This is a genomic window from Pseudoduganella buxea (genome assembly GCF_009720835.1).
Taxonomy (GTDB): domain Bacteria; phylum Pseudomonadota; class Gammaproteobacteria; order Burkholderiales; family Burkholderiaceae_D; genus Rugamonas; species Rugamonas buxea.
Genome location: NZ_WNKZ01000055.1, coordinates 1 through 41,284 on the forward strand (window position 1 = coordinate 1; position 41,284 = coordinate 41,284).

The window sequence follows — 41,284 nt, forward strand, 5'->3', positions numbered from 1 at the left end:
GCACCCCACCAGGCCGGCCGGGGCGGCGGCGTGGCGGCAGCCAGCGGCGCGCCGCAGTCAGGACAGAACGCAAAGCCTTCGGGATAAATGGCGGCGTGCGCGCAGGAGGCCGGCAGCGCCGCGCCCAGCAGTTGCGCCACATCCGGCAGGCGGCCACGGGCGCGCTGCCAGTCGATGCGGGCCAGGTCCCTGCCCGCTTCCAGCTCGAAGCGGTTGTGCTCCTCTTCCAGCCAGACGCTGTTCGCCGTCACCCACCTGTATGCCATATTCCTCCGCCGTCGCTTCAAGGTCCGCGCGCGTGCGCGCAGTTGTGTCAATCATAACGCATCGGGTCGGGTATCCGGAGCGCGGCGCAGGGGAATCGCCCTCTCGCGGCTGCCCAGCCTGACACTGTCGGGAAATTCCGGGACAGTCCCCGAATTTTCCGGGACTGTCCCGGAATTTCCCGAGGCCGGTGGCGCTATAGTCCGTCCAGGTAGCCACCGTTGCGCAGCAGGTCGACCAGGCCGATGTCCTCGATCGCGTAGACGCCGCGCGAAGCCTTCCACACCAGGCTCTTCTCCTGCAGGGCCACCAGGGCCCCCTGCACGGCGGGGAATTCGATGGCCGTCTCGGCGCCGCTGACGCGGTTGGCGGCAATGCGGTATTTCTCCAGGGTGGCGGCCTCGAACGGCGCGTAGCGCTCGCCCGCCGCCGCCAGCACGCACAGCACGGCGAACTGGATCGGCGTGAGGGAATGGACGACGCGCATGGTGTCGTCGTTCGCAGCCGCGATCTGCGACTCGACAGCGGCCAGGAAGCGCTCGTTGACGCCATCGTCTTCCAGCGCGAAATCGAAGCGCAGCTCGTCGGCGGCCGCGCCCAGGATTTCCGGGCGGTGGCCGGAGCGTTCGAACAGGGGCAGCACCATATCCGGGTCGAGCCGGGCCGGCAGGTCGTCCGTGTGGTCGCAGAACCATTTCACGTAGGCCGCGCCCAGTGGCGGGAAATTGATCAGCGGCGCGCCGAAGAAGGCCTGGTCCTTGCTGTTCTTCAGCATGGCCAGCTTGTCCCGGTTCGAGCCCGTGCAGACGACGCGCAGGCCGTGCTGGTTGCTGTTGAGTTCATCGCGGGCCGATTTGAGCGCGAACATCGCGTCGTTGCCGGCCGACGTCGTGATGGCATGCTGGGCTTCGTCGATGATCAGGACGATGATGGTCTTGCTTGTTTCCGACAGGGCCGACAGGGCCTGGACCAGCGACACGTCCTTGCCCAGGCCGACCCGGTCCAGCGAAAACTCGACGCCGCCCACCTTGGCCCCGCCCAGGCCCCAGCCCTTGGCCAGACGCACCAGGGCCGGCTCGTTCTGGGCCAGCGCGGCGCGGATCGACGTGACGATGACGTCGCTGGGGTCGGCTTTCGGGTCTTCCCACAAATCGACGTAGATCACCAGTGCGCCGGAGGCCACCAATGCCGGCGTCAGGTCCTGGCGCATGAAGGTGGTCTTGCCGGTGCGGCGGGGCGCGGCCAGGAACACGCCGGATGACGACGCGGACGTGGGCGACACGTGCAGGATCTGCTGGGCCAGCTTACGGGCCAGCTCGGGACGGTGGAATATTTTTGATGAATTCGCTTGGGTGGCCATGGTGCAATTCCTCAAAACGGCGGGCATGCTGGCGTAATTATAGTTCTTTATGGAGTTTTATAAGCGATTATGGCCGGGCGCCACGGCTGGGACGGCTCCATGGCAAGGCCGGGGCGGCGGGAAACACCAGCGTGCCGAAACGCCACTGGTGAACGCACGGGCCTGACGCCGGCGCAGACTAAGGGCGCTGTGCCCCGGTCGCAAGGAACTTGTTGGCTAGGCCATTGTCATACCGTAAGTTGGCATCAGCCAAGACGGAGGCGAGCATGGAAGTGGACGAGTACGCGGCGGTGCGGACGCAATGCCTGGCCTGGCTCACGAGGCTCACCGGCGAGCAAGGCGACGGCTTGCGCCGTCTGTTCGAACGTTGTGCCTCGCTGGCCGATTGCCTGGCCATCATCGAGGAACGGGGTGCGCGCCTGCGCCGATGCCCGCACTGCGCAGGCGACAAGCTGTACCGTCACGGCATCCTGCGCGGCCTGCAGCGCTACCGCTGCCGCCAGTGCCACAGGTCCTTCAATGCACTGACCGATACGCCGCTGGCTTTCATCCGGCTGCGCGAAAAATGGCTACCGTTTCTGCAGTGCATGGTGGGTTCGATGACGGTACGCGCCGCAGCGGAGACGACCGGCATCCACCGCAACACGAGCTTCCGCTGGCGTCACCGTTTTCTTGCCATGGCAAAGGACGACCGGCCCCGCCCCTTGAGCGGCATCGTCGAGGCGGACGAAACGTATTTACTGGAATCGCAGAAGGGCTCGCGTCACCTGACGCGCCCGGCGCGTCGGCGCGGCGGCCATGCGAAAAAACGGCGCATCGGCGGCGAACTGGACTGCATCCTGGTGGCGCGCGACCGGCAAGGCCGCACCTGCGATTTCGTGCCGGGGCGGGGGCCCGTCACGGTGGCGCAGTTGCAGCAGCATTTGTTACCCGTGCTTGACAAGGCCGTCCTGCTGGCGACCGATGCAGCTGAAGCCTATGCGAAGTTTGCAGAGGACAATGGCATCGCGCACCGGGGCGTCAACCTGCGCCAGGGCGAGCGGGTGTTGGGGGAAATTCATGTCCAGAACGTGAACCGCTACCACGCCGCGTTCAAGAACTGGCTGATCCGGTTCCATGGCGTGGCGAGCCGCTACCTGCCCCACTACCTGGGCTGGATTCACGGGCTCGACTGTCGACATTTGTACACGCCAAAGCAATTTTTACGGGCTGCATTGTTCCCGGCAGGAAGTTGAATGCTGGGTGGACAGTTCACTGCGACCGGGTGACAGCGCCAAAAAAAAGCCCCGCGACATGGCGGGGCTCCTTTCCTGCGGGGCGGACGGTACTCAGTCGCCACCCAGGTTGATCTTCTTCGGCGGCGCCGGCGGCGTCCAGGGCACGGACTCGCTTTCCGGCGCCGTATCCAGCGCGTCGGAGTATTCCAGCCAGCGCTTCAGGCTGTCCATGCGGCGAATCGTGATGCCCTTGCCGTTGATGTAGCCGACCTGCTCGAAATAATCCAGCCGCGTCGTCATCTTCGACGTCGTCGGCAGGTTCTCCACCAGGCGTTCATAGGCCTTGCGCGCCTTGATTTCCCACTTCGCCAGATGCGGCTCGTTGAAGCGGTTGCTTTCGTAATAGATCGTCACGGTGCGGTCATGGTTGCCGAAGCCGACCACGGCTGCGCCCTTGCGCAGGGTCTGGAGTATTTCGTCCTTGATATTGGCGGTGGGCACGAACAACGCGGCGCGCTCATCACCATCGGGCCGCTCCTGCGGCAAGTCCTGGCCAAACGTAACTGTCATCTTTTTCCCACTGGTCGTTGCGCCGGACCTCAATGTTGCCGCACGGCTATATATGAAAGGGATTCTAACCCGCGCCCCCAGCCGCCACAAGGCGCGACACGGATATCGGCCGAACCGGGCCGTATAATGCTCACGGCCGCAACACTTTCCTGCCGAATCCCCTGTAATTCATTGTTTTCAAATCAAATATGACGTCTTTTCCACCCGCCGTGCAGGACCGGGCAGCCGCCAATGTGGCCGATCTGCTGACGTTTGCCATCGAATACACACCGGCCCAGCAGGCGCTGGTCGTGTTCGACCGCCGCAGCGAGCTCAATGAAGTGCTGACGGGGGCTTACCGGCGCGCGCTGCCACAGGCCCGCTTCATCGACTTCGACACTACCGGCGCGGCCGACGTGCTGGCCGCCTTCGAGGAACTGGGCGCGGGCGACCTGGTGGTGTTGATCCAGACGACCAGCTTCCGCCTGAACGACTACCGCATCCGCATGGAGCTGTTCAAGCGGGGGCTGAAGGTGATCGAGCATATGCACCTGTCGCGCATGCCGGGCGAGCAGGGCCTGCACTATGTCGAAGCGCTGGCCTACGACCCGGCCTACTTCCGCGGCGTGGGCCATGCGCTGAAACGCCGCATCGACGCGGCGGCAAGCGCCATGGTCGACAGCGGCGGCGCCCAGCTGACGTTCGCCTCGCCCTTCGAGGACGCCAAGCTCAATATCGGCGACTACGGCGCGATGAAGAACGTCGGCGGGCTGTTCCCCATCGGCGAAGTGTTTACGGAAGCGCGCGACCTGGAAGCGGTGAACGGCAGCGTGCGCGTGTTCGTGTTCGGCGACACCTCCTTCCACGTCAACCGCCCCGCCACGCCGATCACGATGATCGTCGAACGGGGCCGCGTGGTGGGCGCGGAAAACAGCACGCCCGAATTCGACGCAATGCTGGAAATTATCCGCGCCCACGAAGGCGAAGTGTGGGTGCGCGAGCTGGGCTTCGGCATGAACCGCGCCTTTTCGTTCGAGCGCACGGTGGACGATATCGGCACCTATGAACGCATGTGCGGCATCCACCTGTCGCTGGGCGCCAAGCACGGGCAGTACCAGAAGCCCCAATTCAAGCGCAAGGACGCGCGCTACCACGTCGACGTGTTCGCCGTGACGGAAGGCGTGTACCTGGACGGCGAGCGGATCTACGCCGACGGCGCCTGGACCGTGGCCGCCGACTGAGCCAGCGCCGCATCCCACGGCGGCACCGGCTGGTATTCGGCCACGAGGAAATCGATCAGCCGGCGCACTTTCGGCGACGGCTGGCGGCTGGCCGGATACAGCGCCGACAGGTAATTGAGCGGCAGCTGCCACTGCGGCAGCACCTGCACCAGCGAACCGTCGAGCAGCGCGCGCCAGGCGAGGAACGTGGTGCTGTAGACGATTCCCATGCCCTGCAGCGCCGCCCCATGCAGCACCATCCCGTTGTTCGACGTGAAGCCGGCGTTGACCCGCACCCTGCGCATGTCTCCATCAGCCACGCCATCGCCATCGCGCGCGAAGTGCCACGCCGTGCCGTCCGTCAGGTGCGAGAAATGCAGGCAGCGGTGATCCTGCAGCTCTTCCGGCGTGGCCGGCATGCCGTGTCGTCCCAGGTAGTCCGGCGACGCGCACAGCACGGCGCGGCAGGGCGCGAGCGGCCGGATCGCCAGCGCGCGGCTGTCCGGGATGCCGCCCACGCGGATGGTCAGGTCGAAGCCGTGTTCGATGGGGTCGAGCAGCGCGTCGTCCACGTGCAGCAGCGGCTGCAGCTGCGGGTGCGGCAGGCTGAATCGGGCCAGTGCATCGGCCAGCCATGCGCTGCCGAAACTGGACGGGGCCTGGATGCGCAAGGGGCCTGCCAGCTCCGCGCCCTGCTGCGTAACGATGCGCGCCGCTTCCTGCGCCTGCGCCACGGCCGCGCTGCATGGTTCCAGGTAGGCCTGGCCCGCATCCGTCAGGCTCACTTCGCGCGTCGAGCGGTGCAGCAGGCGCACGCCCAGCTTCTCTTCCAGCTGCAGGATATGCTTGCTCACCAGCGCGCGCGACAGGCCAAGTCGGCGCCCCGCGGCGCTGAAGCTGCGCTGGCGTGCCACTTCGACGAAGATTTCCATTGCCCGTAATTGGTCCATGCAACCATTGTCAACAAATGGGCGACAATGTGTCAACCATTACGCTGCTTTCCCAGCACAGTAGCCGCCCGTACAATGCCTCCATCCCATTAAGGAGTGCACCATGCTGAGCGCCGCCCAGAAAGAACAGTACCAACGCGACGGTTTCATCGTCATCCCCGGCTTCAAGTCGCCCCAGGAAATCGCCGCGCTGCGCGCGCGGGCCGCGCAGATCGTCGACGAGTTCGACCCCGCCGTCGCCCAAGGCATCTTCACGACGAAGGATCAGGAGAAGAAAGCGGACGAATACTTCCTCCGCTCGGACAACACGATCCGCTGCTTCTTCGAGGAAGAAGCCTTCGGCCCGGACGGCCAGCTGAAACAGGACAAGTCGCTGTCGATCAACAAGATCGGCCACGCGATGCACGACCTCGATCCGGTGTTCCGCGCCTTCTCCGCCGACCCGCGCCTGGCCGACGTGGCGCGCGACCTGGGCCTGGCGCACGCCCAGGTATGGCAGTCCATGTATATCTTCAAGCAGCCCGGCATCGGCGGCGAGGTGCGCTGGCACCAGGACGCGACGTACTTCGACACGGACCCGATCAGCGTGACGACCTTCTGGTTCGCGCTGGAAGACGCCACCCTGGACAACGGCTGCCTGTGGGCCGAACCGGGTGGCCACCGCACGCCGCTGCGCGAGCGCTTCGTTCGCAACGGCGACGACATCAAGGTGGAAAAACTGGACGCGACGCCATGGCCTGACGACAGCACGGCCGTGCCGCTGGAATGCCAGGCCGGCGCGCTGGTCTGCTTCCACGGCCTGCTGCCCCACTACAGCGCGCCGAACCGCTCGCCCGTGTCGCGCCACGCCTACACCTTGCACGCCACGGACGCGGGCACCGTCTACTCGCCGCGCAACTGGATCCAGCGCGACGCCTCCTTCCCCGTGCGGGGCTTCCTGTGATGCAGGTGAAGATTTTCGCGCCCCACTGGGGCAGCAACGAGCTGGCGCCGCAGGCCTTTATCGACAAGGTGCTGGCGGCCGGCTTCGACGGCATCGAGATGTCGCTGCCGGCGGACAGCGCACAGCGCGACGACTGGCTGCGCCGCATCGCCGGCGCGAAGCTGGATTTGATCGTGGCGCAATGGGAGACAGTGTTCCATCCCCAGTTCGACGCGCACCGCGCCGCGCTGGCGACCCTGCTGGAAAACGCCTGCGCCGCCCGTCCCCTGCTGGTGAATTCGCACACGGGCAAGGACTACTACAGCCGCGCGCAGAACGAGGAACTGCTGGCGCTGGCGGACCGTATCGCCCGCAAGCACGGTGTGCCGATCGTCCATGAAATCCACCGCAGCCGCTTCTCCGGCCACCCGATGCTGCTGCTGCCCTACCTGGACGCGCTGCCCGATCTGATGCTGACGGCCGATCTGTCGCACTGGTGCGTCGCCTGCGAATCGCTGCTGGAAGACCAGCCCGAAACGCTGGAGGCGACCCTGCCGCGAGTACGCCATATCCACGCCCGCGTCGGCCACGCCCAGGGCCCGCAGGCGATCGACTTCCGCGCACCCGAATACGCCGCCGAACTGGCCGCCCACCTGGGCTGGTGGGACCGCATTCATGCCCTGCGCCGCGCTGCCGGTGCCGACGTCATGACGATCACCCCCGAATTCGGCCCCGCCCCGTACACCGTCAACCTGCCCTACACCCGCCAGCCCATCACCGACGCGTGGGAACAGAACGTCGCCATGCTGCAACTGCTGCGCGAGCGCTACTAAAAAGGGGACAGACCCCATTTTTCAAGAAACATTGCCCTAAGAATGGGGTCTGTCCCCATTTTTAGGGCAACTTTGCCGCTCAGGCGGCGGCGGCCTGGGGCACCTGCCGGGGCAATGTGATGATGACCGTGGTGCCCTGCGCGGGGGTGGATTCGATGCGGATCGTGCCTTTCAGCACGCCGGTGACGATGTTGTAGACGATGTTCATGCCCAGGCCCGAACCGCCCTGGCCCATCTTGGTGGTGAAGAAGGGGTCGTAGACCTGGTTCAGGGTGCGGCTGTTCATGCCGACGCCATTGTCGGCGAAGCGCAGTTCGGCGCTGCCCGATGCCGGCGGGTCGTCGTCCAGCGCCCTGGCCGTGATGGTGATGATGCCGTGGTCGCGGCCTTCGAAGGCGTGCAGCATGGCGTTGTTGATCAGGTTGCTGATGACCTGGCTGACGCTGCCCGGGTAGGAATCGAACTCCAGCGATGCCGGCACGTCCACCCGCACTTCACAGTTGGCGCGGCGCAGCTGGGCCGCGTAGGTGGCCAGGGTGTCGCGCAGCACGCCGTCCAGCGCGAAGCGGCGGCGCTGGTCGGACGTCTGGTCCACCGCTACCTGCTTGAACGACGTGATCAGGTCGGCCGCCTTGCCCAGCGAGACGGCGATGATATTGCAGGCCGTCTTGGCGTCGTGCAGGTGCGCGTCCAGTACGGAACGGCGCACGCCGCCGTCGGCCAGCTGGCGTTCGAACACCGTCACCATGTCGGCCAGGGCAGTTGCCGTCAGCAGGCTGTTGCCGATGGGTGTGTTCAGCTCGTGCGCGATGCCGGCCACGAGGGCGCCCAGGGCCGCCATCTTTTCCGACGTGATCAGGCTGGCCTGGGCCTGCTGCAAGGTTTGCACCATGCCCGACATTTCCCGGTGCGCCTGCTCGGCGTGGGCCTTCTGCTGCGCCAGTTCGCGCAGGCTGCGTTCCAGCCCGGAACGGCTTTCCACCAGGGCCGCCTCCGTCTTGCGCCGGTCGCTGATATCGGCCAGCACCCACACGCTGCCTTTGTCCGGCTCCTGCGGGTCGAGCATGCGCCCGTTGACCATGCACCACAGGCTGGCACCATCGCGTCGCACCAGCTCCAGCTCCGCATACGCACGCTGGCCGCCGGCGGCGCACTGGAACGGGTCGTCGCCCCGCGCCGGCACCAGGCCGGCCACGGCGCTGCCGGCCAGCACACCGTGCGGGTAGCCAAGCATTTCCTCCAGCCCGCGGTTGCAGCGCACGATGTGACCGTGCGAGAACAGGCCGATGCCGACCACGGCGCTGTCCTGCAGCGCGCGCAGCTCTTCCAGCGTGGCGCGCAGCCGCACGGCCATTTCGCGCCGGCGCTGCAAGGTCACGACCAGGGCCGCGATCAGGGTGCTGATCAGGAAGCCGCAGCCGCCGATCAGCATCAGGGTTTCGTATTCGCGCCCGTAGCGCCCGCCCGGATAGCCCTTGAACTGGATCAGCCAGTGGCGCTGGCCCACGTTCAGGGTCGAGTGCGCCTCAAGGCCCGGCACGACGGCCGGCCGGAGCCGGTCCGCGCTGAGCCGGCCGGCGCTGTCGTACATCAGGTTGTTCAACTGGGGCGGCGTGGCGCCGCCATCGCTGAGGTAGCCGGCGTCGTTGATCTGGATATGCATGTCCCGCAGCAGTTGCGGGTCGATCACTTCACGCATCAGGTCGGACACGCGGAACACGATGGCAACGAAGGCCGTCAGCGCCGCGCGCCGCTGCTCCACCGTCGCCAGCGGCGCGCCCTTGCGGTAGACCGGCAGCCGCGCGATGAAGCCGGGCTGGCCGCTGGCATCCTGCACCAGGGTGACCCGCTCGGTGGCGACCAGCTCGCCACTGTCGCGTCCCATTTCCAGCGCGTGCAGGTGGGCCGGGAACGTCGTCAGGTCGAGCCCGAACGCATTCTCGTTGCCCTTCATCGGCTCGCTGTATTCGATCAGGTAATGCTCGTCGCGCACCGTGGAAGGATGGGGCTGGTATTGGGGGTAGCCTGCCGGGTCGACGCTGGTATCGCGCCGGACTTTTTCGATATGCCGCTCCAGCTCGGCCGCCGGCACGCGCCGCACCAGCTGGATGGCCTGGAAGCCGGGATAGCGCTGCTGCAGCCGCAACTCCTGCACGTAGCGGTGAAACTCGGCCCGGCCCAGCTGGTCGTCGACGGCCAGCACGGCACGAATGCTGAGGAGGGTATCGAAGTAGGTCTTCAGCCGGGCATCCGTGTCCTGCGTGACCTTGTCCGTGTCGCGCGCGAACAGTTCGGCAATGCGCTGGTCCTGGGCATCCAGGGCGAACAGGCATGCCCATGCGGTCAGGCAAATTCCGACAATAAAGGCCAGATATCCGTGTGCACGCATCGAGGTCGTCCGCCGCAATCAATGCAGGGACTATAGCATGGGGTAACAGCCGTTTCCATGCGAGCAATGCTCGAGCTGAGTCGGCTGTCTCGCCCATGAAACGCCGGCGCGGCGGGCCTTGACGGCCGAAGCTGCCAAGCAGTGCCACTTCCAGGACGACGGTCGCGGCCTATTCAATCAGTGCCGGCGTGCCGTCCTCCAAAAAAGCGCCGAAGCAGCGCGTGCATTCAAGGCAGAACAGGTGGGGCACGCGCACGTTTTTCTGTCGCAGCACGAGCTGCAGGTGGCCGTCGCCACAGACGGGGCAGGTCTCCCGCATCGTGCCGCAGGTACGGATTTCATCGGCCAGGTAGGTGTCGTCGTAGCGCACGCCGTCGACGACGCTTTGCGGGTCCAGCTGCACCAGGTATAAATGCGCCGGGTGGTCGCGTTGCTCGGGTGGTTGCTTGCTTTGCGGGTCCATCTGATTCATCAGATTCATCATCGATCCCCTTAGCTGCCAGCGAGAAGGCAGGCCCACAAAACGATAAGCCAATGGGCGCCAGGAGGCAAGCAGAATCGAAGCGTGGAAATCGCTTGCAATTAGATAGCACGCTACTTATACTGCCAGGATGGAACCCGACCTCATGCCCCCTGCCGCCAATGCGCCCCCGGTGATTGCGCCGCACGTTCCCCAGCTGGACCAGCAACTGTGCTTCGCGCTGTATTCCACGTCGCTGGCGATGAACAAGCTGTACCGCAAGCTGCTGCGCAAGCTCGACCTCACGTACTCCCAATATCTGGTGATGATGGTGCTGTGGGAGCGCGACGAGCGCACCGTCTCCGAGCTGGGCGACAAGCTGTTCCTGGATTCGGCGACCCTGACCCCACTGCTCAAGCGCATGGAACAGGCCGAGCTCGTGACCCGCACGCGTAGCGCCAGCGACGAGCGCCAGGTCATCATTGCCCTGACCGCCCACGGCAGCGCCTTGCGCGAGCAGGCCAAGGAGATTCCCGCCTGCGTTCTCACGGCCAGCGGCTGCAACCTGGACCAGGTGGTGCAGTTGAAAGCCCAGCTGGACGGCTTGCGTACCCAACTGATGAAATCGGAAGGCTGAGAGGCGGGAGCCTGGTGCGGACGGCCGGACGTCCGCCGGACAGCACGGCTCGCCTGCCCTGGCGTGACATCGGCCGCCATGTGGACGTCCGGTCGTTGCCACGGCCGTGACTTGTTTCAAAATATTTACAAAACGGCCCGCCGCAATGGCCGAGGCAAACGCTTAGAATACCCTGAAAATTTCCTAATATTACGACTGTCAGGGGTCCGATGAAGCGTTCGCCACTTGGTATTGCCACCTTCCTGCTGTGCACCTCGCTGTGCGCCTTCGCCGCCGAACCGGGCGACAAATTCGACGACAAGTTCCGCCAGCTCGACGAGCTGCTGCCGACGGCCACGCCCTACCGCACCGCCTCGGGCGCGCCGGGCCACCATTACTGGCAGCAGCGCGCCGACTACACGATCCGCGCCTCGCTGGACGAAGCGAACCGCACCATCACGGGCAGCGGCCAGGTGACCTACCATAACAACTCGCCCGACACGCTGACCTACCTGTGGGTGCAGCTGGACCAGAACATCTACAAGGCCGACTCCGATGCCCGCCGCGTGCAGACGGCGCCGTCGCGCGAAGCGTGGATGAAGCCGAAAGGCGAGGAAGGCGCGAAGTATGAAGGCCTGCGCAATACGCTGGTCGGGCGCGAATTCGACGGCGGCTTCAAGATCTCGAACGTGCGCAGCTCCGGTGGCGCGCCGCTGAAGTATGTCATCAACGGCACCATGATGCGCATCGACCTGCCTTCACCCCTGAAGCCGGGCGAGCGGGTCGGCTTCGGCATCGACTGGACCTACAGGATCAATGAGCAGAAGGTATTGGGCGGGCGTTCCGGCTACGAATACTTCGAGGAAGACAAGAACACGCTGTTCGAAATCGCCCAGTGGTTCCCGCGCATGGCGGCCTACTACGACGTGGCGGGCTGGCAGCATAAGCAGTTCCTCGGTTCCGGCGAGTTCACGCTGGAATTCGGCGACTATGACGTGAAGATCACCGTGCCGGCCGACCACATCGTCGCCTCCACCGGCGAGCTGCAGAACCCGGGCGACGTGCTGACGACGGCCCAGCGCCAGCGCCTGGAGCAGGCCAGGACGGCGAAGAAGCCTGTCGTCATCGTCACCCAGGCCGAAGCGGAAGCCGCGGGAAAATCCGTCAGCAAGGGCACCCGCACGTGGCACTTCAAGGCCAGGAACGTGCGCGATTTCGCGTGGGCTTCCAGCCGCAAGTTCATCTGGGATGCCCAGGGCTACAAGAAGGACGGCACCAACGTGCTGGCCATGTCCTACTACCCGAAGGAAGGCAATCCGCTGTGGGAACAATACTCCACGGCGTCGATCATCCACACCATCGAGCAGTACAACAAATACAGCTTCGACTACCCCTACCCGACGGCCATCTCCGTCAACGGTCCCGTGGGCGGCATGGAATACCCGATGATCTCGTTCAACGGCCCGCGTCCCACCAAGGACAAGAAGACGGGTGAGCTGACGTATTCGAAGCGGGCCAAGTATGGCCTGATCAGCGTCATCATCCACGAGGTAGGCCACAACTACTTCCCGATGATCGTCAACTCGGACGAGCGCCAGTGGACGTGGATGGACGAAGGCCTGAACTCCTTCGTCGAGTACCTGGCCGTGCAGGCGTGGGAAAAGGACTTCCCCATCGGCCGGGGCGACCCGCGCGATATCGTCAACTACATGCGCTCGGCGAACCAGGTGCCCATCATGACGAACTCGGAGTCGCTCCTGCAGTTCGGCGCCAATGCCTATGCCAAGCCGGCCACGGCGCTGAACATCCTGCGCGAGACCATCCTGGGCCGCGAGCTGTTCGACCACGCCTTCCGCGAGTACGCGCGGCGCTGGAAGTTCAAGCGCCCCACGCCGGCGGACTTCTTCCGCACCATGGAAGACGCTTCCGGCACGGACCTGGACTGGTTCTGGCGCGGCTGGTTCTACACGACGGACGCCGTCGACATCAGCCTGGACAACATCGCCGAGTTCAATGTCAGCACCAAGGACCCTGAGGTGGAAAAAGCCTGGGCCCGCGCCCGCAAGGCCGAGGAGCCGGTGTCGATCACGGACCAGCGCAATGCCACCTTGCCCCGGCGGATCGACACGCAGCCGGAACTGCGCGACTTCTACAACGAGCATGACGACTTCACCGTCACGAACGCGGACCGCAACAAGTTCAAGGAAGCGACGAAGGATCTGGAGCCGTGGCAGAAGGAGCTGCTGGCACAGGGCAAATACCTGTACCTGGTCGACTTCACCAACAAGGGCGGCCTGGTGATGCCGCTGATCCTGGAAATCACGCTCAAGTCGGGCAAGAAGTATATCGAGCGCGTGCCGGCCGAAGTGTGGCGCTATTCGCCCCGAAAAATCACCAAGCTGCTCGTGACGGACGAGCCGATGACGGCGCTGACGCATGACCCGTACTGGGAGACGGCCGATATCGACACCAGCAACAACGCCTGGCCCCGCAAGGCCACGCCATCGCGCCTGGAACTGTTCAAGGCCGAGCAAAAGGCGCCGGACATGATGAAGGACTACCGCACGCCGCTGAAGGGCGATGACGACAAGGACGACAATAAGGAAAACGGCAGGGCCGAAGCGAATAAGGACAGTGCAGCCACGACGCCCGCCAGCGGTGCGGCGGCCAAGCAGCAGGCCGAGACGGGCCAGCTGAAGCCGGAAGCGGGCAGGAAGTAATGCCCTCTTTCGTCATGCCGCGTCTTGCATCGCTGGCCGCCTGCGCGGTACTGGTGCTGGGCACCGGCGCCGCGCAGGCCCATAACTATCATATGGGCATGGCCGATATCGGCTTCAACGCCGCCACGGGCCGCACGGAAATCGTCCACACCTACACGGCCCACGATATCGAGGCGCTGCTGGCCAACCTGTACGGGCGCCAGTTCGACCTGGGACTGGAAGAAGACCAGCACGTGCTGCGCCGCTATATCGAAAAACAGTTCGCCATTTTGGCGGCCGGCAAGCCGCTGGCCCTGGAGTGGGTGGGCATCAAGGCCAGCGCGGACACCGTCACCGTCTTCCAGCAGTTCGACGCGGCGCTGCCGCCCGGCGCCATGCTGCGCGACGCCGTGCTGACCGACTTCATGCCGCGCCAGGTCAACACCGTCAACATCGGTGCCAACGCCGGCCGCGCCGCCACCACGCTGACGTTCACCGCCACCCGGCGCGAACAACAATTGCCGTAAAAATGGGGACAGACCCCATTTTTCGAGCAACTTTCTCGGCCATGAAAAGATTTCTGCTACCCGCCGCCATCGCGGCCCTCGCCCTCCCCGCCCACGCCGACGATCCCTTCCTCCAGCGCGTGCTGGTCGACGGCTCGCGCGCCTCGCAGCTGGGCATCGCCGATTCCGCCGCCGACGGCAGCATCGACCAGCGCCAGCTGGCTGCCCGCACCACCTACCGCTCTGGCGAGCTGCTGGAAGCGACGCCAGGACTGGTGGTCAGCCAGCACAGCGGCGAAGGCAAGGCCAACCAGTTCTACCTGCGCGGCTTCAACCTCGATCACGGCACCGACCTGCGCACGACGGTGGACGACATGCCCGTCAACCAGCGCAGCCACGGCCATGGCCAGGGCTGGACCGACCTCAATTTCCTGATTCCGGAACTGGCCACGCGCCTCGACTACGGCAAGGGCCCGTATTCAGCCGCCAACGGCGACTTCGCTTCCGCCGGCGCGGCCGATATCGTCTACGCCAACCGGCTGCCGCGCGGCGTGTTCGACGTCACCGTCGGCCAGGACGGCTACCGCCGCGCGTTGCTGGCCGATTCGCCCGCGGCCGGCAAGGGCAACCTGCTGTACGCGCTCGAAGCGCTGCACAACGACGGCCCGTTTTCGCGCGGCGACCACTACCGCAAACTGAACGCGGTGCTGCGCTACAGCGAGGGCTTCGCCAACAATGGCTGGCACATTACCGCCATGGCCTATGGCGCGACGTGGAATGCCACCGACCAGATCCCGCAGCGGGCCGTTGCCAACGGCAGCCTGGGACGCTTCGACACGATCGACCCGACCGACGGCGGCAGCGCTCACCGCTACAGCCTGTCCGGCGCATGGCGGCGCACGACGGAGGATGCATCGACCAAGGTCTCGGCCTATGTCATCGCCAACCGCCTCGAGCTGTTCTCGAACTTCACCTACTTCCTCGACGACCCCGTCGACGGCGACCAGTTCGCCCAACCGGATCGGCGCGTGACGACGGGCTTGGACGCGCGCCATGCCTGGCACCTGCACGCTGGCGAGCGGCTGTCGACGACGACGGTGGGCCTGCAGGCCCAGAACGACAATATCCACAACGCGCTGCTGCGCACGAAGGCGCGCCGCACGCTGGCAACGACGCGCCAGGACCATATCGTCGAAACCAGCGCCGCGCTGTTCGTCGAGAACCACACGCGCTGGTCGCCCTGGCTGCGAACGGTGGCCGGCCTGCGTGCCGACCATTACCGCTTCGACGTGGCAAGCGACCGCGCCGCCAATACCGGCAAGGCACGCGACAGCCTGGCCAGCCCCAGCGCGAGCCTCGTGTTCGGGCCGTGGGCGCGCACGGAGCTGTATGTCAACGCCGGCACGGGCTTTCACAGCAACGATGCGCGCGGCACCGTCATCGCCGTCGACCCGAAAACGGAAGAAGCGGTCGACCGCGTCACGCCGCTGGCCCGTTCACGCGGGCTGGAACTGGGCCTGCGCAGCGAGTGGATCAAGGGCCTGCAGACGACATTGTCGCTGTACCGCCTCGACTTCGATTCGGAACTGGTCTTCGTCGGCGACGCCGGCACCACCGAGGCGGGCCGGCCAAGCCGCCGCCACGGCATCGAGTTCTCGAACTACTACAAGCCGGTAAAGTGGCTCAGCCTCGACGCCGACCTGGCCTTTGCGCGGGGCCGCTATCGCGATGCCGATCCGGCCGGGCGCCGCATTCCCGGCGCCGTCGAAGGCGTGGCGCAACTGGCGGCGACGGTGACCCCGGCCGGCCCCTGGTCCGGCGCGCTGCGCCTGCGCTGGTTCGGCCCGCGCCCGCTGGTGGAGGACAACAGCGTGCGCTCCAGCGCCGCCGCCACCGTCAATGGCCGCATCGTCTACCGCCTGGGGCGCGACACCCGTCTGGAACTCGAGGCGTTCAACCTGGCCAACCGCCGCGCCGCCGCCATCGAGTATTACTACGCGTCGCGGCTGGCTGGCGAAGCCGAAGCCGTGGACGACATCCACTTCCACCCGATCGAGCCGCGATCGCTGCGGCTGACGCTGTCGCACAGCTTCTAGCGGCGTCGTACAATAGGCGCTGTCCATCTCACACAGCTCGCCCATGTCCGCCGCCGCTTACTCGCCACCTTCGCCCGCCTTCACTCCCCTCGAACAAGTCAGTACGGCGTTGCGCACCGACGGCTATGCGTTGCTGGCGCCGGCCGACGTGGCGGCGCTGGCCGGCACGCCGCTGGCCCAGCTGGCGCAACTGGCGTCGGCCTGGGACGACCTGGAACTGGACAACTACCTGAAGGACGGTGGCCGCTACCGGCGCCGCCGCCATTCCTGTTTCGTGCAGGACGGCGACGCGCTGGCGCAGACGGCCCACCGCGCGCACTGGCAGAGCGTGGAGTACAACGCCCTGCACGGCGGCATGCACCGCATGTTCGCGCCAGTGCTGCCGGCCACCATCGAACAGCCGGGCTGGCAGGGCCTGCTGACGGCGCTGGGCCGGGTATTCTCGGCCGTGCGTGATGCGGGTCGCTGGTACGTGGAAGCCCATCAGTTCCGTATCGACACGGCCGACGGCATCGGCCGGCCCACGCCGGAAGGCGCACACCGCGACGGCGTCGATTATGTCGCCGTCATCCTGGTCGGCCGGCACGGCATCAAGGGCGGCGAAACCCGCATCTTCGAAGCGGACGGGCCGAACGGCAAGCGCTTCACGATGACCGAGCCGTGGACCATGCTGCTGCTGGACGACGCCACCGTGATCCATGAATCGACGCCGATCCAGCCGCTGGCCGGCATCGGCCACCGCGATACGCTGGTGCTGACCTACCGGGCGCACGGCTTCCAGGGTGAAATGCAGCATGAAAGCGGCGCGTAAAAGCCTGAACTTCACCGCATACGCAGCAGGCGCGCCGCCGGCGCACTATTTCCGATATAGTCAATCGCAATGAGCAAGTGGGAGCAGTCCGTGGACGCGAGCTACGAAATCGAACCGGGTGAAATCGAGATCCTCATCGTCGAGGACAGCCCGACCCAGGCCGAGCGCTTGCGCCGGCTGATCCAGTCAGTCAAGTACCGCGCCCGCGTGGCCGGCAACGGCCGCCTGGCGCTGGAAGCCATTCACGAGCGCAAGCCGCACCTGGTGCTGTCCGATATCGTCATGCCCGAGATGGACGGCTACGACCTGTGCCGCGCCATCAAGGCCGATGCGGGCCTGCGCGACATTCCCGTCATCCTCGTCACGTCGCTGAACGATCCGAAGGACATCATCCGCGGCATCGAGTGCGGCGCGGACAACTTCATCCGCAAGCCCTATGCGGAAGACTACCTGCTCAACCGCATCGGCCACATGCTGGTGAACCAGAAGCTGCGCAAGAACCAGAACATGGAAGTGGGCATTGCCCTCTACCTGGGCGAGCAGAAGCACTTCATCAACGCCGAGCGCCAGCAGATCCTCGACCTCCTGATCTCCACCTACGAACAGGCGGTGCAGGTCAACAGCGAGCTGCAGGCACGCGAACGCCAGGTGATCGAACTGAATATGCGCCTGGCCCACCACGCCGGCCAGCTGGAAACAATCAACCGCGAAATCGCGCTCAAGAACCTGGAACTGGCCGAGGCCAGCCGCATGAAGTCGGCCTTTATCGCCAATATGTCGCACGAACTGCGCACGCCCCTGAACGCCATCATTGGCTTCACCGGCGCACTATTGATGAAGCTTCCCGGCCCGCTGACGACGGAGCAGGACAAGCAGCTCAACACGATCCGCTCCAGCGCCCGCCACCTGCTTTCGCTGATCAACGATATCCTCGACGTGGCCAAGATCGAGGCCGGCAAGGTCACCCTGTCGATCGAGACGGTGCAGTGCCAGAACCTCGTCAACGAAGTGGCCGAGACCTTGCGGCCGCTGGCCACGCAAAAAGGCCTGGCGCTGGAAGTGCGGCTGGAGGCGCAGCCCGTGTCGCTCGATACGGACCGCCGTGCATTGACGCAGATCCTGATCAACCTGGCCAATAACGCCATCAAGTTCACGGAAAAGGGCACGGTGCGCATCAGCCTGGCCATGGGCACGCGCGAGGACGGCAGCAAGACTGTGGAATTCTCCGTGGCCGACAGCGGCGCCGGCATTCGCACGGAAGACCAGGCCAAGCTTTTCCAGGCCTTTTCGCAGCTCGACTCCACGTCGACCCGCCATGCCGAGGGCGCGGGCCTGGGTTTGTACCTGTGCCAGAACCTCAGCAATGTGCTGGGCGGCTCCCTGTATTTCACCAGCGAGTTCGGCAAGGGCAGCGTGTTTACCCTGGCCATGAAAGCCGGCCCTGGCGCGATTTGATCTTCAGATTAATGATTTTGTTGCAACTGCACATAGACCGCCCTGGCGCATAAAACCAACAAACCAGTGCACACCGTAGTTCTACGGTATTGCAGCGCAACATAAAGCGCGATATATTGGAACTGTCTCCTCCAAGCGTTCTCCGAACATTTGGAATTTGCCCGCAACCTCTGGTTCGCGGGCATTTTTTTGTCCAGCACCATCGCAATTTTTGAGCGCCGGCAAGAAACCTCGCAATGCACTACCATAGCAAATCGACAACTGGTCGATCATTATGGAGCGCTCATGGTCCGTCTGCACTGCTTTGGCCAATCCGGCAATTCCTTCAAGGTGGCATTCCTGCTGCGCGCCCTGGAGGCGCCGTTCGAGGCCGTCCACGTCGACTTCCTGGCCGGCGTCACGACCACACCCGACTGGCGCGACGAGAACAACGAGATGGGCGAAGCGCCCATCCTGGAAGACGGCGCGCTGCGGCTGACGCAATCGGGCGCCATCCTCACGTACCTGGCCGGCAAGCACGGCCGCTTTGCCGGCGCCACCGACAGCGAGCGCCTGGAAGTGCTGCGCTGGCTGCTCTACGATAACCACAAGTTCACCAGCTACTTCGCCACCTACCGCTTCAACAAGTCCTGGGGCAAGGCGGCGCCGGATCCGGCCGTATCGGCTTTCCTGCTGAGCCGCATCGAGAGCGCCTTCACCATCGTCGACAAGCACCTGGCCACGCGCGACTGGATCGTCGGCGACAGCCCCACCATCGCCGACTTCTCGCTGAGCGGCTACCACTTCTATCCACGGGAAGAACACGGCATCGACATCCCCGCCCGCTGGCCACACCTGGCCGCATGGGTCGAACGCCTGAAACGGCTTCCCCGCTGGGCCGATCCGTACGATGTCATGCCAGGCACGCGTATCCCTCCCCGCTGGTAGCCACCCCAATTCGGTGTCGATACCGAAGTGCGATGCGCGAAACGAGTGTCCCACCGCTTCGGCGACCGGTTTGGGGAAACAGCTGCTGATCAAGTGCACGAACCAACATCTCCGCAACGTTCGTCCGCGCCTGCCCACTATTGTTCAAACGACCGATTTAGTTATATCAATTGCTTGAATTCTATGATGTAATCCGGGAATGGTTGAAAAGCAAATACGAAAATCCCGCTCGGATGGCGAGCAGTCGCGCGAGAAGCTGTTGCTGGCGGCGATGAAGCTGTTCGCGGAACAGGGCTTCGCCCGTACGTCCACGCGCGAGATCGCACTGGCGGCCGGCGCCAATGTGTCGGCCATCAGCTACTACTTCGGCGACAAGGCGGGCCTGTACAAGGCCGCGCTGACGGACTTCCTGCCGCCGCCGCAAAACAATATCGACATGTTCGACCAGCCGCACTTCACCTTGCGCCAGTCGCTGGAGGGCTATTACGCCCAGCTGCTGGGGCCCATGCTCGAGGGCGAGGAAGCCGAGTTGTGCAGCCGCCTGTGGCTGCGCGAGATCCTCGAGCCGATGGGTGTCTGGGCCAACGAGGTCGACAACGGCATCCGCGCCGAGCACACGGCCTTCGTCGGCGTGCTGGCGCGGCACATGGGCGTACCCGTCGACGACGAAATCCACCGCATGGCCCACGCCTGCGCCAGCATGGGCGTGCACCTGATGATCGGCACCGACGTAATCAAGGCACTGACGCCGCAGCTGCTGGCGGCGCCGGATGCGCTGCGGGGCTGGCTGCCACGGCTGGCCGGCTATGCCGAAGCGATCGTGCTGGCGCAAATCGAAACACTGAAGAAAGGAGCAGCATGAGGTACACACTCTGTGCGTTCGCCGTCGCGGCGGCATGCGCACTCACGGGCTGCGGCCTGACGGCGCCTGCCCGCCAGGTGCCGCCCCAGGAACCCGCCCAGTGGCAGGCCCCCCTGCCCACGCAACTGCCGCACGGCGGCGCAGTGACGGAGCTCTCGGGCTGGTGGCGCAGCCAGGGCGACCCGCTGCTGGCCCAGCTGATCGAAGCGGCCCAGGAAGTGAGCCCCACCGTGGCCAGCGCCCGTTCGCGCATCGGCCAGGCCCGGGCCGAACGCACCGCCGCCGGCGCGGCGCTGGCCCCCGGCGTGACGGGCGTCGTCACGTCCAGCCGCACCAGCCAGCAGCAGGCCAGCGTGCCGTCGAACACGACGTCGCAGGCCTTCGTGCAGGCTTCGTGGGAGATCGACCTGTTCGGCGCCAACCGCGCCGCGCGCGATGCCGCCCAGGCCCGCCTCGACAGCGCGCAGGCCGGCTGGCACGACGCGCGCGTGTCGGTCGCCGCCGAAACGGCCAACGCCTATTACGGCCTGCGCGCCTGCGAACAGTTGCTCGCGGTGGCGCAGCAGGACGCGCAGTCGCGTGCCGACACGGCCCGCCTGACGGACCTGACGGCGCAAGCTGGGTTCCAGGCGCCGGCCACGGCGGCCCAGGCTCGTGCCAGCGCGGCCGATGCCAACAGCCGCGCCATTGCCCAGCGCGCCCAGTGCGATGTCAACGTCAAGGCCCTGGTGGCCCTGACGGCACTGGACGAACCCACCCTGCGCAACCGCCTCGGTGCGGCCACGTCGGCCCCGCCGCTGTCGCCGGCGCAGGGCATCGCCATCGCCGCCCTGCCCGCGCAGACGCTGGCACAGCGGCCGGACGTGTTCACGGCCGAACGGGAAGTGGCGGCAGCGAGCTTCGAAGTCGCCGGCGCCCAGGCGCAACGCTATCCGAAACTGTCGCTGACGGGTTCCGTGGGCCGTGGCCGCGTGCACGCCGAAGGCCAGAACGTCACGGCCAGCACGTGGAACCTGGGTCCGGTGCAGATGACCCTGCCCATCTTCGATGCCGGCACGCGCCGCGCCAACGTCGTCGCCGCGCAGGAGCGCTACGAGGCCGCCGTGACGAACTACCGGGGCAGCGTGCGCCAGGCCGTGCGCGAAGTGGAGGAAGCGCTGGTGAACCTGCAGGCCACCGACGAGCGGGCCGGCGACGCGCAAACGGCGCTGGAGGGCTATCGCAGCGCCTTTGTCGCCACCGAGGACCGCTACAAGAACGGCATGGCCAGCCTGCTGGAACTGGAAGACGCCCGCCGCACGCGCCTGGCGGCCGAGAACACCATGGTGGGCCTGCAGCGCGAACGCAGCGCCGCATGGATCGCCCTGTACCGCGCGGCGGGAGGCGGCTGGAGCCGCCCGGCGCAACAATAAAACGGACACCACTATGAACAAGATGAAGAACAAACCCGTCGTCCTGGCCGTGCTGGCCCTGTGCATTGCCGCAAGTGCCGGCGTGGCCGTCATGACCCCGGCCGCGGCGGCCAAGGAAGAACAGAAGACGGCGCAGACGCCGGCGCTGACGGTGACGACGATCCGCCCCGCCACCGCCGCGCTGCCGCTGCAGCTGGCTGCCAACGGCAACGTCACGGCCTGGCAGGAAGCCGTCATCGGCAGCGAGTCGAACGGCCTGCGCCTGACGGAAGTGCGCGTCAACGTCGGCGACGTCGTCAAGAAGGGCGAAGTGCTGGCCGTGTTCTCGGCCGATACCGTCAATGCCGATGTGGCCCAGTCGCGCGCCGCGCTGGCCGAGGCGCAGGCCAACGCGGAGGCGGCCAAGGCCGACGCCCGCCGCGCCCGCGCCGTGCAGGCCAGCGGCGCGCTGTCGGAACAGCAGATCAGCCAGTACCTGACGGCCGAGCAGACCGCCAACGCCCGCATCGCGTCGGCCCGCGCCGCGCTGGCGGCGCAGCAGCTGCGCCTGAAATACACGCAGGTGGTGGCGCCGGATGCCGGCGTCATCTCCGCGCGCAGCGCCACTGTCGGCTCCGTCGTCGGCACGGGCACGGAGCTGTTCAAGCTGATTCGCCAGGGCCGCCTGGAGTGGCGCGCTGAAGTCACGGCCACGGAACTGAAGAACATCAAGCCGGGCGGCAGCGTCAAGGTGAAAGCGGCCAACGGCAGCGAACTGACGGGTAAGGTGCGCATGATCGCGCCCACCGTCGACCCGCAGACCCGTTCCGCGCTGGTGTACGTGGACCTGCCGGCGGACCTGCGCAGCAACGCGCCGTTCAAGGCCGGCATGTTCGCCACCGGCCAGTTCGAGCTGGGCACGTCGGACGCGCTGACCCTGCCGCAACCGGCCGTGGTGGTGCGCGACGGCTTCCCGTACGTGTTCCGCCTGAATCCCGATTCGCGCGTCAGCCAGGTCAAGGTCCGCACGGGCCGGCGCCTGGGCGACCGCATCGAGGTGGCCGGCGTGGCGCCCGATACGTCCGTCGTGCTGAGCGGCGCCGGCTTCCTCAACGACGGCGACCTGGTACGCCAGGTGGCGGCCCCCGCCGCCGTGCCGCCGAGCGCCAAGCGCTAAGGAGCCGCGATGAATTTTTCCGCCCTGTCGATCAAGAATCCGATCCCGGCGATCATGCTGTTCGTCCTGCTGACCCTTGCCGGTCTGCTGGCCTACCAGGCCAATCCCGTGCAGGACTTCCCGGATATCGAACTGCCCATCGTCACCGTCTCGGCCTCGCTGCCGGGCGCCGCGCCGGCCCAGCTGGAAACCGAGGTGGCGCGCAAGATCGAGGACTCCGTCGCCACGCTGCAAGGCGTGAAGAACATCTACACGAAGGTACTCGACGGCGTGGCCACCGTCACCGTCGAATTCGTGCTGGAGAAGAACCTGTCGGACGCCGTCAACGAAGTGCGCGACGCCGTCACCCAGGTCAAGGCCGACATGCCGGCCGAGCTGCGCGACCCCGTCGTCAGCAAGGTGTCGACCGCCGGCCGCGTCGTGCTGACGTTCGTGGCCCGCGCCAAGGCGACGGGCGGCAACAAGATGGACGACGCCGACCTGTCCTGGTTCGTCGACAATACGGTGGCGAAACGGCTGCTGGCGGTGCCTGGTGTCGGCTCCGTCAAGCGCGCCGGCGGCGTCGACCGAGAAATCCGCGTGGAACTGGACGATGCGCGCATGGCCGCGCTGAAGGTGTCGGCGCTGGACGTGTCCCGCCAGCTGCGCCTGGTGCAGCGTGAAGCCCCGGGCGGCCGGGGCGATGTCAGCGGGGCCGAGCAGTCGGTGCGCACCATCGCCACCGTGCAGTCGGCGCAGGAGCTGGCGGCGATGAACATCCCGCTGGGAGATGGACGCCATATCCGCCTGGACCAGGTGGCCACCGTCACCGACACCATCGCCGAGCCGCGCGCCGTGGCCACGCAGGACGGCCTGTCCACGGTGGCCTTCGAGATCTTCCGTACCAAGGGCGCCAGCGAAACGGCCGTGGCCGACGGCGCGCGCGCCGCCATCGCCAAGCTCAAAGGCGAATACCCGAATATCGAACTGAAGGAATCGATCGACAACGCATCGCCCGTCAAGGAGAACTTCGACGGCTCGATGGAGCTGCTGTACGAAGGCGCCCTGCTGGCCGTGCTGGTGGTGTGGTGGTTCCTGCGCGACTGGCGCGCCACCCTGGTAGCCGCCGCTGCCCTGCCGCTGTCGGTAATGCCGGCCTTCCTGGGCATCTACTGGTTCGGCTATACCTTGAACACCGTGACCTTGCTGTCGCTGGCGCTGGTGGTGGGCGTGCTGGTGGACGACGCCATCGTCGAGATCGAGAATATCGAACGCCATCTGCGCATGGGCAAGACACCGATGCAGGCGGCGATGGAAGCGGCCGACGAAATCGGCATGGCGGTGATCGCCACCACCTTCGCGCTGGTGGCCGTGTTCCTGCCCACCGCCTTCATGGGCGGCATTCCCGGCAAGTTCTTCAAGCAGTTCGGCTGGACCGCCGTACTGGCCGTGCTGGCATCGCTCGTCGTGGCGCGGCTGCTCACCCCGATGATGGCGGCCTACCTGCTCAAACCCAAGGTGCACAAGGAAGAGAAGGACGGCTGGATCATGACGCGCTATATGCGCACGATGAAGTGGTGCCTGAACCACCGGGGCATCACGGCCATCGCGTCGGCCGTCTTCTTCGTGTGCTCGATCATGCTGGTAGGCCTGCTGCCGACCGGATTCGTGCCGCCGGCCGACCGCGACCAGACTCAGGTCAACCTGGAACTGCCGCCCGGCTCGACCCTGGCGCAAACGAAACTCGTGGCCGAACAGGCGCGCCAGGCGGCCATGCAGGTGCCGGGCATCACGGGCGTGTTCAGTTCCATCGGCGGCGGCTCGTCCGGCGATGCCTTCGCCCCCGGTGCCGCCGCCGAAGCGCGCCGCGCCGTGCTGACCATCACCACCATCCACCGCACCGAGCGCGATGAATCGATGCCGGAACTGGACAGCCTGCTGCGCGCCAAGCTGTCCGCCATTCCTGGTGCCCGCTTCACCGTCGGCCCGCCCGATACGGGCGTGAAGATGCAGCTGGTGCTGCAGTCGGAAGACCCGATCGCCCTGATGGGCGCGGCCCAGAAGGTGGAACGGGAACTGCGCACCTTGCAGGGCATCGGCAACGTCACGTCGAGCGCTTCGCTGGTGCGCCCCGAAATCATCGTGCGCCCCGACTTCGCCCGCGCGGCGGACCTGGGCGTGACGGCCAGCGCCATCGGTGAGACGGTGCGCGTGGCCACGGCCGGCGACTACGATTTCGACCTGACCAAGATGAACCTGCCCGAGCGCCAGGTGCCGATCCGCGTCAAGCTGCCCGACGCCGTGCGCGCCGACCTCGATGCCATCGGCCGCCTGACGGTACCGGGCACCAACGGCCCCGTGATGCTGGCCAACGTCGCCACCATCACGATGGAAAGCGGTCCGGCCCAGATCGACCGCCTGAACCGCAGCCGCAACGTGACCCTGGACGTGGAACTGGGCAACCGCTCGCTGGGTGAACTGAACGCGCAAGCGCGCGCGCTGCCGTCGATGCAGAACCTGCCGCCATCCGTGAAGATCGCCGAACTGGGCGACGCGCAGGAGATGGCGTCGCTGTTCGCCAGCTTCGGCCTGGCCATGGCCATCGGCGTGCTGTGCATCTACGGCGTGCTGGTACTGCTGTTCAAGGACTTCATGCAGCCGGTGACGATCCTGGCGGCGCTGCCCCTGTCGATCGGTGGCGCCATCGTGGCCCTCCTGGTGACGGGCCGCGCCCTGTCGATGCCGTCGATGATCGGCCTGATCATGCTGATGGGGATCGTCACGAAGAACTCGATCCTGCTGGTGGATTACGCCATCCTGGCGCGCCAGGACGGCATGAGCCGCTTCGACGCGCTGGTGGATGCCTGCCACAAGCGGAGCCGCCCGATCCTGATGACCACCATCGCCATGGGCGCCGGCATGCTGCCGCTGGCACTGGGCTGGGGCGCCGACCCGAGTTTCCGTTCGCCGATGGCCATCACGGTGATCGGCGGCCTGATCACGTCGACCCTGCTGAGCCTCCTGGTGGTGCCGGCCGTGTTCACCTACGTGGACGACCTTGAGCACTGGCTGGGCCGCACGGTGCGCCGCCTGCGCCGCCACCCGCATCCCGACCATGCACATGAGGTGCCGCACGGGCCCCATGCGCTGGAGGCGGTCGACGCCGACGGCAATCCGATGGTGCGCAACGCCGGCATGAAGGGGCATTGATGGATCACTTCACGGCGGTGCGTGCCTTCGTGCGCGTCGTGGAGAGCGGCAGCTTTTCGAAGGCGGCCGATTCGCTGCGCCTGCCACGCAACAGCGTGACGAAGCTGGTGCAGTCGCTGGAGGCGCACCTGCGCATCAAGCTGCTGAACCGCACCACGCGGCGCGTCGACCTGACCAGCGACGGCGCCGCCTACTTCGAGCGGGTGGCGCGGCTGCTGGAGGAATGGGATGAAGTGGAGGACGAGGTGGCGCGCTCGCGCAGCCACCCGCGCGGCCGGCTGCGCGTGGACATGGGCACGGCCATCGCGTCGCTGCTGCTGATGCCCACGCTGGCCGAGTTCCACCGCCGCTACCCGGACGTACAGCTCGACATCGGCGCCAGCGACCGGCCGGTGGACCTGGTGGGCGAGCGGGTCGACTGCGTCATCCGCGCCGGCGCCGTCACCGATCCCTCGCTGATCGCCCGCCACCTGGGCAGCCTGCCGCAGATCCTGTGCGCCTCGCCCGCCTACCTGGCCGAACACGGCACACCAGAGCACCCGCTGGACCTGGAACGGGACCATGCGCTGATCCGCTACATCGTTGCCGGCTCGAACCGGCAGCTGCCGGTCACCCTGACGGCGGCAGGCGAAAGCATCACCGTCAAGGGGCGTCACTTCGTTGCCGTCAATGACAGCGGTGCCATGCTGGCGGCGGCGCTGGGGGGCCTGGGCGTCATGCATGCCCCGGCCTTCATCTCCGGCCGCCATGTCGACAGCGGCGACCTGGTGCCGCTGCTGCGCCAGTGGCAGGCGCCGCCCGTGCCGATCCATATCGTCTATCCGGCCAACCGCCACCTGAGCGCGCGCGTGCGCGTGTTCGTCGAATGGATGGCCGACCTGTTCGCGCAAAGCCCGTACACGCTGGCGCCCGGGCCCAGGCAGTAAAACCGTCCTAGGCTTGCGCGCCCTTCAGGCGCTCGACGAACCAGCGCCCGGCCGGTCCCGGCGGCTGCTGCTTCAGGTACACGGCATTCATCGAAAAGCCCGTGCCCACGGTAGGGCTGGTTTCCAGTTCGATGGGCACCAGCGTGCCGTCGCGCAGGTCCGCCTCCACCATATGCAGCGGCATGCCGCCCCAGCCCAGCCCCGCCTTCAGGAACGCATGCTTGGCGCCCAGGTCTGCCAGGCGCCACACCTGCGGCGACACCACGCCGAAGTCGCGCCCGGCCGTGAGGGTGGAGCGGTCCGTCAGCACCAGTTGCACATGCCGCATCGCCTCGCTGCGCAACACCGTGCCCTGGATTTTCGCCAGCGGATGATCCGGCGCGGCGACCGTCACGGCCGGCACGGCCAGCAGGTATTCGGTCACGCAGTCGGGCGGAATGTCCGGCAGCGAGCCGATGACGGCAAGGCGGCACTGGCCCGTCAGCAGCGGCTGGGCCACGGCGCCCAGCGCCTCCACATAGAGCCGCAGCGGCGTGCTGGGGAACTGGCGGTGGAAGGCCTGCACCGCCGCCGTCAGCACGGCGATGGGAAACATCACATCCACAGCGACAGCCAGTTCCGGCTCCAGCCCTTCGGCCAGGGTGCGGGCGCGCGCCTTGAAGGCGTCCATGCCGCCGACGGCGGCCCTGGCCTGGTCCAGCAGGACGCGCCCGGCGTCGGTCAGTTGCGGATAGCGGCCGGTGCGCTCGAACAGGGGAAAGCCCACCTGCAGTTCCAGGTTGGCCAGCGTGTGGCTGACCACGGACTGGGCCCGGCGCAGCTTGCGCCCGGCCGCCGAAAAACTGCCTTCCTCGGCCGCGGCGATAAAGGTGCGCAGCTGATCGAGCGACATGGCGTCCAGCATGGTTCTGCTCCACGGAAGGTAGGATTGGTCAGTGCGGATTATATAGGCTGCCCTGCATCCGTCTGCCCTCCGTGGCGCGGGCTACCAGGCCTGCTGCGTGGGCAGCACGAACAGCTCGGCCACGTCGACATGGGACGGCGCCCGCAGCGCATACAGGATGCTGTCGGCGACGTCGTCGGCCTTCAGGAACGTCATCTGCGCCTTCAGGCCTTCCATCTGGCCGCGGTAGCCTTCATCCGAGATATGTTCGAACAGCTCGCTCTCGACGGCGCCCGGCTGCAGGCAGGTGACGCGGATATTGAACTTCGGCGCCACTTCCATGCGCAGGATATCGGAGAACGCGGCCACGGCGTGCTTGGTGGCGCAGTACACGCCCAGGCCGGGAAAGGTCTTGCGCCCGGCGATCGACGACGTCGTCAGGATATGGCCGGATCGCTGTTCGCGCATCGCCGGCAGCACGGCGGCCACCGTGTTGAGCAGGCCCTTGATGTTGACGTCGACCATCCGGTGCCACTCGTCCACCTTCAGGCTGGCGATATCGGAAATCGGCATCAGCCCGGCGTTGGCGAAGACGATATCGACCCTGCCGAACGCGGCCAGCAACGCCTGGGTGCCCCGTTCGACCTGGGCGCGGTCGGTGACGTCCATGCCGAGCGCCAGGGCGGTGCCTCCCGCCGCCTGGATCTCCTGGACCAGCTCACGCAGCCGGTCCTGCCGCCGTGCTGCCAGCCCTACCCTGACGCCGGCCGCCGCCAGCTTCCTTGCCGTGGCGGCGCCGATGCCGCTCGATGCGCCCGTGACGAGGGCGACCTTGCCTTGCAGTTCCATGCTTGCTCCTTTCATTGGAAAGTGACCGCGCGGTTCAGTACGCGCTGGCCGTGGGCCGCACGATGATTTCGCTCACGTCCACGTCGGCCGGCTGTTCGATGGCGAAGTGGATGGTGCGGGCAATCGCTTCCGGCTTGATCGCCACCTGGCGGAAGGTGCGCATCTCCTCGCGCCCGCCCGGGTCCGAGATCGACTCGGCCAGCTCCGACTCGACCACGCCGGGCGAGACGACGGTGACGCGGATATCGCCCCCGACCTCCTGGCGCAAGCCTTCCGAGATGGCAGCGACGGCGAACTTGGTGGCGCAGTACACGGCGGCCGTGGGGCTGACGGTGTAGGCGCCGATCGACGCCAGGTTGATGACCTGCCCGCTGCGCTGGCGCTGCATGACGGGCAGTGTCGCGGCGATCCCGTGCAGCACGCCACGCACGTTGACGTCGATCATGCGGTTCCATTCATCGACCTTGCCCGCTTCCAGTTTGGACAGCGGCATGACGCCGGCGTTGTTGACGATCACGTCGATCCGGCCGTGCCGTTCCAGCGCAAAGGCAACGAACGCCTGCATGCTTTCCAGGCTTGTGACGTCCAGGCTGCGCACGGCGGCTGAACCGCCTTCCCCGGCGATGCGTGCCGCCAGCGCTTCCAGGCGCTCCGTGCGGCGGGCTCCGAGGATGACGTGCATGCCGCGCGCGGCCAGGTAGAGGGCAGTGGCTTCGCCGATGCCGCTGCTGGCGCCGGTGATCAGGACGACCTTGCCTTGATTGACTGCATTCATGCTGTTCTCCATGTGTGGTTGACGATGGAGCCAGTATGCCGGCGGGGGCCTGGTGCGAAAATATCGGATAGTATCTGCGCATTGCCTGATCCTATATCCGCATACGATGAGCCAAGCGCACCAGAGCACCCGTCAACAATCCACCATCGCCTTGCTGGAGGCGCTTGCGCCCGGCGAGGGCTACACGCTGTCGGCACTGGAAGGGGTGCGCTTCATGCGCGCCAACGCACCGATTCCCCGCATTCCCGTGCTGTACGAACCGAGCATCGTCATCGTCTGCCAGGGCCGCAAGCGCGGCTACCTGGGCGACGCGGTCTACACCTACGATCCACGCCATTACCTGGTGCTGTCGGTGCCGCTGCCGTTCGAATCGGAGACCGAGGCGAGCGTGCACGAACCGATGCTGGCCGTGGCCCTGCGCATCGACCTGCAAGTGGCGGCGGAGCTGGTGCTGGCACTGGAAGGATCGGCCACGTGCGCCGATCCGCCGGCCGGCATCTTCTCGACGCCGCTGGACGAGGCCATGAGCGACGCGCTGCTGCGGCTGCTGCAGGCCTTGCAGTCGCCAAGCGATGCGCGCATCCTGGGACCGTCGATCGTCAGGGAACTGCTGTACCGGGTGCTGACGGGGCCGCAGGGCGGCGCGATTCACGCCTCGCTGACGCAGCACAGTCACTTCGGCAAGATCGGCAAGGCGCTGCGGCGCATCCATGCCAGCTACGACACACCCATCGACGTGGGCACGCTGGCGCGCGAGGCCGGCATGAGCGTGCCGGCCTTTCACAGCCACTTCAAGGCCGTGACGCTGACGACACCGATCCAGTACCTGAAGACGACGCGCCTGCACAAGGCGCGGCTGCTGATGGTGCAGGACGGCGTCAGCGCCGCCACGGCCTCGCACCTGGTGGGCTACGAGAGCCCGTCCCAGTTCAGCCGCGAATTCAAGCGCTTCTTCGGGCGCACGCCGGCGAACGAGGCTGCCGAGATGCGCAATGCCCTGATCCAGCTGCCGGCGCAGGCGCCGCCGCAGCGGATGGCGATGCAGTAGGCGCCTCGCCCGCGAGCGCGGTCGATGGCGGGCTTCGCCACAACCCATCCACGAAACAGATGGTTTCAATCTATTTATATAGGCTACTCAGATGCTTTGACGGCGCCTAAGATGTGTCCATACCCGCTGCAAACGCAGCGTCCAAACCACCGAAGACACTGAAAGGATCGATCATGAACTCCACCATCGACAACGCCGCCGCCAACAACGCCACCGTCACCACCATCGCACCGGCCGCAGGCCGCGTGCTGCTTGCCGCGATCTTCGTCATCTCCGGCCTGGGCAAGATCGCCGCGCCAGCCGCCACCATCGGCTATATCCAGTCGGTCGGCCTGCCCTTCGCCACCGCCGGCCTGCTGGCCGCCATCGCCATCGAAGTGGGCGGCGGCCTGGCCCTGGCGCTGGGTTACCGGACGCGCCTCGTCGCCGCGCTGCTGGCCGCGTTCTCGATCGTCGCCGGCCTGGCCTTCCACAATGCCATCGGCGATCAGAACCAGTTCATCCACCTGCTGAAGAACTTCGCGATGGCCGGTGGCCTGCTGCAGGTGGCGGCCTTCGGCGCCGGTGCCTTCAGCATCGACAGCCGCCTGGCCCGCCTTGGGCGCACGGTGCGCGGCAGCCGCCAGCCAGCCTGATCTTCGGACAGCGGTGAAGAGCGAACGCGCGGCATGCCGCGCGCTCTTGCGTTGACGTCCTCCACGAAGCCTCCGGTCCCGGGGGCTTTTTGCATCCTGAAGCCCGGTAGATTGTCACGAAATCGGGAACAGTGCTGGGATAAACCACGCATTTATCACGTTAGTGCAGGCCCCTACACTGGCTTCATCGAGAGCGCACAAGGCACTCTTCCCACTCGAAAGGAAACAGACATGAACACCTCCGTCACCACCGTCGGCATCATCGGCGCAGGCGCCATCGGCCAGGCCATGGCGCGCCAGCTGACCCGCGCCGGCATCGACGTCATCCTCAGCAACAGCCGCGGCCCGGCATCGCTGGCGGCACTAGCCGGCCAGCTGGGGCCACGGGCCAGCGCCGGCACGGTACGGCAGGCGGCGGCCACCGATATCGTCTTCGTCAGCGTCAACTGGTCGCGCCTCGAGGAGGCGCTGCACGGCATCGACTGGCAGGGCCGCATCCTGATCGACGCGACCAATCCCGTGCTGCTGCCGGGTTTCCGCCTGGCCGAACTGGGCGGCCGCAATTCCAGCCAGGTGGTGGCCGGCCTGGCGCCAGGCGCAAGAGTCGTCAAGGCTTTCAACACGCTGCTGGCCGCCGTGCTGGCGAGCGACCCGGGGCAGGATGGTGGCCGGCGCGTGGTGTTCCTGTCGGGCGACGACCAGGCGGCCAAGAGCACCGTCGCGGGATTGATCGAGCGCCTCGGCTTTGCCGGCATCGACCTGGGCAGCCTGGCCGTGGGCGGCACCTTGCAGCAGTTCCCCGGCGGCCCGCTGCCGGCCGCGAATCTCGTCAAGCTGGGCTGATCGTCACATTTCCATTTAATAGAGGACAATGCCATGACCACGCATACCAACGAGCATACCGACGCGCATGCCCTCGGCGAGGCCGCCAAGGCCGTCGTACGCCGCAACACGGAACTGGTCCAGGGCGGCGGCGATTTCGCGCTGTTCGACCAGCTGTTCGCCGACGACTTCGTCGACCACACGCCGCAGCTGGGCGGCACGCCCGACAAGGCCGGTGCGCGGCGCCTGTACCACGCACTGCGCCGAGCCTTCCCGGATTTCCACGCCGTGATCCACTGGCAGTCGGCCCAGGGCGACATGGTCACCACCTACAAGACCTATCACGGAACGCACCGCGATACCTTCCTGGGCGTACCGGCGACGGGTCGCGCCATCAGCTTCGATACGGTCGACGTGATGCGCGTGCGCGATGGCCGCATCACGGAGCACTGGGGCGTGGCGCACCTGTATTCGCTGATGCAGCAGCTGGGCGTCCTGCCTGCCTGAGCCAACGGTCCGCGCGCGGCCGGGCATCGACAGCGAGGCTGCCCCTGGGGAACCGCTAGCTGCCCTCGTTGCGCGCACCGTGCGGCGGCGCGGGCAGTTCTTCCATCGCGATGGCGGCCAGGTCCAGCAGCCCCTGCAGTTCGGCTGCGCGCAGCTTGCGCGGTTCACGGTCGATCACGCACAGGGTGCCCAGCGCATTGCCGGCCCCGTCGCGCAGGGGCACGCCGGCATAGAAGCGGATGCGGGGGTCTTCCTGCACCAGCGGATTGCCGGCGAAGCGCGCGTCGGCCGACGCATCTTCCACCACGAAGGGCTGGTGCTCCAGGATCGCGTGCGAGCAGAAGGCCCATTCGCGCGGGGTCTGCTGCGCTTCCAGCCCGACGCGCGCCTTGAACCACTGGCGTTCGGCGGTGAGCAGCGAAATGAGGGCGATCGGCGAGCCCGTCACGGCAGCGGCCAGCCGCACAATGCGGTCGAAGCGCGCTTCGGCGGGCGAATCGATCAGGCCCGAGGCGGCCAGCGCCACCAGGCGCGTGGCTTCGTCGCGCCCGACGGGATAGGCCGGCGCCGCCGTCGCCTGGAATTCCGCTGCCGTGACAGCGGACATGGCCGCCGCCACGGCCTGCACCGCGCCGGCCGGCTCCAGCAGCCGGGCAATGCGGCTCAGGCGCGTGCGGCGGTGGCCACCGGGCGTCTTCCATGAATCGATCGCACCACTTTCCATCCACTGCTGCACGGTACTGGTGGCAACGCCCAACAGGCGCGCCGCGGCGCTGGTGGTCAGGACCGGATCGTCCTCCGGCCCGTTTGTAGAGTTGCTATGCATAAATTCTTTCATTTATCGGCAGTATAGACCGACAAGCCGGGCCAGCGCCAGCATTTGATTAATTTGATGAATGTATCGGATTTGACACGCATTTTCACTAATTTACATTGCCATATGGAAATTTATAGGGCATCATCGCCGCATAAATCGTCACTTTCATCAATTCATCGAGCCATCATGACCGCCTTCCGCCACATCAGCATCGCCACCAAGCTGTACACGGCCTTCGCCCTTGCACTGCTGTTTACCATCGTGCTTGCCGTGACGGCGATCTCGCAGGTGCGCTTCATCGATGGCGCGCTGGAAAACGCCGACCTGCTGCGGCGCACCCAGCTCGAGCCCCTGTACGAAGCGCGCGAGGCACTCGACCAGACCGGCATCGCCGCCCGCAATGCCTATATCTTCACCGACCTGGCGGCGGCACGCCGCGAGCTGGAGCTGGTGGACCAGCACAAGGCGCTGTACCTGGCGAAGCTGGACGAACTGGACGTGCCGCTGCGCGAGAACCCGGCCTGGCAGAAGGTGCGTTCGGGCCTGGTGCAGATGGCGGCGGCGCTGGAACGGCCACGCAAATACCGCGAGGCGAACGAAATGGAGGGCTTCGGCACCTTCCTGGTCGAGGAATGCAGCCCGCTGCGCCGGCAGATCGTGGCCGATATCGGCGTGCTGCTGCACGACCTGCAGCAGCGCACTTCCGATGCCAGCAAGGCCACCGGCGCCCAGGCCGCGCGCGCCCAGTACTGGATCGGCGCACTGAGCATCCTCAGCGCCCTGGTCTGCGCCGTGACAGGCACGGCGATCGTGCGCGGCCTGCTGAAGCAGCTCGGCGGCGAGCCTTCGTATGCGGCCAGCGTGGCGCGCGGCATCGCCCGGGGTGAACTGCACCGCCCCGTCGACACGGCCCGCGCCGCCCCATCGAGCCTGCTGCAGGCCATGAGCACGATGCGCGATGGCCTGGCCGGCATCGTCACCCAGGTGCGCGGCGGTACCGATGCAATCGCGTCGGCATCGGCCGAAATCGCCTCCGGCAACCTGGACCTGTCGGCACGCACGGAAAACCAGGCCCAGTCGCTGGCCAAGATTGCCACGCTGATGAAGCAGCTGATCGCATCGGTGCGCCGCAATGCCGACTACGCCGCCGAGGCCCGGCAGGTGGCGGCCAGTGCCTCCGCCGTGTCGCAGCGTGGCGGCGCGGCCGTGGAAGGCATCGTCACGACAATGAACCTGATTAACGAGTCGTCGCGCCGCATCGTCGACATCATCGGCGTCATCGACGGCATCGCCTTCCAGACCAATATCCTGGCCTTGAACGCGGCGGTGGAAGCGGCTCGCGCCGGCGAGCAGGGCCGCGGCTTTGCCGTCGTCGCCACCGAAGTACGCAACCTGGCGCATCGCTCCGCCGCCGCCGCCAAGGAAGTCAAGGCGCTGATCGAAGACTCGGTCAGCAAGGTCGGCATCGGCACCGACCAGGTCAGCCAGGCCGGCGCGACGATGCGCGACGTGGTCGAAGGCATCGGCCGCGTCACGCAGATCATGACCGAGATCTCGAACGCCACCCGCACGCAGACGGACGACATCGAATACGTCGATAACGCCATCGTCGAGCTGGACGACACCACCTGCCAGAACGCGGCCCTGGTGGAACAGGCGGCATCGGCGGCCGAGGCCCTGCGCACGCAGGCGGCCGAACTGGCCGGCGTGGTACATACCTTCCAGCTGGAGGCTTGATGGCGCATGGCAGCGTGTCGTCCTTGCGTCGATCGGAGACACCATGCAGCGTCGCTTCGCCCTGCCGGCACCGGCAATGACCTGTCCTCAAGCGCCGGTGGCGTTCATGGCGCGGCGCCGGAAGATTGCTGGCGCTCGCCGGACGGCCGGCTGCCGGACATCACCTGCGAAGGGGACGGCACGGTGGGGCCGGCTGCGCTGTTCAAGGCTGAATCGCCCGCGATTGACGGCGCCCCGGATGCCTGAGGCCTTTACGGCAGCAACACCGCGGGACCGTTCAGCCGGCGCGCCGCGATATCGTGGTGTGCCAGCGCCGCGTCGGCCAGCGCATAGCGCGCCGGCGTGATCGCGCCGAACATGCCGTCGCCCAGCGCCGCGAACAGGGCGCGGCTGGCCCGTTCCAGGCCGGCGCGGTCGCCCACGTATCGGCCGGTACTGGGCTGCTGGTAATGAATGCCGCGCGCGGCCAGTGCGTCCTTGTCCACGGCCGGGCTGCCGGAAGCACTGCCCACGTGGACCAGGTGCCCGCCGTCGCGCAGCGCCGCCACCGACTGCGCAAACGTGGCCTGCCCCACCAGTTCATAGACGACATCCACACCCCGCCCTGCCGTCAACGCACGCACCTGCCGCGCCAGCGCGGGATCGGCCGAATCGAGCACGTGCGCGATGCCCGCCTCCCGCAACGACGCCGCCTTGTGCGGCGACCCCGTGGCGATGACGGTCGCCCCCAGGGCATGGGCCCAGCGCGCCACCATGGCGCCGACACCACCCGTGGCGGCATGCACCAGCACCGTCTGGCCGGGCTGCACGCGGTGCGCGCCGAACAGCATCATCCACGCCGTCAAGCCCTTTGTGAAGGTGGCGGCGGCCGTTTCGGCATCGACGTGTTCCGGCAGCTTCACCAGCTGGGCAGCGTCGATCAGCCGCTCGGTGGCATAGGCGCCGAACGCGAAGAAGTAGGCGGCGCGGTCGCCCGGCGCCACGTGCGTGACGCCTTCGCCGACAGCGACGACGATGCCGGCGCCTTCCACGCCCATGTCCAGCGGCAGCGGCATCTTGTAGGTGCCGGCGCGGAACATGGTATCGACGAAGTTGACCCCGATCGCTTCGTGGCGCAGGTGGACCTGGCCTGGCCCGGGCACGCCGACGGCATCGAAGGTTTCGACCTGCATGACGGCGGGGGCGCCGGTCTGGTTGATGCGGATACGCTGGTTCATTCTGCACTCCCGGTTGGTTGATGGAGCCATCGTAGACCGCACCGAGTCGGCGATAAACGGCTGGATTAACCCACCACTGTTCCCATACGCATGACAATCCTCTTGTGCCGCAAATGCCGTTGCCGCGACGCCGCACATGAAACCGGCATACACGCGCTCTTGCAATAAATGCAATCATCATGCTAGCGTAGCGCATCTAATCGATAGGAGCATCCATGATTCGCAGCCTGACCCTGTATTCCACATTGGCCCTGCCCCTGCTGCTGGGCGCCTGCGGCAAGAAGGACGAAGCGGCCGAAGCGCCAGTGGCAGCGCAGGCCGATGCGCCCGACGATGCGCAGCAAGCCGACAACGCGCCGCCCGAGGCGCCCGCCGAAAGCTTCTGGCCCGCCATTGCGCCGCTGGTGGCAGGCACCTACCAGGGCGAATGCCTGCAACTGCCGGAAATGAAGAACCAGGGCGGATCGATCACGGTAGCGGCGAACGGCAAGGCCAGCGCGGCGGGCATCGATTCGGACCTGAGCAAGAGCACCAGCATCCTGCTGTCACGTCACCGCCAGGATGGCGGCGGTCATTACGCGATGGCCACCTTGGACACGGAAAGCGACGACAGCAAGGTGCACTTCCAGCTGCAGGCCGAGGCCAAGGCGGTCGAGAACAAGGCTTTGCTGCTGCGTGGCGAGCGACAGCTATCGTGCAGCAACGTCGGCGCGATGGATCAGCTGAACGCGAAACCCCTGCATGTATCGCTGGCCAAGCTGCTCGATGCGAGCAGCCGGAAGATGAAATGCGTCAGCACGGCCAACCTGCTGTCCCAGCCGGAGCGCACGGTGCAGGTAGCCGGTGGCGTCGTAACGGTTGGCGACGAGAAATTCCAGCTCGACAAGGCAGAACTCGAAACCGCCACCCTGACCGACGGTTCGAACGGCTTTACCTATATGTTCAAGATCTCGGAAGCGCAACAACTGAACCTGATGTACAACGGCCCGGGCAAGCTCGTATCCGCTATGGGCGTGACGATCGAGGACAAGAAGCATATTTGTACCGTCGAAGGCTAGGTACCGGCAGGTACGGTGGCTGGGCGCTCGATATATGAACAGTATATCTGGGCAATATTGGAAATAATGCACTGCAGCCCTGTCAGGTATTCCAGGCTCCTATTGAGCGACAACAAGGAAATTCACCGACTCCCATTCCGAATACCTGGTTAAAATAACGAGCTTCGCACTTCGTTCCCGTCTCGCCGTCCGCGACTTGTTTAATATCCGGTATTACTGAATATATTTATGGCGTCTTATCTCGTTGAAAAACTCACGGCCGCACTCGCGCAATTTCTCAGTGCCACGCGCCTGTATGAGTTCTTCCTGACTGGCGAAACCGGATCGGAAGTCGATCTCGGTTCCGGCGGACTGCTGGTGGAGGCATTCGTCGCCATGGATGCGGTACAGACACCCGGGATGCGCGATGTCATCGTATTGTCGACGAATGCCTATATCGACGGGACCAGCCTGCTGGGACAACAAGCTGCGATGGCCGTCAGCCTCGCCGACGGAAGCCGTACCAGGTTCCATGGTGAAATCACGGAAGTGGCAATGCTTGGCAGCGAAGGCGGGTTCGCCCGTTACAGGCTACGCTTGACACCCTGGACCTGGCGGCTGACGCAGGTACGTAACAGCCGCGTATGGCAAGACAGGACCGTTATCGAGATTGTTGACGATGTACTTGGCCAATATGCCCCGCTGGCTCAATGGCGATGGAGCGACGAAACGGTGTCGTTCATGGACCAGACCAGTCCACGTAGCTACTGCTGCCAGTATCGCGAGTCGGACCTGGATTTTATCGAGCGATTGCTGACGGAAGAAGGACTGGGCTGGCGCCACGAGCAACTGGAAGATGGGGTCGGTGTCGTGATATTTTCGGACAGTACGCAAATCTGCGCGGTGCCCGAGGATGCAAGCAGCCTGGCGGAAAATGGTATCCGCTTCCATGGTGCGCGATCTGCGGAAACTTCCGACACCATCCAGGTCTTGCAACGACAGCGCAAGCTGTCGGCCAGCTTGACGACCTTGCTCAGCCATGATTACAAGGCCAAACGCGCCGTCACGGCGAGCGCCCCCTCCCGCCTGACGTCCGGCAAGCTTCCACCGTTGGAGAGCTATGACGTTCCCGGCCAGTATGCATTTCTCAATGCCGAGCAAGCCAGGCGCTACGCCGATATCCAGATGGAGGCTCGTGAAGCGGCAGCCCAGGCATGGAAGGGGCGCTCCACGGTTCGCACGATGGCCGCAGGCACGCGCATTGCCGTTACGCAGGGTCCGCTCCAGCAATTCGCCAACGGCCCCAGCGCGTTCGTCCTGCTGAAAGTCGTCAGCATTGGGATCAACAACTTGCCCAGCCCTGCCCGTGAGGCGCTTGCAGAGCTGTTCGGTGCCATTCCGGAACTGCTGGAGGAAAGCACGGTCGAGGTATTGGCCGAGATACCGGCCGATTTCTACCAGGCGGTCGAGCAGGCAAGCGCGACTGGCTACGCCAATGTATTCGATGCCGTTGCAGCCGACATCGTCTGGCGCCCCCAGTTGGCGGGAAGCGATGGTCGCACGCATTCGCGGCCCACGGCACATGGTGCGCAAAGCGCGATTGTCGTTGGCGCCGATGGCAGCGACTCGCCAGCCGGAGCAGACGAACTCCATTGCGATCGACTGGGGCGGGTACGTATCCGTTTTCACTGGCAGGACGATGGAAATGCCACATGCTGGGTGCGGGTTGCCCAGCGCGCTGCCGGCGGCGGCATGGGCAGCCAATTCTTGCCCCGCATCGGGCAGGAAGTGCTGGTGCAATTCCTGGAAAACGATATCGACCGTCCAATCGTCGCGGGGGCCCTGTATAACGGCCGTGGCGAAGGAGGCATTGCGCCGACACCCGGCGGTCAACAGGACGACGCCGGCGACGCGCAGCCATTTACCGCCGCCACCGACCATCGGACCTCCGCACAGGGAAATCTGGCGGCTGGCAACAGCCCGGTATGGCATGGTGCCTCCGCCGACCACGCCGGTCATCGCAATGGCACGGCGCAATGGGGCGTCCGGACGAAGGAGTTTGGCGGCGCCGGCTACAACCAGCTTCTCTTCGACGATACGGACGCGCAAGGTCGAGTGCAACTCAGGTCCACCCACGCATCCAGCGAACTTAATCTGGGGCACCTGATTCATAGTGCGGACAACTATCGGGGCAGCTTCCGGGGACAGGGAGCGGAGCTGCGTACCGACGCCTATGGCGCCGTGCGCGCGGGCGCCGGTCTGCTGATCAGCAGCTACAAGGTCGAACACGGTTCAAGTTCGCGCGATCCCGCTGGCGACAACGCACCCGGCATCGCGTTGCTGAAGCAGGCCGCGAAAGTGGCACAGGTCTTCAGCGAAGCCGCCAGCACGCACCAGACCGTTACATTGGCCTCGCACGTAGGCGCTTCCAAAGCCGGGGCGAGCAAACTGGATGAAAATGAACCGCCACTTGCGGCGATGCAGTCGGCTGTTTCGGGCATGGTTGACGGAAGTGATCTCGATGCCGCCAAGGCGGACGCGCAAGAGAAAAAGACGGCGCCGGGCGACACTTCCGTGCCCCATACCAGTTCGCCTATTATCGCCATCAGCGCGAAGGCAGGACTGGGTATCACGGCTGGACAGGCCGTACAGCTGGCCAATGGCGAAACGATTTCCTTGATGAGTGGGGCCGACAGCCAATACGTCGCCGGAGGACAGATGCGCGTGCACAGCCGCCAGGCAATCGGCATACTGGGCGGTGCGGTCCAGGCGGGAGAGGCCGGTTTTGGCGTGCAGATGATCGCAGCGCAAGGCGAAGTGGTGATGCAAGCGCAGGGCGACGAGCTGAAGGTGCAGGCGCGGGACGAAGTCAGCATCATCAGCGCCAATGCGACAGTCGATTGGGCGGCCGCCAAGACGATCAGTCTTTCCACCGCAGGGGGCGCGAACATCACGATCGCTGGCGGCAATATCACCGTGCAGGCCCCTGGAAAGATCACCATCAACGCCGGGAAGAAGAGTTTCAATGGCCCAGAGAAGCTGGATTACCCTCTGCCGAAGCTGCCACGCTCCGTCTGTGTCGAATGCCTGATGAAGGCGCTGCGCACCGGCAGCGCGCTGTCGCTGAAATAGGAAATATCTATGTATTTTGCGGTAGACCCATGCAACCCTGTGCTCGTTACCGATGCCATCATGGCCGCGATTGACAAGCGTCCGGAGCTGAACTGGTTTGCCCTGATGGATGGGGCATTCGATGCGGATGAGAAGTCGACGCCGGAATTCGCGCAAAAGTACTGCTTGTACGATTCCGATGCGCTGCACGAACTGATGGCGGTGTCCCCGTATCTGGTGGAGCTGCCAGCGATGAATGCTATCTCGTTGCGGACTATGCTCATGAAACTGGCGCGACATCGTCGCAACCGGCCGATGCTGAGCTTCATCGCATCAGCACACTCCGGCCAGGACATCGCCGGGCGGTGGAAAAAATTAGTCAATATCAGGGGAACCGATCAAACGGAATTCATACTCAGGTTTGCCGACACTCGCATCCTGGAAAGCGTGCCTGGTTGTCCTCAAGGGAGACTTTGGCAGGTCTTATCCGCTACTATCGAAGAATGGAACTATCCGGATCGAGCTGGCGAGGTCGTTTTTCTGAAGCCCGCACGAACTGCTGAAGAGTGTAGCGAAATTGTGTTGACCGATGAAGAATTCGGCTTCCTGGTCGAGGCAGGAACGCCTGACCATGTAATCAGCATTATTGAACGCGACTACCCGGAACTGTTGCCCGAGAAAGATCACGCGAAGTTCTACATAAAGATAGCGGAAGCGCGAAGACTCTCTCTTGAATATGATATTGAATCTTTTCCAGATATAGTTGGAATCTCCATCTATGCACTTGTGTCTAAAGACGATATCAGAACCGATTCACGACTACTAAGTCTTTTACGTTCCGCTAGTTGGATCAGAGGAAACCTAATCGACAATCTGTACGACCTGCTTGACGAAAGCTGATGAGATAGCCCCCTGATCCACCAGACACAGTCGATGCGGTATCCTTACGGATAGGAATACGACTGTGAATATGACTAGGAACAACCAAACCATCGAAGTAGTGACGGTGTCGGAGGAGCGGCGCCGT

General features: G+C 65.7%; 34 protein-coding genes and 1 pseudogene. 24 read left to right on the forward strand and 11 right to left on the reverse strand.

What is annotated here, in order from left to right; genetic code table 11:
- Positions 1-266: pseudogene (locus tag GM672_RS17705) on the reverse strand (hypothetical protein); the annotation flags it as partial.
- Positions 267-460: 194 nt separating this feature from the next.
- Positions 461-1,624: an AAA family ATPase gene (locus tag GM672_RS17710; RefSeq protein WP_155471860.1), complete on the reverse strand. Its 1,164-nt coding sequence runs from the start codon at positions 1,622-1,624 to the stop codon at positions 461-463.
- Positions 1,625-1,890: 266 nt separating this feature from the next.
- On the opposite strand from GM672_RS17710, the gene GM672_RS17715 reads away from it, so the two are divergent.
- A complete protein-coding gene (locus GM672_RS17715; RefSeq protein ID WP_155471861.1) occupies positions 1,891-2,859 on the forward strand; it encodes an IS1595 family transposase in 969 nt (322 codons plus the stop codon).
- 93 nt (positions 2,860-2,952) lie between these two features.
- Here GM672_RS17715 and GM672_RS17720 read toward each other — a convergent pair whose 3' ends face one another.
- On the reverse strand, positions 2,953-3,411 hold the full coding sequence (locus GM672_RS17720; RefSeq protein ID WP_155471862.1) for a hypothetical protein: 459 nt from the start codon (positions 3,409-3,411) through the stop codon (positions 2,953-2,955).
- Positions 3,412-3,599: 188 nt separating this feature from the next.
- Between GM672_RS17720 and GM672_RS17725 the strand changes: the two genes are divergently transcribed.
- Positions 3,600-4,631, forward strand: a complete 1,032-nt coding sequence (locus GM672_RS17725) for a M29 family metallopeptidase (RefSeq protein ID WP_155471863.1) — start codon at positions 3,600-3,602, stop codon at positions 4,629-4,631.
- On the opposite strand, the gene GM672_RS17730 is transcribed toward GM672_RS17725, so the two are convergent.
- Entirely contained in the window at positions 4,595-5,560 is a 966-nt protein-coding gene (locus GM672_RS17730; RefSeq protein ID WP_229417797.1) for a LysR family transcriptional regulator, read from the reverse strand. The two genes, GM672_RS17725 and GM672_RS17730, sit on opposite strands and share 37 nt — an antisense overlap.
- Positions 5,561-5,663: 103 nt before the next feature.
- On the opposite strand from GM672_RS17730, the gene GM672_RS17735 reads away from it, so the two are divergent.
- A complete protein-coding gene (locus tag GM672_RS17735; protein WP_155471864.1) occupies positions 5,664-6,503 on the forward strand; it encodes a phytanoyl-CoA dioxygenase family protein in 840 nt (279 codons plus the stop codon).
- Positions 6,503-7,315 carry a sugar phosphate isomerase/epimerase family protein gene (locus tag GM672_RS17740; protein ID WP_155471865.1) on the forward strand — a complete coding sequence of 271 codons (813 nt, stop codon included), beginning with the start codon at positions 6,503-6,505 and terminating at the stop codon, positions 7,313-7,315. The genes GM672_RS17735 and GM672_RS17740 overlap by 1 nt, the downstream gene beginning before the upstream one ends.
- A gap of 79 nt (positions 7,316-7,394) precedes the next feature.
- On the opposite strand, the gene GM672_RS17745 is transcribed toward GM672_RS17740, so the two are convergent.
- Both GM672_RS17745 and GM672_RS17750 read right to left on the reverse strand, forming a co-directional pair.
- The gene (locus GM672_RS17745; RefSeq protein ID WP_155471866.1) at positions 7,395-9,704 is read right to left on the reverse strand and encodes a CHASE domain-containing protein; all 2,310 of its coding nucleotides are present in this window, start codon (positions 9,702-9,704) and stop codon (positions 7,395-7,397) included.
- Positions 9,705-9,873: 169 nt separating this feature from the next.
- A complete protein-coding gene (locus tag GM672_RS17750; protein ID WP_155471867.1) occupies positions 9,874-10,185 on the reverse strand; it encodes a hypothetical protein in 312 nt (103 codons plus the stop codon).
- A gap of 145 nt (positions 10,186-10,330) precedes the next feature.
- Between GM672_RS17750 and GM672_RS17755 the strand changes: the two genes are divergently transcribed.
- The 12 genes from GM672_RS17755 (at position 10,331) to GM672_RS17810 (ending at position 26,819) form a co-directional block, all read left to right on the forward strand.
- Positions 10,331-10,801 (forward strand): MarR family winged helix-turn-helix transcriptional regulator, encoded by a 471-nt coding sequence (locus GM672_RS17755; RefSeq protein WP_155471868.1) that lies wholly within the window; start codon positions 10,331-10,333, stop codon positions 10,799-10,801.
- Positions 10,802-11,010: 209 nt separating this feature from the next.
- A complete protein-coding gene (locus GM672_RS17760; RefSeq protein ID WP_155471869.1) occupies positions 11,011-13,500 on the forward strand; it encodes a M1 family metallopeptidase in 2,490 nt (829 codons plus the stop codon).
- Complete coding sequence (locus GM672_RS17765) at positions 13,500-14,006, forward strand: DUF6702 family protein (RefSeq protein WP_229417798.1); 507 nt, start codon at positions 13,500-13,502, stop codon at positions 14,004-14,006. Before GM672_RS17760 ends, GM672_RS17765 begins: the two co-directional genes overlap by 1 nt.
- Positions 14,007-14,047: 41 nt before the next feature.
- Positions 14,048-16,081, forward strand: a complete 2,034-nt coding sequence (locus tag GM672_RS17770; protein ID WP_155471870.1) for a TonB-dependent receptor — start codon at positions 14,048-14,050, stop codon at positions 16,079-16,081.
- 43 nt (positions 16,082-16,124) lie between these two features.
- The gene (locus GM672_RS17775) at positions 16,125-16,892 is read left to right on the forward strand and encodes a 2OG-Fe dioxygenase family protein (protein WP_155471871.1); all 768 of its coding nucleotides are present in this window, start codon (positions 16,125-16,127) and stop codon (positions 16,890-16,892) included.
- Positions 16,893-16,982: 90 nt separating this feature from the next.
- On the forward strand, positions 16,983-18,347 hold the full coding sequence (locus GM672_RS17780) for a hybrid sensor histidine kinase/response regulator (protein WP_170300122.1): 1,365 nt from the start codon (positions 16,983-16,985) through the stop codon (positions 18,345-18,347).
- Between the two features lie 285 nt (positions 18,348-18,632).
- Positions 18,633-19,274, forward strand: coding sequence for a glutathione S-transferase family protein (locus GM672_RS17785; RefSeq protein ID WP_155471873.1), 642 nt, complete (start codon positions 18,633-18,635; stop codon positions 19,272-19,274).
- 199 nt (positions 19,275-19,473) lie between these two features.
- Positions 19,474-20,136 (forward strand): CerR family C-terminal domain-containing protein, encoded by a 663-nt coding sequence (locus GM672_RS17790; protein ID WP_155471874.1) that lies wholly within the window; start codon positions 19,474-19,476, stop codon positions 20,134-20,136.
- Complete coding sequence (locus GM672_RS17795; protein WP_155471875.1) at positions 20,133-21,548, forward strand: efflux transporter outer membrane subunit; 1,416 nt, start codon at positions 20,133-20,135, stop codon at positions 21,546-21,548. Before GM672_RS17790 ends, GM672_RS17795 begins: the two co-directional genes overlap by 4 nt.
- A 13-nt stretch (positions 21,549-21,561) precedes the next feature.
- Positions 21,562-22,704 (forward strand): efflux RND transporter periplasmic adaptor subunit, encoded by a 1,143-nt coding sequence (locus GM672_RS17800; RefSeq protein ID WP_155471876.1) that lies wholly within the window; start codon positions 21,562-21,564, stop codon positions 22,702-22,704.
- 9 nt (positions 22,705-22,713) lie between these two features.
- Positions 22,714-25,893, forward strand: coding sequence for an efflux RND transporter permease subunit (locus GM672_RS17805; RefSeq protein ID WP_155471877.1), 3,180 nt, complete (start codon positions 22,714-22,716; stop codon positions 25,891-25,893).
- The gene (locus GM672_RS17810) at positions 25,893-26,819 is read left to right on the forward strand and encodes a LysR family transcriptional regulator (protein WP_155471878.1); all 927 of its coding nucleotides are present in this window, start codon (positions 25,893-25,895) and stop codon (positions 26,817-26,819) included. Before GM672_RS17805 ends, GM672_RS17810 begins: the two co-directional genes overlap by 1 nt.
- 7 nt (positions 26,820-26,826) lie before the next feature.
- On the opposite strand, the gene GM672_RS17815 is transcribed toward GM672_RS17810, so the two are convergent.
- The 3 genes from GM672_RS17815 to GM672_RS17825 all read right to left on the reverse strand — a co-directional run bounded on the left by GM672_RS17815 (position 26,827) and on the right by GM672_RS17825 (position 29,326).
- Complete coding sequence (locus GM672_RS17815) at positions 26,827-27,723, reverse strand: LysR family transcriptional regulator (protein WP_155471879.1); 897 nt, start codon at positions 27,721-27,723, stop codon at positions 26,827-26,829.
- Between the two features lie 81 nt (positions 27,724-27,804).
- Entirely contained in the window at positions 27,805-28,551 is a 747-nt protein-coding gene (locus tag GM672_RS17820; protein WP_155471880.1) for an SDR family oxidoreductase, read from the reverse strand.
- A gap of 34 nt (positions 28,552-28,585) precedes the next feature.
- Complete coding sequence (locus tag GM672_RS17825; RefSeq protein ID WP_155471881.1) at positions 28,586-29,326, reverse strand: SDR family oxidoreductase; 741 nt, start codon at positions 29,324-29,326, stop codon at positions 28,586-28,588.
- Positions 29,327-29,432: 106 nt separating this feature from the next.
- Here GM672_RS17825 and GM672_RS17830 point away from each other — a divergent pair, with 106 nt between their 5' ends.
- The 4 genes from GM672_RS17830 to GM672_RS17845 all read left to right on the forward strand — a co-directional run bounded on the left by GM672_RS17830 (position 29,433) and on the right by GM672_RS17845 (position 32,338).
- Entirely contained in the window at positions 29,433-30,374 is a 942-nt protein-coding gene (locus tag GM672_RS17830) for an AraC family transcriptional regulator (protein ID WP_155471882.1), read from the forward strand.
- Between the two features lie 173 nt (positions 30,375-30,547).
- Positions 30,548-31,009, forward strand: a complete 462-nt coding sequence (locus GM672_RS17835) for a DoxX family protein (RefSeq protein WP_155471883.1) — start codon at positions 30,548-30,550, stop codon at positions 31,007-31,009.
- A gap of 231 nt (positions 31,010-31,240) precedes the next feature.
- Positions 31,241-31,852 carry an NADPH-dependent F420 reductase gene (locus GM672_RS17840; RefSeq protein WP_155471884.1) on the forward strand — a complete coding sequence of 204 codons (612 nt, stop codon included), beginning with the start codon at positions 31,241-31,243 and terminating at the stop codon, positions 31,850-31,852.
- 33 nt (positions 31,853-31,885) lie between these two features.
- Positions 31,886-32,338: an ester cyclase gene (locus GM672_RS17845; RefSeq protein ID WP_155471885.1), complete on the forward strand. Its 453-nt coding sequence runs from the start codon at positions 31,886-31,888 to the stop codon at positions 32,336-32,338.
- Between the two features lie 55 nt (positions 32,339-32,393).
- Here the strand turns inward: GM672_RS17845 and GM672_RS17850 are convergent, their stop codons facing one another.
- On the reverse strand, positions 32,394-33,164 hold the full coding sequence (locus tag GM672_RS17850) for a GAF domain-containing protein (protein ID WP_155471886.1): 771 nt from the start codon (positions 33,162-33,164) through the stop codon (positions 32,394-32,396).
- Positions 33,165-33,341: 177 nt separating this feature from the next.
- Between GM672_RS17850 and GM672_RS17855 the strand changes: the two genes are divergently transcribed.
- Entirely contained in the window at positions 33,342-34,892 is a 1,551-nt protein-coding gene (locus tag GM672_RS17855; protein ID WP_155471887.1) for a methyl-accepting chemotaxis protein, read from the forward strand.
- 251 nt (positions 34,893-35,143) lie between these two features.
- Here the strand turns inward: GM672_RS17855 and GM672_RS17860 are convergent, their stop codons facing one another.
- Positions 35,144-36,109, reverse strand: a complete 966-nt coding sequence (locus GM672_RS17860; RefSeq protein WP_155471888.1) for a quinone oxidoreductase family protein — start codon at positions 36,107-36,109, stop codon at positions 35,144-35,146.
- A gap of 215 nt (positions 36,110-36,324) precedes the next feature.
- Here GM672_RS17860 and GM672_RS17865 point away from each other — a divergent pair, with 215 nt between their 5' ends.
- From GM672_RS17865 to GM672_RS17875, 3 genes are all read left to right on the forward strand, one after another.
- A complete protein-coding gene (locus GM672_RS17865; RefSeq protein ID WP_155471889.1) occupies positions 36,325-37,167 on the forward strand; it encodes a hypothetical protein in 843 nt (280 codons plus the stop codon).
- A 228-nt stretch (positions 37,168-37,395) separates the two neighbouring features.
- Positions 37,396-40,278, forward strand: coding sequence for a type VI secretion system Vgr family protein (locus GM672_RS17870; protein WP_155471890.1), 2,883 nt, complete (start codon positions 37,396-37,398; stop codon positions 40,276-40,278).
- A gap of 9 nt (positions 40,279-40,287) precedes the next feature.
- The gene (locus GM672_RS17875) at positions 40,288-41,157 is read left to right on the forward strand and encodes a DUF4123 domain-containing protein (RefSeq protein ID WP_155471891.1); all 870 of its coding nucleotides are present in this window, start codon (positions 40,288-40,290) and stop codon (positions 41,155-41,157) included.
- Positions 41,158-41,284 lie beyond the last annotated feature (127 nt).

What these genes read in the sequence shown, in the direction of transcription:
- GM672_RS17720 (WP_155471862.1), bottom strand. Translation starts at nt 3,411, where the DNA reads ATGACAGTTACGTTTGGCCAGGACTTGCCGCAGGAGCGGCCCGATGGT.
- GM672_RS17825 (WP_155471881.1), bottom strand. Translation starts at nt 29,326, where the DNA reads ATGAATGCAGTCAATCAAGGCAAGGTCGTCCTGATCACCGGCGCCAGC.
- GM672_RS17725 (WP_155471863.1), top strand. Translation starts at nt 3,600, where the DNA reads ATGACGTCTTTTCCACCCGCCGTGCAGGACCGGGCAGCCGCCAATGTG.
- GM672_RS17845 (WP_155471885.1), top strand. Translation starts at nt 31,886, where the DNA reads ATGACCACGCATACCAACGAGCATACCGACGCGCATGCCCTCGGCGAG.
- GM672_RS17715 (WP_155471861.1), top strand. Translation starts at nt 1,891, where the DNA reads ATGGAAGTGGACGAGTACGCGGCGGTGCGGACGCAATGCCTGGCCTGG.
- GM672_RS17740 (WP_155471865.1), top strand. Translation starts at nt 6,503, where the DNA reads ATGCAGGTGAAGATTTTCGCGCCCCACTGGGGCAGCAACGAGCTGGCG.
- GM672_RS17770 (WP_155471870.1), top strand. Translation starts at nt 14,048, where the DNA reads ATGAAAAGATTTCTGCTACCCGCCGCCATCGCGGCCCTCGCCCTCCCC.
- GM672_RS17765 (WP_229417798.1), top strand. Translation starts at nt 13,500, where the DNA reads ATGCCCTCTTTCGTCATGCCGCGTCTTGCATCGCTGGCCGCCTGCGCG.
- GM672_RS17800 (WP_155471876.1), top strand. Translation starts at nt 21,562, where the DNA reads ATGAACAAGATGAAGAACAAACCCGTCGTCCTGGCCGTGCTGGCCCTG.
- GM672_RS17840 (WP_155471884.1), top strand. Translation starts at nt 31,241, where the DNA reads ATGAACACCTCCGTCACCACCGTCGGCATCATCGGCGCAGGCGCCATC.
- GM672_RS17810 (WP_155471878.1), top strand. Translation starts at nt 25,893, where the DNA reads ATGGATCACTTCACGGCGGTGCGTGCCTTCGTGCGCGTCGTGGAGAGC.
- GM672_RS17815 (WP_155471879.1), bottom strand. Translation starts at nt 27,723, where the DNA reads ATGCTGGACGCCATGTCGCTCGATCAGCTGCGCACCTTTATCGCCGCG.
- GM672_RS17875 (WP_155471891.1), top strand. Translation starts at nt 40,288, where the DNA reads ATGTATTTTGCGGTAGACCCATGCAACCCTGTGCTCGTTACCGATGCC.
- GM672_RS17835 (WP_155471883.1), top strand. Translation starts at nt 30,548, where the DNA reads ATGAACTCCACCATCGACAACGCCGCCGCCAACAACGCCACCGTCACC.
- GM672_RS17750 (WP_155471867.1), bottom strand. Translation starts at nt 10,185, where the DNA reads ATGAATCTGATGAATCAGATGGACCCGCAAAGCAAGCAACCACCCGAG.
- GM672_RS17755 (WP_155471868.1), top strand. Translation starts at nt 10,331, where the DNA reads ATGCCCCCTGCCGCCAATGCGCCCCCGGTGATTGCGCCGCACGTTCCC.
- GM672_RS17775 (WP_155471871.1), top strand. Translation starts at nt 16,125, where the DNA reads ATGTCCGCCGCCGCTTACTCGCCACCTTCGCCCGCCTTCACTCCCCTC.
- GM672_RS17830 (WP_155471882.1), top strand. Translation starts at nt 29,433, where the DNA reads ATGAGCCAAGCGCACCAGAGCACCCGTCAACAATCCACCATCGCCTTG.
- GM672_RS17790 (WP_155471874.1), top strand. Translation starts at nt 19,474, where the DNA reads ATGGTTGAAAAGCAAATACGAAAATCCCGCTCGGATGGCGAGCAGTCG.
- GM672_RS17870 (WP_155471890.1), top strand. Translation starts at nt 37,396, where the DNA reads ATGGCGTCTTATCTCGTTGAAAAACTCACGGCCGCACTCGCGCAATTT.
- GM672_RS17735 (WP_155471864.1), top strand. Translation starts at nt 5,664, where the DNA reads ATGCTGAGCGCCGCCCAGAAAGAACAGTACCAACGCGACGGTTTCATC.
- GM672_RS17850 (WP_155471886.1), bottom strand. Translation starts at nt 33,164, where the DNA reads ATGCATAGCAACTCTACAAACGGGCCGGAGGACGATCCGGTCCTGACC.
- GM672_RS17785 (WP_155471873.1), top strand. Translation starts at nt 18,633, where the DNA reads ATGGTCCGTCTGCACTGCTTTGGCCAATCCGGCAATTCCTTCAAGGTG.
- GM672_RS17805 (WP_155471877.1), top strand. Translation starts at nt 22,714, where the DNA reads ATGAATTTTTCCGCCCTGTCGATCAAGAATCCGATCCCGGCGATCATG.
- GM672_RS17795 (WP_155471875.1), top strand. Translation starts at nt 20,133, where the DNA reads ATGAGGTACACACTCTGTGCGTTCGCCGTCGCGGCGGCATGCGCACTC.
- GM672_RS17860 (WP_155471888.1), bottom strand. Translation starts at nt 36,109, where the DNA reads ATGAACCAGCGTATCCGCATCAACCAGACCGGCGCCCCCGCCGTCATG.
- GM672_RS17730 (WP_229417797.1), bottom strand. Translation starts at nt 5,560, where the DNA reads ATGGACCAATTACGGGCAATGGAAATCTTCGTCGAAGTGGCACGCCAG.
- GM672_RS17760 (WP_155471869.1), top strand. Translation starts at nt 11,011, where the DNA reads ATGAAGCGTTCGCCACTTGGTATTGCCACCTTCCTGCTGTGCACCTCG.
- GM672_RS17855 (WP_155471887.1), top strand. Translation starts at nt 33,342, where the DNA reads ATGACCGCCTTCCGCCACATCAGCATCGCCACCAAGCTGTACACGGCC.
- GM672_RS17865 (WP_155471889.1), top strand. Translation starts at nt 36,325, where the DNA reads ATGATTCGCAGCCTGACCCTGTATTCCACATTGGCCCTGCCCCTGCTG.
- GM672_RS17745 (WP_155471866.1), bottom strand. Translation starts at nt 9,704, where the DNA reads ATGCGTGCACACGGATATCTGGCCTTTATTGTCGGAATTTGCCTGACC.
- GM672_RS17820 (WP_155471880.1), bottom strand. Translation starts at nt 28,551, where the DNA reads ATGGAACTGCAAGGCAAGGTCGCCCTCGTCACGGGCGCATCGAGCGGC.
- GM672_RS17710 (WP_155471860.1), bottom strand. Translation starts at nt 1,624, where the DNA reads ATGGCCACCCAAGCGAATTCATCAAAAATATTCCACCGTCCCGAGCTG.